The sequence below is a fragment of the Methyloceanibacter sp. genome (genome assembly GCF_035650995.1).
GTDB lineage: Bacteria > Pseudomonadota > Alphaproteobacteria > Rhizobiales > Methyloligellaceae > Methyloceanibacter.
Map to the genome: position 1 here is coordinate 1 of NZ_DASRGO010000188.1, position 53,140 is coordinate 53,140.

The 53,140-nt window shown below is 64.8% G+C and carries 56 protein-coding genes; 25 read left to right on the forward strand and 31 right to left on the reverse strand.

The features are described from left to right. On the reverse strand, positions 1–749 hold a 749-nt coding region (amrS, locus tag VFB18_RS13740; RefSeq protein WP_324976395.1), incomplete at its 3' end, for an AmmeMemoRadiSam system radical SAM enzyme. Positions 750–790: 41 nt separating this feature from the next. Here amrS and amrB point away from each other — a divergent pair. Next, positions 791–1,606 (forward strand): AmmeMemoRadiSam system protein B, encoded by an 816-nt coding sequence (amrB, locus tag VFB18_RS13745; protein ID WP_324976398.1) that lies wholly within the window; start codon positions 791–793, stop codon positions 1,604–1,606. Positions 1,607–1,618: 12 nt separating this feature from the next. Here the strand turns inward: amrB and VFB18_RS13750 are convergent, their stop codons facing one another. Then, positions 1,619–2,140: an Lrp/AsnC family transcriptional regulator gene (locus VFB18_RS13750; protein WP_324976400.1), complete on the reverse strand. Its 522-nt coding sequence runs from the start codon at positions 2,138–2,140 to the stop codon at positions 1,619–1,621. Between the two features lie 200 nt (positions 2,141–2,340). On the opposite strand from VFB18_RS13750, the gene VFB18_RS13755 reads away from it, so the two are divergent. From VFB18_RS13755 to VFB18_RS13765, 3 genes are all read left to right on the forward strand, one after another. Next, a complete protein-coding gene (locus VFB18_RS13755; RefSeq protein WP_324976402.1) occupies positions 2,341–3,372 on the forward strand; it encodes a mitochondrial fission ELM1 family protein in 1,032 nt (343 codons plus the stop codon). A gap of 96 nt (positions 3,373–3,468) precedes the next feature. Beyond that, positions 3,469–4,431, forward strand: a complete 963-nt coding sequence (gene trxB / locus VFB18_RS13760; RefSeq protein WP_324976404.1) for a thioredoxin-disulfide reductase — start codon at positions 3,469–3,471, stop codon at positions 4,429–4,431. 126 nt (positions 4,432–4,557) lie between these two features. Then, the gene (locus tag VFB18_RS13765) at positions 4,558–5,367 is read left to right on the forward strand and encodes a lytic murein transglycosylase (RefSeq protein ID WP_414675739.1); all 810 of its coding nucleotides are present in this window, start codon (positions 4,558–4,560) and stop codon (positions 5,365–5,367) included. A gap of 39 nt (positions 5,368–5,406) precedes the next feature. Here VFB18_RS13765 and VFB18_RS13770 read toward each other — a convergent pair whose 3' ends face one another. Further along, complete coding sequence (locus VFB18_RS13770; RefSeq protein ID WP_324976407.1) at positions 5,407–5,607, reverse strand: hypothetical protein; 201 nt, start codon at positions 5,605–5,607, stop codon at positions 5,407–5,409. An 84-nt stretch (positions 5,608–5,691) separates the two neighbouring features. On the opposite strand from VFB18_RS13770, the gene VFB18_RS13775 reads away from it, so the two are divergent. After that, positions 5,692–6,582, forward strand: a complete 891-nt coding sequence (locus tag VFB18_RS13775; protein WP_324976410.1) for a polyphosphate kinase 2 family protein — start codon at positions 5,692–5,694, stop codon at positions 6,580–6,582. A gap of 14 nt (positions 6,583–6,596) precedes the next feature. Then, positions 6,597–7,223, forward strand: a complete 627-nt coding sequence (locus tag VFB18_RS13780; protein ID WP_324976412.1) for a thermonuclease family protein — start codon at positions 6,597–6,599, stop codon at positions 7,221–7,223. A gap of 27 nt (positions 7,224–7,250) precedes the next feature. Here the strand turns inward: VFB18_RS13780 and VFB18_RS13785 are convergent, their stop codons facing one another. Both VFB18_RS13785 and VFB18_RS13790 read right to left on the reverse strand, forming a co-directional pair. After that, positions 7,251–7,448, reverse strand: coding sequence for a hypothetical protein (locus tag VFB18_RS13785; RefSeq protein WP_324976415.1), 198 nt, complete (start codon positions 7,446–7,448; stop codon positions 7,251–7,253). Between the two features lie 104 nt (positions 7,449–7,552). Continuing rightward, positions 7,553–8,239 (reverse strand): J domain-containing protein, encoded by a 687-nt coding sequence (locus tag VFB18_RS13790; protein WP_324976418.1) that lies wholly within the window; start codon positions 8,237–8,239, stop codon positions 7,553–7,555. A 222-nt stretch (positions 8,240–8,461) separates the two neighbouring features. On the opposite strand from VFB18_RS13790, the gene VFB18_RS13795 reads away from it, so the two are divergent. Together VFB18_RS13795 and VFB18_RS13800 are read left to right on the forward strand one after the other, a co-directional pair. Continuing rightward, on the forward strand, positions 8,462–8,716 hold the full coding sequence (locus VFB18_RS13795) for a hypothetical protein (protein WP_324976421.1): 255 nt from the start codon (positions 8,462–8,464) through the stop codon (positions 8,714–8,716). 127 nt (positions 8,717–8,843) lie between these two features. After that, on the forward strand, positions 8,844–9,428 hold the full coding sequence (locus VFB18_RS13800; RefSeq protein WP_324976423.1) for a DUF4126 domain-containing protein: 585 nt from the start codon (positions 8,844–8,846) through the stop codon (positions 9,426–9,428). A gap of 24 nt (positions 9,429–9,452) precedes the next feature. Here VFB18_RS13800 and VFB18_RS13805 read toward each other — a convergent pair whose 3' ends face one another. From VFB18_RS13805 to VFB18_RS13820, 4 genes are all read right to left on the reverse strand, one after another. After that, positions 9,453–11,423 carry an alpha/beta fold hydrolase gene (locus VFB18_RS13805; RefSeq protein ID WP_324976425.1) on the reverse strand — a complete coding sequence of 657 codons (1,971 nt, stop codon included), beginning with the start codon at positions 11,421–11,423 and terminating at the stop codon, positions 9,453–9,455. A gap of 845 nt (positions 11,424–12,268) precedes the next feature. Then, positions 12,269–12,520: a hypothetical protein gene (locus VFB18_RS13810; RefSeq protein ID WP_324976427.1), complete on the reverse strand. Its 252-nt coding sequence runs from the start codon at positions 12,518–12,520 to the stop codon at positions 12,269–12,271. Between the two features lie 212 nt (positions 12,521–12,732). Beyond that, positions 12,733–13,965, reverse strand: a complete 1,233-nt coding sequence (locus tag VFB18_RS13815; RefSeq protein ID WP_324976429.1) for an aminotransferase — start codon at positions 13,963–13,965, stop codon at positions 12,733–12,735. Positions 13,966–14,071: 106 nt separating this feature from the next. Beyond that, entirely contained in the window at positions 14,072–16,120 is a 2,049-nt protein-coding gene (locus tag VFB18_RS13820) for an elongation factor G (RefSeq protein ID WP_324976432.1), read from the reverse strand. 233 nt (positions 16,121–16,353) lie between these two features. Between VFB18_RS13820 and VFB18_RS13825 the strand changes: the two genes are divergently transcribed. Then, entirely contained in the window at positions 16,354–16,998 is a 645-nt protein-coding gene (locus VFB18_RS13825) for a hypothetical protein (RefSeq protein ID WP_324976435.1), read from the forward strand. 7 nt (positions 16,999–17,005) lie between these two features. On the opposite strand, the gene VFB18_RS13830 is transcribed toward VFB18_RS13825, so the two are convergent. From VFB18_RS13830 to VFB18_RS13850, 5 genes are all read right to left on the reverse strand, one after another. Further along, a complete protein-coding gene (locus VFB18_RS13830; RefSeq protein ID WP_324976438.1) occupies positions 17,006–20,452 on the reverse strand; it encodes a glycosyltransferase in 3,447 nt (1,148 codons plus the stop codon). 143 nt (positions 20,453–20,595) lie between these two features. Beyond that, positions 20,596–21,510, reverse strand: coding sequence for an alpha/beta hydrolase (locus VFB18_RS13835; RefSeq protein ID WP_324976441.1), 915 nt, complete (start codon positions 21,508–21,510; stop codon positions 20,596–20,598). A 36-nt stretch (positions 21,511–21,546) separates the two neighbouring features. After that, a complete protein-coding gene (locus VFB18_RS13840) occupies positions 21,547–21,756 on the reverse strand; it encodes a TOBE domain-containing protein (protein WP_324976444.1) in 210 nt (69 codons plus the stop codon). Positions 21,757–21,785: 29 nt separating this feature from the next. Next, entirely contained in the window at positions 21,786–22,988 is a 1,203-nt protein-coding gene (locus tag VFB18_RS13845) for a pyridoxal phosphate-dependent aminotransferase (protein WP_324976448.1), read from the reverse strand. Between the two features lie 168 nt (positions 22,989–23,156). Further along, entirely contained in the window at positions 23,157–23,648 is a 492-nt protein-coding gene (locus VFB18_RS13850) for a ferritin-like domain-containing protein (RefSeq protein WP_324976452.1), read from the reverse strand. 260 nt (positions 23,649–23,908) lie between these two features. Here VFB18_RS13850 and VFB18_RS13855 point away from each other — a divergent pair, with 260 nt between their 5' ends. Together VFB18_RS13855 and VFB18_RS13860 are read left to right on the forward strand one after the other, a co-directional pair. After that, positions 23,909–26,356, forward strand: coding sequence for a marine proteobacterial sortase target protein (locus VFB18_RS13855; protein ID WP_324976455.1), 2,448 nt, complete (start codon positions 23,909–23,911; stop codon positions 26,354–26,356). Then, entirely contained in the window at positions 26,356–26,949 is a 594-nt protein-coding gene (locus tag VFB18_RS13860) for a hypothetical protein (protein ID WP_324976457.1), read from the forward strand. The genes VFB18_RS13855 and VFB18_RS13860 overlap by 1 nt, the downstream gene beginning before the upstream one ends. A gap of 41 nt (positions 26,950–26,990) precedes the next feature. On the opposite strand, the gene VFB18_RS13865 is transcribed toward VFB18_RS13860, so the two are convergent. Further along, positions 26,991–27,827 carry an SRPBCC family protein gene (locus tag VFB18_RS13865; RefSeq protein WP_324976461.1) on the reverse strand — a complete coding sequence of 279 codons (837 nt, stop codon included), beginning with the start codon at positions 27,825–27,827 and terminating at the stop codon, positions 26,991–26,993. Here VFB18_RS13865 and VFB18_RS13870 point away from each other — a divergent pair. Then, the gene (locus VFB18_RS13870; protein ID WP_324976465.1) at positions 27,817–28,134 is read left to right on the forward strand and encodes a hypothetical protein; all 318 of its coding nucleotides are present in this window, start codon (positions 27,817–27,819) and stop codon (positions 28,132–28,134) included. The genes VFB18_RS13865 and VFB18_RS13870 overlap by 11 nt on opposite strands. Before the next feature lie 59 nt (positions 28,135–28,193). Here the strand turns inward: VFB18_RS13870 and VFB18_RS13875 are convergent, their stop codons facing one another. From VFB18_RS13875 to VFB18_RS13885, 3 genes are all read right to left on the reverse strand, one after another. Further along, the gene (locus VFB18_RS13875; RefSeq protein ID WP_324976468.1) at positions 28,194–28,568 is read right to left on the reverse strand and encodes a DMT family protein; all 375 of its coding nucleotides are present in this window, start codon (positions 28,566–28,568) and stop codon (positions 28,194–28,196) included. Positions 28,569–28,715: 147 nt separating this feature from the next. Further along, positions 28,716–29,297, reverse strand: coding sequence for a hypothetical protein (locus VFB18_RS13880; RefSeq protein ID WP_324976471.1), 582 nt, complete (start codon positions 29,295–29,297; stop codon positions 28,716–28,718). A 312-nt stretch (positions 29,298–29,609) separates the two neighbouring features. Next, complete coding sequence (locus VFB18_RS13885; RefSeq protein WP_324976474.1) at positions 29,610–30,404, reverse strand: hypothetical protein; 795 nt, start codon at positions 30,402–30,404, stop codon at positions 29,610–29,612. Between the two features lie 123 nt (positions 30,405–30,527). On the opposite strand from VFB18_RS13885, the gene uvrB reads away from it, so the two are divergent. The 3 genes from uvrB (at position 30,528) to VFB18_RS13900 (ending at position 34,022) form a co-directional block, all read left to right on the forward strand. Continuing rightward, a complete protein-coding gene (gene uvrB / locus VFB18_RS13890; RefSeq protein ID WP_414675741.1) occupies positions 30,528–32,945 on the forward strand; it encodes an excinuclease ABC subunit UvrB in 2,418 nt (805 codons plus the stop codon). A gap of 101 nt (positions 32,946–33,046) precedes the next feature. Next, positions 33,047–33,460 carry a nuclear transport factor 2 family protein gene (locus tag VFB18_RS13895; RefSeq protein ID WP_324976477.1) on the forward strand — a complete coding sequence of 138 codons (414 nt, stop codon included), beginning with the start codon at positions 33,047–33,049 and terminating at the stop codon, positions 33,458–33,460. Between the two features lie 151 nt (positions 33,461–33,611). Continuing rightward, the gene (locus VFB18_RS13900) at positions 33,612–34,022 is read left to right on the forward strand and encodes a nuclear transport factor 2 family protein (RefSeq protein WP_324976480.1); all 411 of its coding nucleotides are present in this window, start codon (positions 33,612–33,614) and stop codon (positions 34,020–34,022) included. A gap of 3 nt (positions 34,023–34,025) precedes the next feature. Here VFB18_RS13900 and VFB18_RS13905 read toward each other — a convergent pair whose 3' ends face one another. Both VFB18_RS13905 and ligD read right to left on the reverse strand, forming a co-directional pair. Further along, complete coding sequence (locus VFB18_RS13905; protein ID WP_324976482.1) at positions 34,026–34,493, reverse strand: DUF2267 domain-containing protein; 468 nt, start codon at positions 34,491–34,493, stop codon at positions 34,026–34,028. A 74-nt stretch (positions 34,494–34,567) separates the two neighbouring features. Beyond that, positions 34,568–35,509 (reverse strand): non-homologous end-joining DNA ligase, encoded by a 942-nt coding sequence (ligD, locus tag VFB18_RS13910; protein ID WP_324976485.1) that lies wholly within the window; start codon positions 35,507–35,509, stop codon positions 34,568–34,570. A 135-nt stretch (positions 35,510–35,644) separates the two neighbouring features. Between ligD and VFB18_RS13915 the strand changes: the two genes are divergently transcribed. From VFB18_RS13915 to VFB18_RS13925, 3 genes are all read left to right on the forward strand, one after another. Then, positions 35,645–36,076, forward strand: coding sequence for a nuclear transport factor 2 family protein (locus tag VFB18_RS13915; RefSeq protein WP_324976489.1), 432 nt, complete (start codon positions 35,645–35,647; stop codon positions 36,074–36,076). A gap of 91 nt (positions 36,077–36,167) precedes the next feature. Continuing rightward, complete coding sequence (locus VFB18_RS13920) at positions 36,168–36,590, forward strand: nuclear transport factor 2 family protein (RefSeq protein ID WP_324976491.1); 423 nt, start codon at positions 36,168–36,170, stop codon at positions 36,588–36,590. A gap of 7 nt (positions 36,591–36,597) precedes the next feature. Next, a complete protein-coding gene (locus tag VFB18_RS13925) occupies positions 36,598–37,137 on the forward strand; it encodes a hypothetical protein (protein WP_324976494.1) in 540 nt (179 codons plus the stop codon). 74 nt (positions 37,138–37,211) lie between these two features. Here the strand turns inward: VFB18_RS13925 and VFB18_RS13930 are convergent, their stop codons facing one another. Beyond that, entirely contained in the window at positions 37,212–37,424 is a 213-nt protein-coding gene (locus VFB18_RS13930; protein WP_324976497.1) for a hypothetical protein, read from the reverse strand. Positions 37,425–37,732: 308 nt separating this feature from the next. Between VFB18_RS13930 and VFB18_RS13935 the strand changes: the two genes are divergently transcribed. The 3 genes from VFB18_RS13935 (at position 37,733) to VFB18_RS13945 (ending at position 40,440) form a co-directional block, all read left to right on the forward strand. After that, positions 37,733–38,221 carry a cupin domain-containing protein gene (locus VFB18_RS13935; protein ID WP_324976500.1) on the forward strand — a complete coding sequence of 163 codons (489 nt, stop codon included), beginning with the start codon at positions 37,733–37,735 and terminating at the stop codon, positions 38,219–38,221. Positions 38,222–38,290: 69 nt separating this feature from the next. After that, entirely contained in the window at positions 38,291–39,517 is a 1,227-nt protein-coding gene (locus tag VFB18_RS13940; RefSeq protein WP_324976503.1) for an MFS transporter, read from the forward strand. Positions 39,518–40,308: 791 nt separating this feature from the next. Further along, positions 40,309–40,440, forward strand: coding sequence for a hypothetical protein (locus VFB18_RS13945; protein ID WP_324976506.1), 132 nt, complete (start codon positions 40,309–40,311; stop codon positions 40,438–40,440). On the opposite strand, the gene VFB18_RS13950 is transcribed toward VFB18_RS13945, so the two are convergent. The 3 genes from VFB18_RS13950 to VFB18_RS13960 are packed head-to-tail and all read right to left on the reverse strand — an operon-like array spanning position 40,437 to position 42,758. Then, on the reverse strand, positions 40,437–40,676 hold the full coding sequence (locus VFB18_RS13950; RefSeq protein WP_324976509.1) for a hypothetical protein: 240 nt from the start codon (positions 40,674–40,676) through the stop codon (positions 40,437–40,439). The two genes, VFB18_RS13945 and VFB18_RS13950, sit on opposite strands and share 4 nt — an antisense overlap. A 16-nt stretch (positions 40,677–40,692) precedes the next feature. Continuing rightward, a complete protein-coding gene (locus VFB18_RS13955) occupies positions 40,693–41,916 on the reverse strand; it encodes a patatin-like phospholipase family protein (protein ID WP_324976511.1) in 1,224 nt (407 codons plus the stop codon). Between the two features lie 17 nt (positions 41,917–41,933). Then, positions 41,934–42,758, reverse strand: coding sequence for a 3-hydroxybutyrate dehydrogenase (locus tag VFB18_RS13960; protein ID WP_324976513.1), 825 nt, complete (start codon positions 42,756–42,758; stop codon positions 41,934–41,936). 432 nt (positions 42,759–43,190) lie between these two features. On the opposite strand from VFB18_RS13960, the gene VFB18_RS13965 reads away from it, so the two are divergent. After that, positions 43,191–44,078, forward strand: a complete 888-nt coding sequence (locus VFB18_RS13965) for a LysR family transcriptional regulator (protein WP_324976516.1) — start codon at positions 43,191–43,193, stop codon at positions 44,076–44,078. Positions 44,079–44,092: 14 nt separating this feature from the next. On the opposite strand, the gene VFB18_RS13970 is transcribed toward VFB18_RS13965, so the two are convergent. From VFB18_RS13970 to msrB, 5 genes are all read right to left on the reverse strand, one after another. Next, positions 44,093–44,800 carry a peroxiredoxin-like family protein gene (locus VFB18_RS13970; RefSeq protein ID WP_324976519.1) on the reverse strand — a complete coding sequence of 236 codons (708 nt, stop codon included), beginning with the start codon at positions 44,798–44,800 and terminating at the stop codon, positions 44,093–44,095. A 137-nt stretch (positions 44,801–44,937) separates the two neighbouring features. After that, the gene (locus tag VFB18_RS13975; protein ID WP_324976522.1) at positions 44,938–45,663 is read right to left on the reverse strand and encodes a peroxiredoxin-like family protein; all 726 of its coding nucleotides are present in this window, start codon (positions 45,661–45,663) and stop codon (positions 44,938–44,940) included. Positions 45,664–45,887: 224 nt separating this feature from the next. Next, positions 45,888–46,442 carry an isochorismatase family protein gene (locus VFB18_RS13980; protein ID WP_324976525.1) on the reverse strand — a complete coding sequence of 185 codons (555 nt, stop codon included), beginning with the start codon at positions 46,440–46,442 and terminating at the stop codon, positions 45,888–45,890. Positions 46,443–46,475: 33 nt separating this feature from the next. Beyond that, on the reverse strand, positions 46,476–48,584 hold the full coding sequence (locus VFB18_RS13985) for a S9 family peptidase (RefSeq protein ID WP_324976528.1): 2,109 nt from the start codon (positions 48,582–48,584) through the stop codon (positions 46,476–46,478). A 10-nt stretch (positions 48,585–48,594) separates the two neighbouring features. Continuing rightward, entirely contained in the window at positions 48,595–49,050 is a 456-nt protein-coding gene (gene msrB, locus VFB18_RS13990) for a peptide-methionine (R)-S-oxide reductase MsrB (RefSeq protein WP_324976551.1), read from the reverse strand. A gap of 488 nt (positions 49,051–49,538) precedes the next feature. On the opposite strand from msrB, the gene VFB18_RS13995 reads away from it, so the two are divergent. After that, positions 49,539–49,946 carry a MucR family transcriptional regulator gene (locus tag VFB18_RS13995; protein WP_324976530.1) on the forward strand — a complete coding sequence of 136 codons (408 nt, stop codon included), beginning with the start codon at positions 49,539–49,541 and terminating at the stop codon, positions 49,944–49,946. Here the strand turns inward: VFB18_RS13995 and VFB18_RS14000 are convergent. Next, positions 49,943–50,335: a DUF6477 family protein gene (locus VFB18_RS14000; protein ID WP_324976534.1), complete on the reverse strand. Its 393-nt coding sequence runs from the start codon at positions 50,333–50,335 to the stop codon at positions 49,943–49,945. The two genes, VFB18_RS13995 and VFB18_RS14000, sit on opposite strands and share 4 nt — an antisense overlap. A gap of 176 nt (positions 50,336–50,511) precedes the next feature. On the opposite strand from VFB18_RS14000, the gene VFB18_RS14005 reads away from it, so the two are divergent. Then, positions 50,512–50,946: a helix-turn-helix domain-containing protein gene (locus VFB18_RS14005; protein ID WP_324976537.1), complete on the forward strand. Its 435-nt coding sequence runs from the start codon at positions 50,512–50,514 to the stop codon at positions 50,944–50,946. Next, entirely contained in the window at positions 50,943–51,830 is an 888-nt protein-coding gene (locus VFB18_RS14010) for a DUF6456 domain-containing protein (RefSeq protein ID WP_324976540.1), read from the forward strand. Before VFB18_RS14005 ends, VFB18_RS14010 begins: the two co-directional genes overlap by 4 nt. 40 nt (positions 51,831–51,870) lie before the next feature. Here the strand turns inward: VFB18_RS14010 and VFB18_RS14015 are convergent. Beyond that, positions 51,871–53,140, reverse strand: a 1,270-nt coding sequence (locus VFB18_RS14015) for an adenylate/guanylate cyclase domain-containing protein (protein WP_324976543.1), incomplete at its 5' end; no start/stop codon positions are given.

A 53,140-nucleotide genomic window follows, 5' to 3' on the forward strand; every position in this document is an offset into this window, starting at 1 on the left:
CCCAGTCTTTCCATCACCCATACGCTCAAGGCCGCAATCTCTTGGGAGGAATCGTTTTCCCCAGGGATCAGCAGCGTGGTGATTTCGAGCCAGGTCTTGGTCTCATGCTTGACGTAGACCAGCGTGTCGAGCACGGCCTCGAGAGAACCGGTGCAGAGATTGCGGTAGAACTTCTCGGTGAATCCCTTGAGATCGATATTGGCGGCGTCCATGGCGTCGAAGAACTCGGGCCGCGCCGCCTCGCCGATATAGCCGGCGGTGACTGCCACGGTCTTGACCCCGGCTTCGCGGCAGGCGGCGGCCACGTCCACGGCATATTCGAGGAAGATGACCGGGTCGTTATAGGTGAAGGCGACCGAGCGCGCGCCGCTTTCGACCGCAGCCCGCGCAATTGCCTCGGGCGAGGCGTATTGCTGCAGCCGGTCGTCGGCGCGGGCCTTCGAGATGTCCCAATTCTGGCAGAACTTGCAGGTGAGGTTGCAGCCCGCGGTGCCGAAGGACAGAACCGCGCTTCCCGGCAGGAAGTGGTTGAGCGGCTTCTTCTCGATGGGATCGAGGCAGAAGCCCGACGATCGGCCATAGGTGGTGAGGACAATGCCGTCGTTCTCGCGCGCCCGCACGAAGCAAAGCCCGCGCTGCCCCTCGTGCAACTTGCACTCGCGCGGGCAGAGGTCGCATTGCACGCGGCCGTCGGCGAGCCCGTGCCAGTATCGGCCGGGCACCGTCGTGCCGATATCGATGTTCTCCATGCTATGAAGATGGGCAGGTTCCGGTCGGAGTCAACGGCTCCATGTCTGCACCTAAGCCTCATAGCGGCGCCAGACCGCCAGCGGTTGCCGGGAGTTTCTACCCCGGTGAGCCGCATGCGCTTGAAAACATGGTCGGGGCCCTGCTCGGGGAGGTTCACGCGTCGGGAAAAGGCGATCTTCTTGGGCTGATCGCGCCTCACGCCGGATATATGTATTCGGGCCCCGTGGCGGCGAGCGCTTTCGCCGAAATCGCCGGCGCACGGCGCAGTTTCGCGCGCGTACTCCTCGTCGGTCCACCGCATTACGTCCCGGTCGGCGGAATTGCCGCCTCTTCGGCGGCGAGCTTCGCCACGCCGCTCGGTGACATCGCCGTTGACGAAGAGGCGGTTGCCTCGCTGATCCACGCCGGTCTCGTCAGCTTCGACGACCGGGCGCACGCCCCCGAGCATTCGCTCGAGGTCGAGCTGCCCTTCCTTCAAGGTGTGCTGGGAGGCTTTACCTTAATTCCGCTCCTTGTCGGCGATGCCGCTCCGCAACAGGTTGCTGACGTCATCCGTGCGGTGATGGACCGGCGCACCCTCCTCGTGGTGAGCACCGACCTGTCGCATTATTTGAGCGACCGCGAAGCCGAGGCGCGCGACCTCGCAACCGCCTCGACCATCGAGCGCCTAGACTACGCAACACTCGGTCCCTACGACGCGTGCGGCTACGCGGCGCTCAACGGCGCGCTTTGTGCCGCGCAACAGAACGGCTGGCGCGTCGCGCGCCTCGATTTGCGCAATTCTGGCCGCACGAGCGGCGATCTGAGCCGCGTCGTCGGCTATGGCGCTTGGGCATTCTCAGCACCACGCGCTTGATGGCGCCGCAGCTCAACTCCGCGCGCGTTCGAGCGGCTTCGCCGCGGCACTCCCCTCTGGCGCAAGTTCGAGCGGCACGCCTTCGGCATGCTTGGAGGCGCGGATGACGAGCGAGGTCTTCACGCTCGCGACGTTCGGCGCCGCGGTCAGCTCATGAATGATGAAATCTTGGAACGCGCTCAAATCGGGCGCGACGCATTTCAGCAAGAAGTCGATCTCGCCCGAAAGCATGTAGCAGTCGCGCACGATCGGCGAGCTCCGCGCGCGTTCCTCGAAGGCGATAAGATCGGCCTCGGCCTGACTGTGCAGCTTGATCATGGCGAACGCCGTGACGTCGAAGCCGAGCGCCTTGTCGTTCAGGATAGCGGTGAAGCCCTTGATGATGCCGGCCTCCTCGAGCGCCCGCACGCGCCTCAGGCATGGCGGCGCCGAGATGCCCACCTTGCGCGCAAGCTCGACATTGGTGATGCGCCCGTCGGCCAACAGCTCGCGCAGAATGCGCCAATCGGTTGCATCGAGGCGCGCACGGCGCATGTTCGACCTCTCGTTCGACCGGCGAAGACCAGCGCATGCTGGACTGTGAAAGCCCGCGCGCGCTAGAAGGCGGCTGGGCACGCTCGGAGGGGTCACCCAGCCTTCGCGCAATTTTACGTCCTCTAACCGGAAGAATCGAAAAGAAATTGAGCGTCCATCATTCCAAAAATTTTAGCCAAGCCGGGGCGACCCCAGGGGCGGTGCCAAGTTCCGGCTCGCAGTCGAGCGGCGCCGAAGCTCTCATCGCCGCGAGCCGCAAGGCGCGCGCCGAGAAGACGTGGATCGTCACCGACGGCTCGGTCGGCATGGAAGCGCAAGGCATCGCGGTCGCCGAAGCCGTCGGGCTCCCCTTCGTGCTGAAGCGCGTCCGCGTCAAAGGCGCGATGAGGCTCCTTCCCGCCAGGCTTCAGATCTATCTGCCGCCGCGCTGGCTGCTGCAATTCGTGGCCTCCAGCGAGCCGCTCGGCGAGCCATGGCCGCGCCTGGTCATCTCCATCGGGCGGAGAAGCGTGCCGATCGCCCTTGCCATCAAGCGCGCCGGCCACGCCTTCGGCCTCCACATCCAAAATCCCAAAGTGCCGCCGCAGCTCTTCGACCTCGTTGCCGCGCCGGTCCACGACGATTTCGAAGGGCCCAATGTCGTCACCACGTTCGGCGCCGTGCACAGCGTGACCGGCACAAGGCTGGCCGAGGCGGCGAAGCGCTTTGCCTCGCGCGTCGAGCCGCTCCCCCACCCCCGTATCGCCGTTCTGCTCGGTGGCGAAAGCGCCGCCTTCAGCTTTCCGCCCGAGCTCGCCGCCGGTCTCGGCCGGAAGCTCGCAAGCCTTGCCCGCGACAGCGGCGGGTCGCTGCTCGTGACGCCTTCGCGGCGCACCCGCTCCGATTCGCTCGAGGCCTTGTCGGCGGCAATCAAGGACGTGCCGCACTTCGTCTGGGACGGCACGGGAGACAATCCTTATTTCGCCTTCCTCGCGCTGTCCGACGCGATCCTCACCACGGAGGACTCGGTCAACATGGTCACCGAGGCGGCGGGCACCGGCAAACCCGTCTATGTCGAGCGGCTCAAGGGCAACTCGCGCCGGCTTGCCCGCTTCCACGAGCTGATGCGCGAACGCGGCGCGACTCGTCCCTTCGAGGGCAAGCTCGAACGATGGACCTATACGCCCATCAACGACACGGAGTTGGTCGCCTCCGCCATCAGGCGTGCGCTCCACCTTGAAACCAAAGCATAATTCGCCGATCGCCAAGCCCTGCTGCATGGGCCTCCTTGCACCGGAGGGCGCTTGCGCTTACCTCTTGCCAACCTTCGCGCATTAAGAGGGGGCCCCATGCCATCGCGCCACGCCAAGATGATCATCGTCGGCTCAGGCCCTGCCGGCTACACGGCGGGCATCTATGCCGCGCGCGCGATGCTGAAGCCGCTCCTGATCGAGGGCATCCAGCCCGGCGGCCAGATGACCATCACCACCGACGTCGAGAACTATCCGGGCTTTGCCGACGTGATCCAGGGACCGTGGCTCATGGATCAGATGCGCGCGCAAGCCGAGCATGTCGGCACCGAGATCATTCACGACCACATCACGGAAGCCGATCTCGGCCGACGCCCATTCCTGCTCAAGGGCGACAGCGGCACGCATTACAGCGCCGATACGTTGGTGATCGCGACCGGCGCCCAGGCACGCTGGCTCGGCCTTCCCTCCGAGGCCAAGTTCAAAGGCTACGGCGTTTCGGCGTGCGCCACCTGCGACGGCTTCTTCTATCGGGGCAAGACCGTGATCGTGGTCGGCGGCGGCAACACCGCAGTCGAAGAAGCCCTGTTCCTCGCCAATATCGCCAACCAGGTGATCCTCGTGCATCGGCGGGGCGTGCTCCGCGCCGAGAAGATTCTCCAGGAGCGTCTGTTCAAGAACGAGAAGATCAATGTGATGTGGAACACCGAGCTCGACGAGGTGCTGGGCCACGACCATCCTCTCGGCGTCACCGGCGTCAAGCTGAAGAGCACGCTGACCGGCGAGATCGTCGAGCTTCCGATCGACGGCGTGTTCATCGCCATCGGCCACACCCCGCAGAGCGAGCTGTTCAAAGGGCAGCTCGACATGAAGCCCTCGGGCTATATCATCACTCATCCCCGCTCGACGGCAACCAGCGTGCCGGGCGTCTTTGCCGCGGGCGACGTCGCCGACGACGTCTACCGCCAGGCCGTCACCGCCGCCGGAATGGGCTGCATGGCAGCGCTCGATGCCGAGCGCTACCTGGCCGGGATCGAGCCTATCGCCGAAGCCGCCGAATAGCGCCTCCTGAACCACGGACATTGCCAAGCCATGCGCCGTCGCATAGCTTGGGCGCCGCGGGGGCAATGACGCCGGGAGGTGGGGCCGGCGCTCTTCTTGGTGCGCGACTTGGAGGGCGAAACTTCGATGATGTACCTGCGGATCGGAGTGGCGGCTTCGCTTGCGGCCGCTCTGGCTCTTGCCACGCCTGCCTCGGCGGCTCCTTGCGGAAACACCGCGGCGGGATTCGAAAACTGGAAGGCCGTGTTTGCCAGGGAGGCGCAGGCGCGCGGCGCCGGCCCTCAGGCGATCTCGGCCTTGATGAACACGACCTATTCCGTCGGCACCATCCGGGCCGACCGCGGCCAGCACAGCTTCAAGCTGTCCCTCGATCAATTCATGGCCAAACGCGGAGCGGCCGCCATTGCCGCCAAGGGAAGGTCGCTGAAAGCGGCCAACGCCGCCCTGTTCAATGCGATCGAGAAACGCTACGGCGTGCCGCCCGGGCCGCTCCTGACCATCTGGGGCATGGAGACGGGCTTCGGCTCATTCATGGGCAATCAGCCGACCGTCTCGGCCGTGGCGACGCTCGCCTACGATTGCCGCCGTCCCGAATATTTCACCGATCAGCTCTACGCCGCGCTCGAACTGGTCGATCGCGGCGTGATGAGCTCGCAGACCCGCGGCGCGATGCACGGCGAGGTCGGTCAAACCCAGTTCCTGCCCAAGAATATCCTGCTCTATGGCGTCGACGGCGACGGCAACGGCGTGGTCAACCTGAACACCAAGGCCGACGCGCTCGCCTCGACCGCGAACTTCCTCAAGGGCCATGGCTGGATCAGGGGCGCGGGCTATCAGCCGGGCGAGCCCAATTTCGCCGCCATCCAAGGCTGGAACGCGGCGAACGTGTACCAGCAAACGATCGCCATCGTCGGCAAGCGCATCGACGGAAGCTAACCGCGTGTCGCGCCGGGCGCGTCGAGTTGCGGCGTTGCCTCAGGATTGGGCTTGTTTTGCCCCCTTGAGCGTAGTAGCGAGCGCGACCGCGCAGCACGGGTTGCGCCTCAGCCGTGCGATGAGAAGGGCATCCGCCGCTTCGATTTCGTTAGGCTGAACGGGCCGGCTCGTGCGATAGGGCATGGCGAAGCCGCTGGCGGTCGCCGCAGCGACGGAGATGACGTCCCGATGATCTCGCATGGTCTCCTCCGGTGTTCGCCGACAAACGCCTCAGGCAGCGGCGGGTTCCAGCGGCCTCGGTCTGCCAACCGCGTCGGATAGCCGATGGCAACGACGGCCCTCGCCTCCGACATCCTCAAGCGCTACCGCGTCACGAGCGGCGGCGGCTTCAAGCTCGACCGCTTCGATCCCGCCGATTGCTGCGGCCTCGATATCGAGAAGGACGAGGCCAAGGCGTTGCTTGCCGACGGGGTGAAGCGGCTCGCCAAGCTCCAGGACCGGCTCTACGCCGAGCATCAATGGGCCGTCCTCGTCGTGCTGCAGGGCCTCGACGCCGCCGGCAAGGACGGCGTGATCAAGCACGTAGTGTCGGGCGTGAACCCGCAAGGCTGCGAGGTGCATCCCTTCAAGGCCCCGAGCCAGCTCGAGCTCGACCACGACTTCCTGTGGCGCGCCGCGCTGGTCTTGCCGCGGCGCGGGCATATCGGCATCTTCAACCGCTCCTATTACGAGGAAGTCCTCGTCGTGCGCGTGCACAAGGAGATCCTCGAAAAGCAGGGTCTTCCGCCCAAGCTGATCACCAAGGACATCTGGGCCGAGCGCTACGAGGACATCAACGCCTTCGAGCGGCATCTCGCGCGCAACGGCACGGCCCTGATCAAGGTGTTCCTCCACGTCTCCAAGAAGGAGCAGCAGAAGCGGCTGCTCGAGCGCATCGACGATCCCGCCAAGCAGTACAAGTTCAACGCGGGCGACATCGTCGAGCGCAAGCTTTGGGATGCTTATCAGCAGGCCTACGAAGAGATGGTGCGCGGCACCGCCACCGAGTACGCGCCGTGGTACATCGCGCCCGCTGACAACAAATGGTTCACGCGCCTCGTCGTGTCTTCTGCCATCGTCGAGAAGCTCGAAGAGATCAATCCCCAACTTCCCACGCTCGACGAGGCGCAGATGCGCGCGCTCCAGAGCCTGCGCGCGAGCCTCGCCGGGGACTGACAAGGGGTGGCGCCGTGACCGACCGCGACAGCCAAATAAGCGGAAAGGCCCCGTCGCCCAAGGCGCCTCCCAGGAGCGAGGATTCGGGCGACAAGGGCCAATCCTCAAAGGCGCTTGCCCAGATGCTCGGCAAGCTGATCGCGCTCGTTCTTGTCGTCATCCTCGCCCTCCTCATCGAGCGCTATTGCAGCTATAAGCCTCCCGCCTTCGGTCCGGACGCGAAGATCTCGGCGATCGACGGCGACTCGATCCGCGCGGGTAACGGCGACGAATACCGTCTGTTCGGCATCGATGCGCCGGAGCTGCACCAGACCTGCAAGGATGCCAACGGCAAGTCCTGGCTGTGCGGCCGCGCGGCGAAGGCGAAGCTCACCACGCTTCTGAAGGCGGGCGGGGTGAATTGCGAGGCGCGCGCGACCGACAACTATGGCCGCATCGTCGCCGTATGCAGCGCGCAAGGCGTGCCCGACCTCGGCGAGGCGATGGTGAGCGCGGGCTACGCCATCGATCTCGGCGCTCCGGCCGGCAATCCCTATCAGGCGGCTGAGAGCGAGGCTAAGGACGCCAAGCGCGGCATCTGGCGCGGCACCTTCGACCGTCCGTCCGACTGGCGCCAGGCCCATCCCCGCGAGGGCGATTGAATCCGGCGCGGCCAGGGCGCAGGTGCGTCAACCGCAAAGCCCGATGAACTCGTAGCCCATGTCGCGGCAGAGGCAGCGCGCATCGTCCTCGCTGTCGGCCTCGATGACCACGCGAATCGAGCCGTCGAGGGCAAAGAACCGCACCGGCGATGGGACGCGCCGCCGCACCTCGACGACGCCCACGGCCACATGGCTCTGCATCCGTTCAGCGGCGATTCTTGGCATGGCAGAACAGCTCCACGGCTTGCGCCTCGTTCCTGGATTGTTCTCGCATGATTCGGGTGCGGAAGACAACGGCGTTGCCGCTCTCGATAGTCCGCTCGGGTCAGCTAACCGACGGCGGCCTCTTTCGGCCTTGCGGCAAGGATCGCGGCGAGCTCGTCGAGCGTGGCGATCGTATCGCGCAAGGCGGCCGCCACCTGGTCCTCGGTTTCGGCCTCGACCTTCGGCCGGTCATCGATGAAGAGATAGCCCTCGAGAATCTCCAGCGCGCGTTCCATCGAGGCAACCGCCTCCTCGTTCTTCTTGATGTGATCCTTGCTCGAGCGCTCGTGCCAGTCGAGCACGCGCGCGAGCATGTTGTCGGCGCCCTCCGCCTTGCGCCTGACCCGCGCGCGGAGCCTGGCGGCGCGCTCGATCGCGCGTGTCTGCTCGGCGATCGAGGCTTGGCGCCGGGCGATATCGTCGCAAATCGACTGCTCGATCAGGGCGCCGATATCGACCCCGGTCAGCTCTTGCTCGGTATGAATAAGAAGCCCGAGCTTCTGCGCGATGACCTCGATCGCGCTGCCGTCGAAATTGTCGGGCTTGGCCTGCTCGATCTCCCCGGTCGCGTCGTATTTCGCGCGCCGCTTGGGATCGCTCAACACCTCTTGGGCCATGGTAAGGGCGCTGAACGCCTCTGCCGACCCGCCTTTGTCGGGATGGACGACCTTGGCCTTGCGCCGGTAGGCCTTGCGCACTTCGTCCTTGCTCGCACCTCTCTTGATGCCGAGCAGGCGGTACAAATCGATCATGGGCATCCCCCGAACGTTCCCCTCCCTCGAGGGAACAACGCGCGAAGCCTACTCTTGGGTTCAGTTGTGGCCAAAATTTAGCGCGGGCGTGGGTTTCGCGTGGCCCGGCGGCGGGCCGAGGCGACGCCCCGTGCTCCCCTCGGGACCGGCAAATGTGTATGCTTGTGAGCGCGATAGACGCGAACGGAACAGGTAGGCACGTAACAGAGTACGGGGGATACAATGATGCGTCTTGTTCTTACTCTGATCTTTTGCGCATTTGCGCTTCATGCCGCCCAGGCGTCCGAGTCCGAAGGGCGCAGGATGCTGATTTTCGCCATCTATGGCGCGGCGGGCACCTCCGGCAGCGCGGCGACCACGACGGTCATCGATTTCACCACCATGGTGGCCTGCCGCGAGGCGCGGCTGGCCTTGCAGCACGACGAGCATCTGAACGCGCCGGGCTTCCACGTGTTCGCGACTTGCGTCGAACCGTGATGCGCTTGCGCTCAAGCAGCGAAGCGGTAGCGCGTGAGTGATGCGCTTGCGCTCAAGCAGCGAAGCGGTAGCGCATGAGTGATGCGCGGGGGTCATCTCCCGCGCAAAAAGGATAGGCGGCAGGCAGATGTCGGATTTCGACATCGCTCTTTCGGTGGCGCTCGGCATCGGTCTTGCCGCGGCGACCGGCTTTCGCGTGTTCCTGCCCATGCTCGTGGTCAGCATCGCCGCCAACACCGGCCACCTCCCGCTTGCCGCGAGCTTCGCCTGGCTCGGCACGACGCCCGCGCTGATCCTGCTCGGCGCAGCCGCGATCGCCGAGATTCTCGGGTACTACATCCCGGGCGTCGATAACCTGCTCGACACCTTGGCGACGCCCGCAGCGCTCGTCGCCGGCACGGTGATCTCGGCCGCGGTCATCACCGACGTCCCGCCGATGGTGAAATGGGCGACGGCGATCATCGCCGGCGGCGGCATCGCCGGCGTGATCCAGAGCACGACCGCCCTTTTACGGGTCAAGTCCACCGTGTTCACCGGCGGCCTCGGCAATGCCGCCGTCGCAACCACCGAACTCGGCGGTTCTTTGCTCGTGTCGGTCCTCGCCATCGCCGCCCCGCTCATCGCGCTTCTGCTGGTCGTCCTGTTTTTGTGGCTCGCGCTTCGCCTCCTGCTCAGGCTCACGCGGCGCGAGTCGCCGACGCCCGACCGCTGAGGCGCCGTACGCCGCCATCGCCAATTACTGCGCGAAGACCCAATAACGGCTTGCGCCCGCTACCACCGGCGACAGCCGCTTGCGCTGCTCCGGCCGCTTGCCGAAGAGAATGAGATCGCGGAGGTCGCCAAGCACCGAGCTCGAGTCGCCGTAATAGCTGTGGCCGATGAAATCGGCCCTGATATTGCTCGCATCGATGGTGTCGAGGCCTGGCGCGAGCGTGACCCCGCCTTCCACATCGCCAGCGCGCCGATAGCCGGCAAACGTCCTCGACGCCATCAGCGCATAATCGCCCGAGGAGGCGTAGAGCGTCGCCGCGCGCGTCGCGGTGAAGATCTTCGGCGCGATGTCGCGTCGAAACGTGTCGGCGTCGATGTCCGGCGCGGCGAAGATGATCTCTTTGAATTTCGGGCGGATCGAGGGGTCTTCGAGCACGAGCTCCTTCAGCGCGCCCGCGAGCACCCGGGAGCCCATGCTGTGCGCGATCAGGAAGATGCTGTCGGCCCCCGACTGCCTGGCGAACTGCTCGAGGAAATTCTTGAAGTCGACCACCGCCCATTCGGCGTTGGTCTCGTCCACCTTGTAGGCGGCGTAGCTCGCCTGCGACGGCCAGCTGTAGAACACCGGCACGCCGTCGAAGCCGAGATCATAGGCCATCTGCGCCGTGCGCCGCGCCGCGTCGGCGAAGGTCACGTTGTAGCCGTGCACGAAGATGAAGGCGAGCTTGCCGGGCGAGGCCTTCATCCGCGCGGTCACGTCCTGGTAGAAATTCGCCTGATCGGTTTCCGTCACCGACAACAGCACCACGAAATGCTCGGGATCGTTGCTGAACTCGAGCCGCCACACCGAAGGCGCCTCGAGCGCGCCCATGCGGTGGTCGCGCGGGATGCTCACCGTGCAGAAGCCCAAGGAAAGGTCTCCGCGATCGCCGGCATACACCTTGGCCGGATCGGTCTCGCCGGTCTTGGCACGGTCGGTGGCGTAGTACACTTTGACCACCGCGTAAGACGTTTGCTCAAGCTCGGCGAAATAGGGGCGCGGCGTCTTCTTCTGGATCTCGTGGACGGCGGCCCACAGCTCATCGGCCTCGGCCTTGCGGCCGGCCGCCTCGTAAAGGCCGGCGAGAGCCTCAAGCGTGCTGACGACGCCGTCGCTCTCAGGCCCGAGAGCCTTCTTGCGGATCACGAGCACGCGCTGGAACAGCGCCTCGGCCTCCTCGTAGCGCCCTTGGCTCTGATAAAAATAGGCGAGCGGGACGAGCGCGTCGGCAACTTGCACATTGTCCGAGCCGAACGCCGCCCTACGAATCTCGATGGCCTGCTTGAACAGCGCCTCGGCATCGGCGGCACGCTTTTGCGATGCATAGAGCTGGGCGAGCAGAAGGAGCGGCGGCGCGAAATCGGGCTGGTTCTCGCCGTAGCGCTCCTTGGCAAGGGCCACATAATGCTCGGCGAGCGTAACCGCCTCGGCCTCCTTTCCGCTCCAGCGCAGCTCCTGGATCTGGCGCGGCAGAGCTTCGAGCTCGTCCGAGCCGGCCGCGCTTTCGCGGATCGCCTTGGCCCGCTTCTCGAGCTCTTCCGCTTCGGCGCTGCGGCCCATTCTTTGATAGAGGTTGGCGAGATTGGCGAGGCTCGTTCCAACCAGCGGGTGATCCGGCCCGAGTGCCTTTTCGCGGATTTCGAGCGCCCGCTTCAGCAGAGGCTCCGCCTCGGCCAAACGCTCCTCGGCCGCGTAGAGCGAGCCGAGCCAGGTGAGGGCGGTGGCGAATTCGGGATTGTCCTCGCCGTAGCGCTGGCGTGCGAGCTCGACGTAGCGCTCGGCGAGCGGAACGGCGGCGGCGATCTTGTTCTCGCCGTAGAGCCGCTCGATCTCGTGGTTCAGACGGCCGAGATCGCCGGCGCTCTGCGCGTGCGCGCGGGAAACGCCGGCCGTGGCCGCGAGGAGGATCGCGAGGAGAAAGACGGTGAACGCGGCGGCCCGAACCCGCAAGGACATGCCACACCGGCAGTGGCTTCCGCTCATGCCCGCCTCCCATGCGGGGATTTGCGTCCCGCGGATGGAGACTTACGACGTTTTCGCATCATACCACTTGAGCCCGGTCAAAGCCCGCGTTTCGGCGGGCGCCGCATTCCAGCATCGGAGGGCCTTCATCTCTCCCCTTGCTGGGGAGGACTTTTCGGCCCCTCCGGGTGAGACTGGAGGGCAGGATCAAGCGTCTCGCCGCGTGGAACGCGCGAGGTCATGTCAAAGAGCGTAGGGTGGGCGGAGCCCACCGTCATTCCGCGTGGGCAACGTCCCGTTGCCCGCCCTACCCCCGGAGGGGGATGGCGCGCCGAAAAGCGCAAACCTATGGTGTCCGCATCTCCTTTTGGGAGACACGGCGGGCGCCTCTCGGCGCGCCACACACGCTCTTTATTGGCGCGCTACCGCGCTTCGCGCTCCTTGAGCGCATAAACGCAGCGTCGCACGCCGAGCGCGTGCTCATTTGCGGCGTTCTCACTACGACACCGGGCCCCGCTTCAGTTCGATCCTTGCGCCGGGAAGCGCAAGATCGAACCTCACAGCCAGCTCCTGGCAGGACCTCTTATTGGGTCCGGGGGGAGCTCCGTTGCCGCCCGAGCGCTCCGTTGCGACGGAGCCCGCAGGCGCCGCACCCCGTCCCGCTTCAACGACGCCTCGCGAAAGCGCCCCTCAACGGACGAGGTGAGGCAACGATAACCGAGGTTCGGAGAGCGGGGATATCTTTGCGACGTGAAATGCGCCGCAGACTCCCAACCTCCCTTGCGGGGAGGCCAGGCGCGAGCCGCTCCGTGCGCGGACCAAAGGCCGGCGGAACGAAATCAGGATTTGCGCATCATCCTCTTGGCGATGCTCTCCGCCTCGCGCGCATCCTTCTGCGACATGATCGGCTTGGAGCTCCAGCCCGGCCGCGACAGCGACGGGCCGCGCTGGCCTGGCTCGCACTTCGTCACCGGATGCGCCGCGATCTCCAATGCCAAGCGCGCCGCCTCCTCTTCCGGCGTCTCGCCGATCAATTGCCGCTTGTTCGGCTTACGCTGCAGCGGATAGGGCGTCGTCCTGTTCGATCTCATCGAGTCGAGTCTCCTGATGCCTGTGCGGCGCCGACCCTAACACGGGAAAGCGATGCGTCACGGCTTATATTGCCGCGGCAATGCGCCAATGACAGGCACTGCCAGAGCAACCGGCACCGAGCAAGCGGCTCTGGATACCGGCTTTTGCCGGTATGACGAAAAAGGCCCGGCGGATGCCGGGCCTTCGTTGCATGTTACTTTGTGAGTAAACCCTAAGCCGCCTTGGCGTAGTACGACTTAAGGCCGTTCATCACCTTCTGCTTGTCGAACTCCGCGCCCATGGCGAGCATGGCGTCGGCGAAGCGGCTCACGATCTCGCCGATCTGCTCGGGGCTGAGCTGGTTCAGAATGCCGATGCGGACCTGCACCGGCTCGGACAGCGTCGGCCAGATGCCGAAACCTTGCGCGCGCGCATTCGCCACGAGGTCCTTCTCCTTGCCCCTGAGCTTGCCGGGCAGATTGCACACGACAAGGCTCGGCATGTTCGAGGTGACCTCGCAGCCCATGGCCTCGACCGCCTGGCGCAGCGCCTTCTCGTGATAGACGTAGTCGGTAGCTTTGCGGCGCCGTCCGTAGCCCAAGATGATGCGGAGCGCCTCGTGGAAGGCCGCGACCGCGTAGCAGGAATGGGTCTGGTGGTAGGCGGGGGTGGGCACGTCCTTGCCGTCGATGATGCCCCAGTGACGCGCATCGAGGATGGGGTGGTTGACGTAAGTGCGGCAGCCGCGCTTCTTCACCATCTCGATGGCTTTGTCGGTGAAGCTGACCGGCGCGTAGGTCAGCGGTAGCGACAGCACGCCCTTCTGCGGACACGACGCCCAGGCCACCACGCCCGGATAATCGTCGATGTTGAAGTCGCCGACGCCGAGACTCGACACGGCATCGACGATGCCCATGACGCCATGCTTAAGGCAGGCGTCGTTGAAGCCTTTGAGATCGTTCACGCGTCCCGAACCCGTCTCCCAATGGGCCATGAAGGCCCACATCGGCTTGGCTGCCGCGAGCGCCTTCTCCACGATCTCGCCCGTCACCGACTTGCCATGCGGGGTCTCGACGATGGTGACGCTCTTCGGCTTGGGGTTGAGCGAATCGGCGGCGAGCTCTTCGGCGGTCGAGGCCTTCATGCGGATGGTGAGTGAATCGATCCCGGAGAAGGTGCCATTGGGGAAGGCCACGACCTTGTCGCCCGGAAGGATGAGGGAGAGCACGCAGTCGAGTCCGGAGAAGCCGGTGCCGGCGACGCCATAGGTATAGACGTTCTTGGTGCCCCACAGCTCGCGCAGCATCTCCTTGGCCTCGATCATGCCGCGCAGCACGTCCTTCTGCATGTGGTCGGCCACGCCCGACGCGGCGAAGCGCTCGAGCACGCGCGGGTCGGTGTTTCCGGGGCCGGGGCCCGCGGCAAGGGTATTGGGGATATCAAGCTGCGGATAAATCTTCGTCATTGGAACGCTCCGGGATGTCTAATGGTCGTCGCATGAATATTCGGCACCATCGTCTAGCGAGCCGCGCGACGGGCGGCAAGCCCGGCGAGGGCCAAAAACCAGGCTTTTAGGCGGCCTTGGCGCCGCGCGCCTGAAGAACCCGGTCAGCCTCCTTGCCGGTCAACTCGGCGAGATGGTCGAATTTGGCGTTGAAGGTGCCGACGCCGGAGGTCGCCGACCTGAGCTCGACGATCAGCATCTGGATCTCGGCCTCGGGGATATGCGCTTGCACCACGTCCCATCCCGGCCAGCCGGGACGGGCGTCGAAGCCCAGAATCTGGCCGCGATGCGAGGACACGATCGAATTGATCTTGGCGGTCGCCTCCGACGGCACTGCGATCTCCACCGCCATGATCGGCTCGAGCAGGACCGGCGAGCATTGCGGCATGCCCTCGCTCATGGCGATGCGCCCGGCCTGGCGGAAGGCCATGTCGGAGGAATCGACCGAGTGATAGGAGCCGTCGATCAGGCACACGGCGACGTCCACCACGGGGAAGCCGAGCGGTCCGTGCGCCAGATAGTCGCGCACCCCGATCTCGACGCTCGGGATGTAGTTCTTGGGCACCACCCCGCCGGTGATCTCGTCGGAGAATTCGAAGCCCGCCCCGCGGGGCTGCGGCCTGATGGTGACCACCACGTCGCCGAATTGGCCGTGGCCGCCCGACTGTTTCTTGTGGCGGCCGCGCACCTCGACCGACTTGCGGATGGTCTCCTTGTAGGGAATCTGCCGGGGCCTGGTCGAAGCGTCGATGCCGTATTTGCGGATGAGTTTCTCGAGCGCCACGCGCAGGTGCATCTCCCCCTGCCCCCACAGCACCATCTCGCCCATGTCCTGGCTGTGGCTGAGCGAGATCGAGGGATCCTCCTCGATGATCTTGGCGATGGCCGCGGTAAGCTTGACCTCGTCCTTCTTCTCCTTGGCGGCGACGGCGAGCCCGTAGACCGGGAGCGAGATGGACGCCGGCTCGATCTTCTTCACCTTGCCCTTGTCCTCGGTAAGCGTGTCGCCGGTCTTGACGCTGTCGAGCCGGCCGAAGGCGACCGTGTCGCCCGGCTTCGCCTCGCCCCGTTTCACCGGTTCCTGGCCCATCAGCGAGAAGATGCCGGAGATGCGTTCCTCGTCGGCACCGCCATGGACGGTCGTGCCGTCGGCGAAGGTGCCGGTCAGCACCCGGGCGAGCGACAGCTTGCCGCCGTGCGCGGTATGGAAGGTCTTGAGCACGTAGGCGCAGGACAGCGTCTTGTCGACGCCGAGCCGCTTCGCCGTCGTGGACACGAACGGCGCCTCGTGGCGAAGCGCCTTGAGCAGGCGGAAGATGCCGTGCCCATTCTCGGCCGAGCCGATCAAGACCGGGCAGATCTGTCCCTCGCGCAGCTCCTTGGAGAGGTCGTCGAACACCTTGTCGCGCGGCGGCGGTACGTCCTCGAGCAGTTGCTCCATCAGCGCGTCGTCGTAGTCGGCGAGCTTCTCGAGCATGGAGAAGCGCGCCTCCTTCTCGCGGTCCGCAAGCGTATCGGGAATGGCCATGACCTCGCTCGGCGCGTGCTCGCGATAGACATAGGCGCGCTCGAGCGCGAGATCGATGAAGCCGGTGACGATGTCGCTCTCCCAGATCGGGATCTGGCGCAGCACGAGCGGCTTTCCGCTCGCCGGCTGCAACATCGGGACGATGTCGCGCACGCGCGCCTCGGCCTTGTCGATCTTGTTGATGAATAGGAAATGCGGGATGCCGCGGTCCTCGAGCTGCTTGAGGATGAGTTGGAGCGCGGGCACCCTCTTCTCGTCCGGCTCGCACACCACGACCGCGGCGTCGCAGGCGGTGAGCGCGCTGGCGGCATCGGCCTGGAACTCGATCGAGCCCGGGCAATCGAGGAAGGTGAAGCTGTCGCCGAGGAAATCGACGGTCGCCACGTTGAGCTCGACGCTCATGCCGTGGTGGCGCGCCTCCTCCGAGGCGTCGCCGACCGTGTTGCCTGCGGCCATCGAGCCCTGGCGGGGGATTGCGCCGGTGCGCGCGAGGATGGCTTCGAGAAGGGTTGTCTTGCCGCTGAGATAGGGGCCAACCAGTGCGATGCAGCGGGCGCTGCGGGCTGGCTGGCCCTGCGCTTGGCCCATGGTCTCCTCCCTTTGCGGTTATGACCCCGCGCGGGAGAAGGCTCCTGACGCACCCCTACTCGCGCTCGGCCTTTTGATGACGCTATCGTGTCAAGGGAGAGCGCCTCTGGCAAGCCCCGCAATTGGCGGAAGAGGTGGCCAAATGGACCGGCCGCCTGCCCCAAGTCGGACATCTCCGGCTGTTCTGATCCGCCTCCTGTGCCATTATGATCGCGTTGAACGGCGGGGTCCCCATGCATCGTATCCGCGTCCTTGTCCTTGCGGCTCTCTTGTCGCTCGCGGCGCTTGCGTTCGGCGGCGGAAGCGCGCTCGCCATCTTTCAATGCGGCATGTTCGATGGAAGCTTCTCGTGCCGGACAGCGCCCGGAGAGGAGCCCCACGGGAAGAACGCCCCGACGGTCAGCCCGCCGCAAGCGTCCGAGCCTGCCCCCGGTACCCCGATGGGCGACGCCAACGCCGCCCCTGCCCCCTACGGCGCTCCGCCGCAGGGCGCTGTCAGCTACGGAACCGGCGGCACGCCGCAAGCCGCGCCTGCGCCCGAGCCGATCAAGCCCGGCGAGCATTCCTGCCCGCCCGGCTATACGGTGCTCGCGACGCCCGGCAAATACGGCTATTGCCAGCCGCCGGCCGGGACGGCGGAGGCGACCTCTGGCGGCTGCGAGCGCGGCATGGTGGGCACGCCGCCGAAGTGCCATTGCCCGGCGAACTCCGAGCTCCTTGGCGGCCACTGCGTCCACTACACCGCGACCATGTGTCAGAACGAGCTGCCGGTGAACGTAAACCCCGAGCCCTGCCAGGACGTCGAGGCCAAGCTCTCCTGCAAGATGCGCCAGGATGGGCTGAAAGATTGCTGCTGCCTGACCTACGACAAGCTCTAGAGCCGGCTCAGGAGGCGGCCACCGTCACGGTCGACTTGCGCTCGAGCTTATTCCAGCCGACGAGCGGTCCGAACAGGGCGGCGAGCCCCGCTTTGATGACGATGTAATACAGCAATTGCCGGTAACCGAAGCGCTGAAGCACGAGCCACGGCAGGAGCGACTTCTCCTCCTTGCGCTCCATGGCAAGCGCGAGCGCAGCGCTCGACAGATCGACCACCAGGAACACGAGATAATAAAGCAGCACCTTCTCGAGCGTCTGACCGTCGAACTGGTCGCGATGCTCGATGAAGTCGAAGGCCGACAAAGCCAGGCGCCACACCAGTACGAAATCGACGAACGGCGCGAGCAGCGACAACAGGAACTGGAACAGCCAGGTCTGCGGCATGGCGATCAGCCCGAGTGAGCCGTAGCGCGGCTTGAACGTGGCATGGCGGTGCTTCCACAGGCATTGCAGCGTGCCGAACGCCCAGCGGAAGCGCTGCTTGATGAGGCCGCTCACCGTGTCGGGCGCTTCGGTCCAGGCGATCGCCGTAGAGTCGTACAGCACCTTGTAGCCGGCCTTGAGCACCCCGATTGTGAGATCCTGATCCTCGGCGAGCGTGTCGGAGGGGAACCCGCCGAGTTTCTCGAGCGCCTCGCGCCGCCAGGCGCCGATCGCGCCGGGCACCACGGTGATGCAGCCGAGCGTGGCGAGCGCTCTCCTCTCCAGGCTCTGGCTCGTGATGTATTCGAGCGCCTGCCAGCGGGTGATCACGTTGATGCGGTTGCCGACCTTGGCATTGCCGGCCACGGCGCCGACTTCCGGATCGGCGAACCAGCGCACCAGCTTGCCGATTGAGTCGCGCGGGAAGTAGGTGTCGGCGTCGAGCGCCACCACCACGTTGCCCTTCGACTCGGCAAGACCACGATTGAGCGCCGCCGCCTTGCCGCCGTTCGCCATGGTAATGAGCCGCACACGGCCATCGCCGGCAAACGCCGTGCGCACCACTTGCGCCGTGTCGTCCTTGGAGCCGTCGTCGATGACGATGACCTCGAGATTCGGGTAATCGCTGGCGAGGATGCGGCGCACGGTCTCGGCGATCACCTTGACCTCGTTATGCGCCGGGATCAGCACCGATTGCAGCGGAGGATCGGGCGGAAGCCCGGGCGGGACGCGCCGCGCCTCGGCAAAACGATTCCAGAGCGCGGCTCCGCACAGAACCATGAGGCGCAGCACGCCGAGCCAGATGGCGGCGAAGAACAGCATCGTGATGGCGTGCAGAAGCCAGCCGTAGGTGAGGAACACCGGCAGCCCGACCATGCGCCCGAGCGACTCGGGCGGGACCAACGGCATGGCTTGATCGCGAGTCATGCCGGCGAGCTCCGACACCGGCACGAACCGATAGCCTCTGGCCCGCAACGCATCGATCAGACGGGGTAGCGCTTCGACCGTCGCCGACCGGTCGCCGCCGGAATCATGAAGGAGGATGACATGTCCTTTGATATCCGGATTGGGGTCGGTCACTTGTGCGATCACGCGCTCGACGATCTGATCCGCGGTAGGGCGCTGCCAGTCGTTCGGGTCGACATGCAACCCGACCGACAGGTACCCCATGTTCTGGGCAATCTCGATCGGCACGGTCTCATCCGCCGTGGTCGGCTCGGCGTCGCCCATGTACGGCGCCCTGAACAGCCGCATCGACCTTCCCGTAAGCGCCTCGAAGAGGCGCTCGGTGGCATTGATTTCCAACCTGACCAGCGCCCCGGAAAGCTCGCCCAGGTTCGGGTGCGTGAAGGTGTGGTTGCCGACGTCGTGGCCTTCGGCGACGAGGCGCTGGACGAGACTGGGATAGGCTGCCGCGTTCTGCCCGATGATGAAGAAACTCGCATGCACGCCCTTCTCTTTCAGGATATCGAGGATCTTGGGCGTCCAATCGGGATCCGGACCATCGTCGAAGGTGAGCGCAAGTTCGCCCGGCACCGCTCCCTTGCGCTCAATGACGAAAGGGGTGGGCACCACCTCGTATTTCTCGTCGACGATCTGGCCCGTGTCGCGGTCGAGCTCGTATGTGCGCTTGCCTCTAACCGGGTCTTCGGCCACATTCAGGACCTCGCCTTCGCCTTCGAAATCGATATCCTGGCTGCGTGCGATGCGCCGCAGGCCCTCGGGCGCCGGCGCCCCGTAGTCGCGACCGAGGACCGACCAGATCGAGGGGTCCTCCGAGCCGAGCCGCCACACCGCATATCCAGCCGGCCGGTAATCGTCGGCGGCATGGATTTCGTTGAACGCCGTGACGCCGTCGAGGAACCAGACGTCATGACGCTTGCCGTCATCTTCGACGAAGGAGAAGTGAGGGTTCGAGGTCCCGGGATCGAACGCGATCTCAGCCTCTGAATCGCGCGCCGACAGCACGGCCTCTTCGAAGGTCAGACTCGCCGCATCTTGTCCCTTGACCCAGTCATAGCCGTAAGCGCCGATGGCCACGATGGTGTGGTCCGGATCGAGCACCTTCATGCGCTTATCGAGCGTGTCCTCGAACCAGTCCTGGCCGGCGATGCTGCCAGGATCGTCGGCGTCCGAATGCTGGTCGTATCCCATGAGGAGCGTGAAATCGACGATGTCGGCATACGTCTTGTAGGGCCAGCTTTCGTCGTCGAACGGAACCGCGAGGACGATGGCATAGCCATGCGGGGCGGAGGCCGCGCGGAGCTCGCTCAGGAACTTCTCGAGGTCCTTGTGGGCGCCGGCCGGAACATTCTCGAAGTCAACCGTAATGCCCTGGAATTTGTACTTGTCGAGAAAGGCGACGATCTGCGCTATCCGATCGGCGCGCGCGGCCGGGTCGGCAAGCATCTTGGCCAATCCCGCACCGTCCCACTCGCCGTTGGCGGCGTTCTGGATCATCGGCAGGATCGCCGTGTTCGGCTTCGTTGCCTGGATGTAGTTGAGCGCGCGATCATCGACGGCGGCATTGAGCGCAAGGTCGGGGCCCTGGAGGCTGAGCCAGTCCGGAACCACCCAGTCGAGGCGCGGTAGCGCCCGCTTCAGCTCAGGGTAGCTGTTGTCGTCCCAGCCGACATAGAAGCCGATGCTGATCGGCCGCCCCTCGGGCCGCGTGAGCGAAGCGGGCAGCGCGCGTCGCTCCACGGCCTGGGCCTGAGGATGGTGATGGAGGTTCCTTTCCTGCTCGCGAAGCTCTTCGGCAAGCCGCGCCGCGCTTCTGAGCGCCTCGGGATCGGCGGCGGTGGTAATCGACAGCCCATGCGCCGGTGTGCAGCTTGGCGCCCAGGCGCAGCGAATCGAGGGGTGCGCTTCCGCGCCGCTCGACTCCACGGCCGGCTTGTGCACGATCACGAGCGTCGCCATGAACGCCGTCATGACGAATGCGCTAACCATACCGACAGCCCAGGCAAGCCTGGCCAGCGCGCGGCCGCGCTTCCCCGTCGGGTCGAAGAAGATGGGTTTGCCGGTCATGCGAGTTTTTGGCCGGAAGAACTTCGCTTAATCAGCCTCGTCTGCCCGGTAGCCCCATCTAGGGTGCTTCGGCCCCACTCGCCTAGCGCCACAACGCCGCAGAGGCATGACAACGGGGGGAGCAAATTGACGCGGGCAAGCCGCTACCCGCGAAGCGCCGCGCTCACCGTGTCGAGCACCCGCGCGAAATTGCCGAAGCCCCAATAATGTCCGGCCTCCTGGATCACATCGAGCCGGCAGTAGGGCAATTGTGCCGCAAGATGATAGGACGCATTCGGCGGCACGATCGTGTCGTCGCTCCCCTGCCAGACCACGCTCGGAACCTCGATGTCCGAAAGCGCCAGTCCCCACGGCGAGCAGAACAGGCGTAAATCCTGGAGCGCGCCCCTGATGCCGGGCCTCAGTCCCTCGCGAATTGCCTGCTGGAGATTGGCTTTCACTTCCGCGCGGCTCAGCAGCGCACGATCGGAAGGTGCGACCCGCTTCTGCAGCACCCGGTAGGCGAGACCGGGAGACCATTTCACCACGTTGCGCAACGACCAGAAGAACGTGGCGCAGGCCGGTTGCGAGCGGCCCATCCTGGTGAAGATGAGCCGATGCATGCGCGACATGCGCACCTGCTTGCGGCATTCGGCGACGGGACCGACCGGCGACACGAGGGCAAGCAAGGCTACACGATCGGGAATTATCGAAGCGGTCGCGATCGCATGCGGCCCGCCGCCCGAGACGCCGATGACGGCGAACCGTTCGATCTTCAATTTGTCGGCCAAAGCGACGAAATCCTCGGCCGAGCGGACGAGCGAGGAATTGCGCCGGTAATCCGAGTGGCCATAGCCGGGGCGGTCGGGTGCAATGATCCGCAAGCCCCTCTCGCGCGCGGCGGCATCGGCGAGGCCGAACATGTAGCGCGAGCCGGGCGTGCCGTGGATTGCAAGCACCGGCAGCCCTTCGCGCCGACCGAACTCGGCATAGGAGAGGCGCCGCCCGTCGGGGAGACGAAGCGAGAGCGAGGTAGGATCCTCGGCGCCGGTTCGGGCGGCTTCTACGCTAGTGTCCATCGATCGAACCGCTCGGGACACAGGGCTGCGCAAACCCTATTCGCAGCCGATAATGATGTCGCCGGGGTTGATCATCAAGATCACGGGCTTGCCCTCGTAGAGCTTGAGCGTCTCGAGCGCCGGGATGGTGACGCTCACCTCGAGCGTGGTGTCGCCGGGCACGGCGACATAGACAATGGCAGTCACCGCACCTTTGCGGATCTCCATGATCTTGCCCTTGATCTGGTTGCCCGTGCTGAACTGCATGTCGATCTCCGTTGGGCGTCACGAGGCCCCTAAGCGAGGCTCGCGCAGAAGCGCTGGATGCGGCGGCAAGCCTCCTCGAGCGCGCCGATCCCGGTCGCGTAGGAAATGCGGAAGAAGGGCGAGAGCCCGAACGCAGCGCCGTGCACGACGGCGACGCCCTCCTCTTCGAGCAGCGCCGTGGCGAAATCCTCGTCGTTGCCGATCCGCTTCCCGGCCTGGGTGGTCTTGCCGATCGTGCCCGCACAAGACGGATAGACGTAGAATGCGCCTTCGGGCTTCGGACAGGACAGGCCCTTGGCCTGGTTCAGCATGGACACCACGAGGTCGCGCCGCTCCTGGAACGAAGCGACCCAGTCCTTGAGAAAGGTCTGCGGCCCTTTGAGCGCCTCGACCGCTGCCCATTGGCTGATCGAGCACGGGTTCGACGTCGATTGCGACTGGAGCGTGGCGATGGCCTTGATCAAGGGCTCGGGCGCTCCGCCATAGCCGATGCGCCAGCCGGTCATGGAATAGGCCTTCGACACGCCGTTGAGCGTGAGCGTGCGCGCCTTCAGCTTGGGCTCGACGGCGGCCGGCGTGGTGAACTTGAATCCGTCATAGACGAGATGCTCGTAGATGTCGTCCGACAGCACCCAGATGCGCTCGTGCTTCAAAAGGACGTCGGTGAGCGCCTTGATCTCCGCCTCGGTATAGGCCGCGCCCGTCGGATTCGATGGCGAATTGAAGATGAACCACTTCGTCCGCGGCGTGATCGCACGCTCGAGCGCCTCGGGTTTGAGCTTGAAGCCGTCCTCGAGCTTGGTCTCGACGATCACCGGCTCGGCGCCCGAAAGCAGCACGATGTCGGGATAGCTCACCCAGAAGGGCGACGGGACGATCACCTCGTCGCCCGGATCGAGCGTCGCGAGCAGCGCATTGTACAATACCTGCTTGCCGCCGGAGCCGACGGTGATCTCGGACGGCTTGTAGCTCAGCCCGTTCTCGCGCTCGAATTTCTCGCAGATCGCACGCTTGAGCTCGGGGATGCCGTCGACCGCCGTATATTTGGTCTCGCCGCGCTTGATCGCTTCGATCGCCGCCTGCTTGATGTTGTCCGGCGTATCGAAGTCGGGCTCGCCCGCGCCAAGGCCGATGACGTCGAAACCCGCCGCCTTCATGTCGCGCGCTTTGGCCGTAATGGCCAGCGTCGGCGAGGGCTTAACCCGTTCGAGCGTGCGGGCAACCAGTCCCATAATCGTCTCCCGATGTTCGTGAAGTTCAGGCGGCCAAAGACGGCGCCGAACCTAAGCGGGCGGGACGCCCCCTGCAAGGGCCTGAGCGCCCGCATCCTCGACAAAATGAAGCAGCGCGAGCCAAGCGGCCCGCGCTGCGCGATCCTTGAGCAGAAGCGTCGGCTTGGACTAGGCAGCCTGCCGGTTGAGGCCCGCCTCGGCGAGCCCGGTCAACGTCTTGTCGGCGTTGTATTCCTGCTCGAGCGTCTGTTGGAGGAGCCGCGCCGCCTCGTTCATGCCGAGCTGCCTGGCCCAGGCAATCAGCGTCCCGTACCGGGCGATCTCGTAATGCTCCACAGCCTGGGCGTCGGCGATCATGCCGGCGTCGAGCACGTCGGCAGTCTTGGCGTCCTTCATGTCCTCCTCGCCCTCCTCCAGGATGCCTTTGATCGCTGGGCAGGTCTTGGCGACAGGCTTCAGGTCGCACAGGGCGAAGACCTGCTCGAGCCGCTCCACCTGACCTTCCGTTTCCCGGAGGTGGTGCTCGAACGCCTGCCGCAGGTCGTCAGAGTCGGCCTTCTTGGCCATCTTGGGGAGCGCCTTCAGGATCTGCTTCTCGGCGAAATAGATGTCCTTGAGGAGGTTTACAAAAAGATCCTCCAGAGATTTGGCAGCGGTCATGGAATTTGGCTCCTTGGGCCGGGTCGTCAACAGGGTTGGGGGTGGGCTGCGCTTTGGGCGCATGCTTCCAAGGTCTAACGAAGGGTGGAAGGCGAGGTTCCCGGCCCGAACCGCAGGGGCTTCTGCTGTGCATAACCCCAATTGCGCCACGACTGTGGCGACACCGCCATGCGAAACGCGCGGCCAAGCCACAATCCGGTTAAAGCCGCGCCCTAATGGCATGGTTGATTTGCTTCGTGCCGATAACGAGGGCCCACTCGATGACCACGCGGCGCCAAGCTCTGCACTCACGCGAGCCTCTGGTAACTTTGTCTTTCCTTGCACTGATCCTCGCTCTTTTCTTCACGCTGCCCGGCATGCTCACCCGCGCGCAAGGCGCGCAAGCCGATGCGGGCAAAATCGCCTACCTCCAGCCCGCCGACATGAACACCGGCGCCCTCCTGCTCCAGTCCGGAGAGGACGGAGGCTTGGTCGAGGCGCCGCGGCTCAACACCGACGCCGCCATTACCGTCAACGGCACGATCGCGCGGGTGGTCGTCACCCAGCGCTTCGAGAATCCTTCCGACCGCTGGCTCGAGGGCATCTACGTTTTTCCGCTCCCCGAGCAGTCGGCGGTCGATGCCCTGCACATGGAGATTGGTTCGCGCGTGATTGAGGGAGAGATCAAGGGCCGCTCCGAGGCTCAACAGCTCTACCAGGCCGCCAAAGACAATGGTCAGAAAGCGAGTCTGGTCGAGCAGGAGCGGCCCAACATCTTCACCAACTCCGTGGCCAATATCGGCCCGCACGAATCGATCGTGATCCGGATCGAGTATCAGGAGACGGTGAAGCAGGAGGGCGGCGTCTACTCGCTCCGCTTCCCGCTCGTCGTCGCCCCGCGCTACAACCCCGCGCCGAGCAACGTCGATGTCGTGGACTATGGCGGCAAGCATGCGCCGAACGACCCGGTTCCCGACCGCGACCGCATCACCTCGCCGGTGCTCGATCCCGCCAAGTTCCCCAAGATCAACCCGGTGTCGATCGCGGTGAAGCTCAATGCCGGCTTCGTGCTCGGCGACGTCACCAGCTCCTTCCACAAGGTCAACCTGAGCCGGACCGGCGACGAAACGGCGACGCTCGCCTTGGCGGACGGCACCGTGCCGGCCGACAAGGATTTCGAGTTGGTCTGGAAGCCTAAGGCTGCGGCCGTTCCGCAGGCGGCCTTGTTCCACGAGACCGTCAATGGCCAGGACTATCTGCTTGCCATGGTGACGCCGCCCACCCTCGACAGCGCGCCGAAGCAGTTGCCGCGCGAGCTGATCTTCGTGATCGACAATTCAGGCTCGATGGCCGGCGCTTCGATCGCACAGGCCCGGCAGAGCCTTCTCCTCGCCCTCGACCGCCTGCGCCCGGGCGACACGTTCAATGTCATCCGCTTCGACGACACCATGGACGTGCTGTTCAAGGGCGCCGTCGACGCCACGCCGGAGAACATTGAGACCGCCAAGAACTTCGTTTCACGTCTCGACGCCGAGGGCGGCACCGAGATGCTGCCAGCGCTTAAAGCGGCGCTCAACGACGCCCATCCCTCCGACACGAGCCGCCTCCGGCAGGTCGTGTTTCTGACCGACGGCGCCGTGGGCAATGAGTCGCAGCTTTTCGCCGAGATCGCCGGCCATATCGGCCGCACGCGCCTCTTCACCGTCGGCATCGGCTCGGCGCCGAACACCTATTTCATGCAACGCGCCTCCGAGCTTGGCCGCGGCACGTTTACCGCGATCGGCTCTGGCGACCAGGTCCTCGAGCGCATGAGCACGCTCTTCGCCAAGCTGGAGAAGCCGGTGATGGTCGGCTTGAAGGCCTCCTGGCCCGACGGCACCGCCGTCGAAACCTGGCCCGATCCCCTCCCCGACCTCTATGCCGGCGAGCCGGTCGTGCTCTCCGCCAAGGTCTCCTCGATGAATGGCGAGCTGCATTTCTCCGGCACGTTCGACGGCAAGCCCTGGACGGCTGCCCTGAGGATTTCGGATGCCATCGACGGCTTGGGCGTCGCCAAGCTCTGGGCGCGGAGCAAGATCGCCGCGCTCGAAGCCAAGTCCTATACCGACCCGAACGCCAAGGGCATCGACAAGGCGATCGAGACGGTCGCGCTCGAGCATCATCTCGTGTCGAGCCAAACCAGCCTCGTCGCCATCGACCCGTTGAAGTCGCGTCCCGACGGCGAGCCCGTGTCGAGCGTGAACATGCCGCTCAACCTGCCCGACGGCTGGGTCTATGACAAAGTGTTCGGCTCGCCCGCCGCCATGCCGCGCCAGTACAAGGCGATGGCGCCGAGCCGCGGCCTCAATCAATCGATGGCGCCGATGCCGTCGGAGGCGCTGTACGGCTTCGACGGCGGCGCCGAAGCCGCACCTCCGGCGGCTGATACGGCGCAAACGCCGGACAGCTCCGTGTCCCCAGCCGACGCCAAGCCCGATGTCGACACGACGGTCGCGCCGACCGTGCCCGCCGACAATACGATCCAGGCGCCGCAGTCTTATCCGCTCTTGCCGCTCACCGTGGTACCCAAGCCGGACGCGAGCCCGATTGCGCTGAAGGCGAGCGACGCCAACCGGCGTCTCGTCGTGCTTGCTCTGCTGCTCACCATTCTAAGCGCGGTGACGCTGGTCATGTGGCGTTACCACCGCCGCGACTATGCCTCCCCGCGGCGGACTGGGAGGAGGATCTGATGACGAAACGGGGGTCGAGTCAGTTCCTCCTCCTCTTCCTTCGCCCGAGCGCGAAGCTCGGGTGGAAGATCGGAGGCGCCGCCGCGCTTGTTGCGCTCGCCGCGGTCGCAATCGCCGGATTCGCTCCGGCCTTGCAGGAAAGCGCCTGGCAGCAAGCTCTCGCCGGCGAGCCGTCGCAAGCCTGGCCGTGGGAGGCGACGCATCCGGCGAAAGATAGCGGCGTCCCCAGGCTTGGCCTGAGCGCCGCCGTGAACGAAGAGACGGTCCCACAGGTGGAGATCGCGCCTGCGCCCGCCAGGACTGGTAAGAGCGTCGAGCGGTCGCGCCTCGAGCTCGGCGACGTCGCCATCGGTGACCGCATCACCGTCACGACCGCCGATGGGGCGTCCCGCGACTATCGCGTCACGGGGCGCAAGGTCGTAGGAGACCCGCATCTCGCGGAGGGCGACAGCACGGCCCCGACCGGAGGCGAAGTATCGCCGGTGACGTGCTGGTCGCGCGACCTTATCGCCGGCACCCTGCGACTGATCATCGAGGCAACCGGCGTCGATCAGCCAAGAGACACCCACCCGAGCGCCGAGCAGAAGCTCTAAGGCGCTTAGCCTCACTCACGCGGTCCTGGGGAGCGTCAGCTCTAGCGGTTCTTGCGCTTCTTTTTCTTCGGAGGAGCCGCGGCCGGCGCCGGGGTCGCGTCCTCCGTGGACTCGGCGTTGGCAGGCTGGGACACCGTCCCCGTGGCGCTAGCCTGCGGCGATCCCGCGGTCGGAGCCGACGTCCCGACCGTAGCGCCGGTCGCAGATCCCGTCGTCGCGGGAGTGGCCGTTCCGGTCGTTGCCGGAGTTCCCGGCGGCGTCGCAGCGCCAGGCGGCAGCGCCGCCGAGGGCTGCTCGCTCTGCGTCGACGCCCCGCCCGGCATAAGGCTCGGCGGCGTGACCGGGCGGCGCTCCTCGTCGAGCTTGGCCTTCAGCTTGTCGAGGCCAGTGCGGTATTCCGCTCCGACAAAACCATCGAGCGCGAGAGCCTTCCATCGCTTGAGCGGGCTCGACCCGGAATCGTAGCCGAAGCTCCACGTGACCTTGCTGCCGGAGCCCGACGGCGCGATGTCGAACAGGCTCGTGCCCTCAAGACCGTTGAAATTGACGGCAAGCTCGATCGTCTTGTTGGGGTCGGCGTTGACGATCTCCATGCTGCCCGTGCCGATCGAACGCACCTGGCTTTCCCAATTAACCCGCGCGCCCTTGCCCGACTCGGGTCCGGAATAGGTGAGCTTCAATTGCGGATCGCGCGCAGCCCAGGGCGACCACTCCTGGAAGTGATGCAGATTGGCAAGGTAGGGAAACACGGACGATTCGGGCGCGTTGGTGATCACCGCTCGCGTTACGGTGACGTGCGCCGGCAACCCGACGGCGACGGCCGCCATGATCCCGCCGAGAGCCGCAAGCCCAACCACCAACCGCATCATGGGACGCATCGCCTCGCCTCCTTCCCTTCGAGCTTGTTATGCCGCGCCGCTTGCCCTGAGGGTGGCCTTCCCGACCCGCGATGTCATTCGCTTTTTCACAGAAAACGATTACAGTCCGCTCGTCAATAAAGAGGGAGGGCTGGACATGAATCTATCACCCCCGTCGACAGCGGTCTTCGTGATCTCGCTGATCTTGGCGGCCTTGGCCATAATTGGCAAATTCGCGGCAATTCCCTTCATCACCGAGCATGGCTTCTGGGTTGCCGTGATCGCCTACGTCGTTCTGGCGGTCGGCAATCTGTTCCGGGGCGTCTAAGGTCTCTCGGCCTCCGGACCGCGTGCGCTCCGGAGGCCATCTTCGAAATCGAGCGGCGCTCAGGACTGGCCATGGAAGACGAGCATGGCTCCGAGCGCGATCAGGCCAAACCCTGCCGCCTGCGCCCAGCTCAAGGGCTGGTCGAAATAAAGCCAGGTGAATAGCGCGAAGACGATCAGGGTGATGACCTCTTGCATCGTCTTCAGCTCGGCCGGCGAGTAGACCGCGCTGCCGATCCGGTTTCCCGGCACCGCGAAGCAATACTCGACGAACGCGATGCCCCAGCTCGCCAGGATGACGGTGACGAGCGGCACGTTCTTGAACTTGAGATGGCCGTACCACGCCAAGGTCATGAACAGATTCGAGCAGCTAAGCAGGATAATCGGTGCAAGACGGGGCCAGAGCCCCGGAGCGGCGAGCGTGGCGAACGTCATGGGAGCCTTTCGCGGGATAGAAGAGCGCGGTCAGCCTAGGCCTGCGGGAACAGCAAGCCAGGAGACATAGCGTCCTAACCCGGGGCGGGCAAATCGCATTGCGCCAGCGAACGGGCCGGCGACCGCCGGCCCATCCGTCGCGCTCGGCTAAAGATCGTCCTCGTCGTCCCGCGCCCAAGAGGGGCGGTAAGGCTGCGGGCTGCCGCCCATGGGCGACGAGCCGGGAGACGCCGGTTTCGGCGCGCTCGAAGGGGCCGGAGAGCCGCCCATCGGGCTCGCTGGCCTGGGCGGCATTGCGCCGCCTGACGTCGTACCGCTCGATGGCGGCGTCATCGGCCGTGCCGGTGCGGGCTGAGGCGCTGGCGCCGCGGGTTTGGGCGCTGGCGCCGCGGGTTTCACCGCGACCGCCGGTTTCGGCGCCGCGACGACCGGCTTCGCTGCCGGCGCCTTGGCGGCGGCGGGCTTGCGCGCCGGAGCCTTGCGGGCCGCCGGCTTCTTGGCCGCAGTCTTGCGCGCGGCCGTCTTCCGCGCCGGGGCTTTCTTGGCGCGGGTTTTCTTGGCAGCCGTCTTGCGGGCGCCAGCCGCCTTCTTGGCTACCGCCCGGCCCGTCTTACGCACGGTGCGCGCGGTCTTGCGCGCCGTCTTGCGGACCGTGCGCGCAGTCTTCCGCGCGCCCCGCCGCGCGCTGGCTTTAGCTGTGCGTTTCTTCCCACTCGTCTTCGTTGCCATGGCTTCTGCTCCGATTCTGCTCCATTGCCGACCGCTCAAACGGACGCGTACATGCGCGAATCAACGCTTCCACTTGGTCCAGGCTTGCCGTCCCACATGGCGAGTCAATGCTTTTTTCGCATTATACGCAGATCGGAGCGCAGATCGCGACAGAAAGTGGCGGCGCGACCGGCAGAATCGTCCCGCCCCGGCCCATCGAACGCGGTAGAGATCGCCCTCGGACCGGAAAAGATCGTGCCAAGCGCAAGATCAAGAGCAGCAATCAACGCGGAAAAGCGCGGCAAGCAGACCGGCGAGAGGACGTTTTCGACGCTAATGGGAGGGGATATCGAGCGGCATCTGGTCGAGCGCCTGCTCGAACGGCAGGGGCGAGATTTTCAGTCCCCCGGTAAAGGGATAGTCGAAGGCGATTGCCAGCAAAAGCGACAGGGCGACAAGGGCCCCGAGGGCCGCCGTCATCAGCGTCTGCGCCACGAGATTCGACGACCCGAAAAACGCCGGGTAACCGAGGGTAACGGCCGCGCCGACGATCAGCACGAACCACAACAGCCCTGACATCGAGCCGTCGGCGCTGTCCAGCCGCTCGTTGCGGTTGTCGGCAATGACCGCGAGCAGCCTGAGCGCCGCCTGGTAAAGCATGAGCTGCTGATAGCCTTGCGGCTGGAGCTCGAAGATCGCCCGGCTCAGTTCGTCGAGATCCTTTGCCGCGTGCTCGCTCGGCTGGCCGCGCGCCATGGTCGGCCATTCATACAGCCGCACATGGTCGGTGTAGCTGACGAGAAGCTGCCGGATCTTGGTGCCCGCCTCGAAGGGAAGGGCGACAGTCACGCGATGGAGGTCGACGGCGGCCTTGGCCTCGTTGCGAACCGCGGCTTCGGTGTCGCGATATTCCTCCCACACGGCGACCACGACGAAGGCGAGCAGCACGCCGTAGAAGACGCCGACGACGGCAAATTTGAACCCGGCCACCTCGTTGTTCAGCTTGAGGCGCTCCAGTCCCCACACCTTGCGCGTGAGAAGCATGAGGCCGATCGTATAGATCTCGGCCACAGCCGTGAGAGCGACCGCCACGACCCAGTCAGGCAGATGGTTCAATACGGAGATCACGGACTTGCCCCTTGGCGGCGGGTATCCCGCCGCCTCTTCTAGCGCAACGGGGCCGTCCGAGGCGAGGCTCCCCTGCCGGCCTTGGCCCTAGCCAACCGGCCCCGTCGCCGCCATATTCGCCCCATGCCTCATCGTATCGCCAGGACCTTCGGCTCACGCGCCGAGCCGCGTGCCGTCACGGGCGAATCCGCGCTGCCGCGCGCTGACCTGCCCGAAGGCGCCGACCGCCGTCCGCCCGGCTTCGGCGAGGCGCCGCAGCCGCTGATGCAGGAGCACCCGCTCGTGGCCGGCACGGGCGCACCGGAGTTCATCCCCCACCGCCCTCCCCGGCCCGAGAAGACCGAGGGCGGCGTGCCGCTCCGCATCATCTCCGACCTCGAGCCGAAGGGCGACCAGCCGCAGGCCATCGCCGAACTCGTGGCGCAGGTGAACGCGCATGAACGCGACCAGGTGCTGCTAGGGGTCACCGGCTCGGGCAAGACCTTCACCATGGCCAAGGTCATCGAGGCGACGCAGCGTCCCGCCCTCGTGCTCGCCCCCAACAAGACGCTCGCCGCCCAGCTCTACGGCGAGTTCAAGAGCTTCTTCCCCGACAACGCAGTCGAGTATTTCGTCTCCTACTACGACTACTACCAGCCCGAGGCGTATATCCCGCGCACCGACACCTATATCGAGAAAGACTCCTCCATCAACGAGCAGATCGACCGCATGCGCCACGCGGCGACCCGCGCGCTCATCGAGCGCGACGACGTAATCATCGTGGCGTCCGTCTCGTGCATTTACGGTATCGGCTCGGTCGAGACCTACACCGCCATGACCTTCAGCCTGAAGCGCGGCGACAGGATCGAGCAGCGCCAGCTCATCGCCGACCTGGTTGCGCTGCAATACCGGCGCAACGATGCGAATTTCGTGCGCGGCGCTTTCCGCGTGCGGGGCGACACCATCGAGCTGTGGCCGGCCCACTTGGAGGACCGCGCCTGGCGCATCTCGCTGTTCGGCGACACGGTCGAGAGCCTCGTCGAGTTCGATCCCCTGACCGGGGCCAAGACCGACGAGTTCGCCATGGTCAAGGTCTATGCCAACTCGCATTACGTGACGCCCAAGCCGACGCTGAAGCAGGCCATCCGCGGCATCAAAGATGAGCTCAAGGCGCGTCTCAACGAGCTGCACGGCGCTGGCCGCCTGCTCGAAGCGCAGCGGCTCGAGCAGCGCACTCTGTTCGACCTCGAGATGATCGAAGCGACCGGCTCCTGCGCCGGCATCGAGAATTACTCGCGCTATCTCACCGGCCGCAAGGCCGGCGAGCCGCCGCCGACCCTGTTCGAGTATCTTCCCGACAATGCGCTCGTGTTCGTCGACGAGAGCCACGTCACCATCCCGCAGATCGGCGGCATGTTCCGCGGCGACTACCGCCGCAAATCTACGCTCGCCGAATACGGCTTCCGCCTCCCCTCCTGCATGGACAACCGCCCGCTCAGGTTCGAGGAGTGGGACGCGATGCGGCCGCAGACGATCTACGTCTCGGCGACGCCCGGCGGCTGGGAGCTCGAGCAGACCGGCGGCGTATTCGCCGAGCAGGTCATCCGCCCGACCGGGCTGGTCGATCCGGAAGTGATCGTGCGCCCGGCCTCGACCCAAGTCGACGACCTGATCGACGAGGCGCGCAAGGTGGTGGCGAAAGGCTACCGCGTGCTCGTCACCACGCTCACCAAGCGCATGGCCGAGGACCTCACCGAGTACATGCACGAGCAGGGCATCCGCGTGCGCTACATGCATTCCGATGTCGAGACGCTGGAGCGCATCGAGATCATCCGCGACTTGCGCCTCGGCGCGTTCGACGTGCTGGTCGGGATCAACCTGCTCCGCGAAGGTCTCGACATTCCCGAATGCGCGCTGGTCGCCATCCTCGATGCCGACAAGGAGGGCTTTCTCCGTTCCGAGACGTCGCTGATCCAGACCATCGGCCGCGCCGCGCGCAACGTCGACGGCCGCGTGATCCTCTATGCCGACGGCATGACCGGCTCGATGGAGCGGGCCATGGCCGAGACCAACCGCCGCCGCGAGAAGCAGGTGGCGTGGAATGCGGCGAACGGCATCACGCCGGAGAGCGTGAAGAAGAATATCGGCGACATTCTCGCCAGCGTCTACGAGCGCGACCACGTCCTGGTCGATGCCGGCGCGGGCTTCGGCGAGGAGGATCAGGCGCTGGTCGGCCACAACATCGAGGCCGTCATCGCCGACATGGAGAAGCGCATGCGCGCGGCAGCGGCCGACCTCGAATTCGAGGAGGCGGCGAGGCTCAGAGACGAGGTCAAGCGCCTACGGCAGATGGAGCTCGCCATCGCCAACGATCCTCTGGCGCGGCAGGCTGATCTCGAGCGCGCCGCCGCCGAGACGGACGTCTCTCGGCCGCATAAGCCCTCGCTCGACGAGATGGGCCCGCACAATCGCGAGATGCCGCTCGCCGCCCTGAAGAAATCGCGCCCGCGCTCGAAGGCCGGCAAGCCGGGCACCCGCGCCTACAAAGGCAAGAGCCGATAACCCTGGCGCATTGTCGCGCTGCCGATGGTTCACTCGGCCGTTAGACCTCCGACGGGAATCAAGCCGCATGGTGCGGCCAAGACCAAGAAGACGGGGGTTTAATGTCGAACTCAGTGCAAGGAATTTTGACCGACATTTATGATGCCTGGCGGGCGCAAAATCTGGATTTGCTCGCGACCTATCTACCCGACGATTTCTCCCATTTCATAAACGTTCCCCTTGAAATGCACGCGCTTGGCGAGGCGCGTCACGGCAAGAGTGCAGTGCTCGAACGGTTTGAACTGATCTTCGATCAGTTCGATATGCAGTGCCTCGACACCAGTCACTTGAGCGTCAATGCGCGCAGTGCCGCCGTGCAGGTGCGAAAGCAATGCCGGCACCGTGCGAGCGGCGCGGTGCTTGATATGACCAAGACAGACCTTTGGACCTTGGAGGATGGCTGGCCGGTGAAGTTGTTCGAGCATTACGACCTCGACCAATTTAAATCTTTCATGGAGGCCGCAACCCGGCGCTAGAGCACTGTCGAGGATGCGCCTTCATGGGCCTCATCCGGCCGCGATGAGCAGCCGCTTTAGGCGGCCGGCCAGGGCTTAAGGATAAAAGCCGTTAACGCGTCCTTGCATCGCTTGGAGTTAGCATGGGGTCTCACCGACTTGGCACAACGCCATGGCAAAATCTTCCGAGGCCCTGCTGACCGACTTCTACGATGCCTGGCGCGCCCACGACCTCGACTTGATGGGCACGTACCTGCCGGACGACTTTTCGCATTTGTTGAACATTCCGCCGGAAACCCTCTCGGTGGGCGGAGAGCGTCTTGGAAAGCGCGCCTCGCTCATGCGACTGGCCGAGATCTTCGACGGCTTCGACACGCAATATCTGGAGCCGGGCAGAATGATCGTGCGCGACGCGCAGGCTATCGTCGAGGTCCACACGCGCTGCAAGCATCGCGCGTCCGGCGTATGGCTCGATACCCGAAAGCAGCACGTATGGCTGCTCGAGGACGGATGGCCGGTGAAGCTCTCCGAGTTCTACGACCTCGAGCAGTTCAAGACCTTTATAAACCGCGCACGCCGCTAGCCGCTAAGCGGCGCCCCGCTGCCTGCCGCGCACCTCGCTCTGGACGAAGCCCGGCCAGAGCTTGCGCATCTCGAGCGGAAACATCGACGCGATCTTCACCGCCTCGCCGCGATCGATGTGCTTCGACAACACGTCGAACACCGCCCGCACGCCCTCCTCCACCTCGATCGTGTCGGAGCGCGGCAACTCGCGCCCGATATGCACGAAGAACTCCAATTCGTGCCGCTCCTTGGTCGGCTTGCCCGTCGGGTCCCAGCCTTCGTAAAACACCCCGCGCAGCAGCATCGGCAGTTGCGCGCCGAGATGGGCGGCGCTTTCCGGGCCGATACGGTCGCGCAGTCCATGCAGCACCGCGCGCAGGATCGAATAGGCGTGATGGCGGTCGTTGGTATTGAGCCGATCCATGATGTCCTTGAGCCAGAGGTTCGACTCTTGCACCGTCTTGTCGAAGACATCGAGGCCTGTTGCCATGGCGATTCCTCCTGGAAACCTAAGCGGCGAGCGTAACCTCGGCACTTCGCCGTGCCTTGACATGCGTCAAGCGCTCATTTCCGCCGCTCGATGTGCTTCGGCAGCTCGCGGATAACGTCGGCCGGCTTCTTGTCGGTCCTGAGCCCCAAGAACACGGGGTGGCGCATCTCCCCGCCTTTCGTCCACTCGGTGAACTTGACCTCGGCGACGAGCTTCGGTCTTACCCATGTCGTATGCGCCTCGTCGGGCACCTTCTCGGCGATCGGCTTCTTGTCGGTAACGAGCGGGACGAGCTTTTCGTGCAGCGCGCGCAGCGTCTGGGCATCGAAGCCGGTGCCAGCTCGCCCGGCATATTCCCAGCGATTGCCCTCGCGCACCGCAAGCACGAGGGCACCGAAATATTTGCGGCTCTTGCGCGGCGCGGTGAATCCTACGATCACCACCTCCTGCTCCTGACTCGCCTTGACCTTGAGCCAGTCGCGCGTGCGCATGCCGGAGTGGTAGAGGCTTGAGGCAAGCTTGGCCATGACCCCTTCCTCTCCCGCCCGCTTGGCCTTGTTGAAGGCCTTGATGCCGTCGCCGGCCACATGGGCGCTGTAGTGCAAGAGCGGATTCTTGGGCAGAACCTTTTCGAGCAGCGCCTTGCGCTCGATGAGCGGCTTGCCGCGCAGATCCTTGCCGCCGAGATAGAGCAGGTCGAACACGCAATAGAGAAGCCGCACCGCCTCGCGCCCCGCATTTTGCAGGAGCTGGAAGCGCGACCGCCCCTCGGCGTCGAGAGCCACGAGCTCGCCGTCGAGCACCGCTTGTTGCTTGATGGCGGAAAGCGCTTCGCAGACGGTCGGATATTTGCGCGAGATGTCGATCAGGTTGCGCGAATAGAGCGACGCATGACCCGGCTTCGCCACGGCGATGGCGCGAAATCCGTCCCACTTCGTCTCGAAGATCCAGTCGGGATCGTCGAACGGCTTGTCGGTGAGCGTGGCGAGCATGGGCCGCAGGTCGGGTTCGCTCATGATGACCTTCTGGTTGTGCGCGAAATTCTCAACCAAGAGCTGTCGCGGCAAAAAGTCAGTGGACGGACGGGTGCGGGGGCTCCTGTGCTCTGGCCGCGCATGTTAGATTAAGCGGCGGTTCTGGCGAGGGAGATCATGACCAAAACCGAGGCCATCGTCACCGATATTTACGACGCATGGCGGCGCCAAGACCTCGATCTCTTGGCGAGTTATCTGCCCGACGACTTCTGCCACATCATCCACATCCCGGCCGATATCCATCCGTTGGGCGGCACCTCCTTCGGCAAGCGCCCCTCGCTCGAGCGCCTCGGCCTGATCGCGACCGAGTTCGACTTCCTTAGCTTCGACGCCAGCGATCTGATGATTCATAAGGAGCGCGCCGGCGTGGAGATCCCGCTGCGCTACCGCCACCGCCGGACCGGCGCCGTCCTCGAAACCGTGATCGCCAATTTCTGGACCTTCGAAGACGGCTGGCCGGTCAGGCTCACCGAATATCACGATCTCGGCCGCGTCCGGGCCTTCACCGCGAGCTTGGCCGGCGCGGCCGGCGTCGCGCCCGGCCGATAGCACGGTGGCGCGAGGGTGCGCGCCGCCATTCCCCTTCCCCTTTGAGCTTCGTGTTACAAAGAGGAGCGTTGTACCAATCGGGGGCACGGCAATGCCAAAAACAACCGCAATGATTTTGGGGGATATTTACGATGCCTGGCGCGCACAGGATATCGACTGGCTTGCAAGCTACCTTCCCAACGACTTTAGCCACATCACAAACGTTCCGGCGAGCATCGGCCCGACGGCCGGCTCTTGCCATGGGAAAAGGGCCGTGATCGATCGCTGGCGCGCTGTAATGGCCGATTTCGAGTTCCTCACGTTTGATACGAGCGGCCTGATAACGGAGCGGAACCGCGCTGCCGCCGAAATTCCGTTTCGTTATCGCCATCGCGCCTCGGGCAAACTGTTCGAAATGACCAAGGGCTCGTTCTGGACGCTCGAAGACGGCTGGCCGGTCAGGCTCACCGAATATTACGACCTTGCTTACATTCAATCGTTCAAGGCGAGCCTCATGAGCGAAAACGCAGACTGAGGGCGCGATGGTGGGGCGCCATGGCTTTCAGCTAAGCTGGTTGCTTGTGGCGCTCGGCCTTAGTCTTTTTTCCGGCGAGCTCGAAACGGCAGACGCCGAGGAAGACTTCTATTTCGACGCGGCGACGCCGACACCGAAGGCCGTGCTCGCGTTGCAAGACTGCGATGCCGACGAGAACACCCCGGCCCACCGCAAGGCCTTCGCCGGCGGCTACATCTTCGCCATCAAATGCGCGAGCAACAACGAGAACTTCATCGAGACGCTGATTTTCTCGGAAGCCGAGGACGGCGCGGACGGTTGGCTTTTGAAATTCCCCAAGTCCCCACGCAACAAGGACGTCTCCGACACCATCTCCAACATCCGCTGGTACCCCAAGACCGACGAGATCGGCGAGATCTTCGTCGACCGCGAGAGTCCGCCGATCTGCCGCACCGAGTCGCGCTGGCAACTCGAGGGCAAGAAACGCAAGCCCCGGCTCGTGTTCATGCGCGAGACCAGGGATTGCGAAGGCAGAGGCGGCTGGGTGGTCGTCGTGAACAAGAAATGACAAGGGCGTCCGCTGCTCTAAGCGGTCGCCCTTGGCTCAGCACTTGCGACGCACAGGCGTCGCTGGGCTATTCGTTATTGGCACTCGCGCGCCGAAGCCATCGCCTTGTGGGCGGCCTTCATGCTTTCGTACTTGCCCATGGTCTTGAAGTACTTGGCGTCAGGCGTGGCGCCCATCATCATCACACAGCGGCCGCTGGCCAGATCGACGGCGACGTAGAAATCCTCGGCAAGAGCGGGGGTGACGAAGGCTGCCGTCAGAAGACCTGCGATCAGATATTTGCGCATGGGGGTTCTCCTAGGAAGAGTGGTTAGCCCGAAGTTTCCGCCGGGCGTTCTCCGGCCTGAAACGCGATCAGGCTAACGAGGCGCTCAGCCGCTTCCCAATACCTTCTTGCTATGGTCGGCGAAGCTTCGCGCCTACGCGGTCGTTTCCCCGTTGTCGGCCTTCGCGCCGTTACATGATTTTCACGGGATAGCGTTCGGCTATCGAGATAGAAGCCAACCGGCATTTCCGTTGCGGACGGCTTAGGCCGATCTTGCTGCCATCGCCGCGGCCGTTCCTTCGGCCGAGCATTAGCCAAAGGAGAAACGGAATGTCGCACAGCAAGGTCAAAGGCCGCCTAGGCCGCAGTCTTAACATCGCCGCCCTCGCGCTCGGCGCGAGCCTGGCGGCCACCGCCGCCTTCGCCGGCGAATGCCCCGCCGATCAGCAGAAGCCCAACGCCACGGCGCCTGTCGATTACAAGCCGGTCGGCGTCACCGACACCGTGATCGCCATGATCGACGTCGAAAAGGAGCCGGCCAACATCAAGGACCGCAAGTTCCGCATGCGCAAGCTCACCATCGAGCCGGGCGGCATCGTGCCGTGGCATAGCCACCAAGATCGGCCAGCCATCATCTACATCGTCGAGGGCGAGATCAACGAATATGCCTCGAACTGCGCCGTGCCGCTCGTGCACAAGGCCGGCGACGTCGTCGCGGAGACAAGCGGGGTCTCGCACTGGTGGAAGAACACCGGGGACAAAACCGTCGTGCTCCTTTCCGCCGACCTGCTCAAGGACCCGAACGACAAGAACATGTAATTCGCCTCCCCCCCTGATGTGACGCCCTCTCCCCCCAAGGGCGTCACATCGTCTTTCGCGGAGCGCTCCATGAATGAGGTTTCCCGCTCGATCGAGGACCAGCAGGCCGCAACACCGCCGCGCTCTGCCGGCGCCGCCCTCCGCTTCCTCGTCATCGCGCTTACCGCCTTCTTGACCGTGGTTGATCTCTTCGCCACGCAGGCCATACTCCCCTCACTGACCAAGCACTACGGCGTCGCGCCGGCGGCGATGGGATTCGCCGTGAACTCCAGCACCATGGGCATGGCGGTGTCCGGTCTTGCCGTCGGCTATTTCAGCCGGACGATCGATCGCCGGAGGGGCATCCTGCTCAGCCTCGTGCTGCTTGCCATTCCGACCACGCTGCTCGCGCACGCGCCAGATCTCACCACCTTCACGCTCTTGCGCGTGGCGCAAGGGCTGTGCATGGCTGCCGCTTTCACCCTCACCCTCGCCTATCTCGGCGAGCATTACAGCGCCGGGGATTCGGCAAGCGCATTCGCCGCCTATATCACCGGCAACGTCGCCAGCAACCTGATCGGCCGGCTGATCTCCGCCGCCGTCGCCGATCATTTCGGGCTCGCGGCCAATTTCTATTTCTTCGCCGCGCTCAACCTCCTCGGCGCCGTCCTCGTCTATTTCACCGTCGAGAAGGCTCAGCCGATGAAGGACATGGGCGGGGGCATGAACTCGCATTTCGAGGCGTGGATCATGCACCTCAACAGCCCGTCCTTGCGCGCGAGCTTCGCCATCGGCTTTTGCATCCTGTTCGCCTTCATCGGCACTTTCACCTATGTGAATTTCGTGCTGGTGCAGCCGCCGCTGGGAGTTGGCTCGATGACGCTCGGCTTCGTCTATTTCGTGTTCCTTCCCGCCATCGCCACCACGCCGCTCGCCGGCCGCGCCGTGAAGCGGTTCGGAACCCGCCCGACCTTCTGGGGCGCGCTTTTGGTCGCCGCTCTCGGGCTGCCCCTCCTCGTCCTGCCGAGCCTCCCGGCGGTTCTCGTGGGCATGGTGCTGATGGGCGTCGGCACCTTCTTCGCCCAGGCCTGCGCCACCGGCTTCGTCAGTCGCGCCGCGACATCAGATCGCGGCTCGGCGAGCGGGCTCTATCTCGCAAGCTACTTCTTCGGCGGCCTGATCGGCAGCGCCGTGCTCGGCGCGATCTTCGACATGTTCGGCTGGAGCGCCTGCGTTGCCGGCATCGGCGGCGCGCTCCTCGTTGCCGCCCTGCTTGCCGTGTTCCTCAAGACGCCGATGGCGCCGGCGACGCGCTGAGGGCCGACACGACGGCGGCGGGATCTTTGCGCGCTTTTCCGCCGGCTTGTTGATCCAGCGCAAAGTCTCGCGCTCGATCTCTCGCTAAGGTCACTACCAGGAGAGAGCCGAGTTGGTTGTTCGCTCTTTTCTGGGTGGCCTTGGATAACGGAATTTGCGGACGCCTAGGTCAAGGCCGCCCTCCCCCTTTGGGGATCGCGGAGTTCCCCCCTCCGCACAATCCAGCTTTTGCAAAGTCAACGAGATGAAGAGAAGCCCGATCCCCCGGCCGGGCTTCTTTTCTTTGCCCGCGGTTCCAATTTGGCTCGGGCATTAACCAAATTCTAAGTGGATCGGAGTGAGATGGACGACAGTTCCGCGTACCCAATCGAGTTCAGTACCAAGTAGAGGGATTAGTCATGCGCACCATCGTTGCTCTCGCCGTCATCGCCGCGTCCTTGGCGTTGGGCGGCTGCTTCCACCACCAGCAGGTCTATACTGAAGAGCTTCCGCCTACGACCACGCCCCTGAAATAGGGCGAACCGGCGGTCTCGACATCTCTGGCCAGCTTCGCGGTCGAGGCACAATCAACGGTCATGGCCGGACACGATCTTGAGCGACGGTCTCAAGCTCGGTCCGGCCATTGGCGCCGTCGATTCTCCCGGACCTTCCCGGCTGTTGCTCGCTTGCACCGGCACGTGAAAAAAGCCATGGGCCCCGGAACTCACCCGGCCCTTGCAGCTTTTGCTCATCAGATCGCGGGCGAGCGGCCCGATACGCCGCCGCCCTCCTCCTGGCGAGAGGAACGAGAGATGTGGCCGTTCGATACCGTGTCGGCTAACGAGAAGTTCGTGCTGCCGAGACTGAGCTGGATCGTCCCTGCTTTGACCGTCGGCGCAAGCCTGATTGCGATTGCGCTCGCTGTGATGAGCGCGGCCGGCTAGAGCACGCCGCCGCTGCACGAACTCACCCAGACGAGCAGGAGAATTGCGGCGCCGGCCGCGCCGGTCGCCACGAAGACATTCAGCCAATGCTGCTTCCTGAGCGCGCCGGCGATGTCGCCCTCGTGCAGCTCCCTCGGCACGCGCACCCAGAACGCGTCGAGCGAGAGAACGGCAAGCAGGAAGGTGAAGGCCACGGCGAGGAGGTGTATCGCCGAGATGCCCGTGCACACGTTCATGGCCGCCCCCCTCGCCTTATTCCGCTGCGTGCTTTCGCCGCGCCTGATCGATCGGACAGGGCTTGCCCGGCTCGACTTCGGCCGCCGGTTCCGCTCCAGGCTCCGGCTCGTGCAGGATCACGCCGTCGAGCAAACCCCATTCGCCGATCCAGGCTTGCCGCTCCAGAGCGCGCCTGGTGTCGGCAATTCCGGCCTCCCAGCGGCTGCTGATGCCGGCAGGGGTGAAGTCGATGTCCTTGGTGTGATTCTCGTTGTCGAGCTTGGGGCTCAACAGCCGCACGACATGCATGCGCGTGTCGCAGCGATAGCCGGCGAGCTCCTTGTAGAGCGGATCGTCCTTTTCCTCTTCCGGCACGAACTCGAGCAGATTGGTGATGACGTGCCTGAGCTTGTGCGTCTCGCGCTGACGCACGATGTGGCTCGCGATCCGGCTCGAATATTGGATGTCCTTCTGACGATTGAGGATCTGCCAGATCGTCTCCGGCTCATCGCCGGTGGGATGCCACAGATGCACGGCGAAGATCAGCGAGTTGCGTCGAGGTGTATCGTCGAAGATGCGCTCGGTCGGCGTGTTGGAGAGAATGCCGCCGTCCCAATAGAGCTCGCCGTCGATGCGCACAGCGGGGAAAGCCGGCGGTAGCGCGCCGGACGCCATGATATGCGCCGGCCCGATCTGCATCTCCTTCGAATCGAAATAGCGCATCATGCTCGAGCGCACATGCGCGGCGCCGACGGTGAGCCTGGGATGGCCCTTGTTGATCAGGGAAAAATCGACGAGTTCTTCCAGCGTGCGGCGGAGCGGCTCGGTCGAGTAGTAGCCGGCATGATCTGCGCCCAGCGGCACATGAGCGCCGAGGAAGGCGCGGAAATTGGTCTCGAAGAATCCCGGGATGCCGCTCGTCAGCGTGGTCCATGCCGACAGCGCGTCGGCAACGCCCGTCCAGGCTGGGAACGCGCCCCAGAAAGCGCTGCTCTCCACGCGCCACCAGAATTTCTGCAGCGTGGGAAGCCGGTCCTCGACGCGATTTCCGGCGATGATGGCCGCGTTGATGGCGCCGATTGAGGTGCCGATGATCCAATCCGGCTCGACGCCCGCCTCGTGCAGCGCCTGATAAACGCCGCATTGATAGGCCCCGAGCGCGCCGCCGCCCTGCAGCACGAGCGCGACCTGACCGTTGTCGGCGTTGCGGATTTCGTTGACCGCTTGCAGCGGCGTGAGATTTCTCGGCTTCTGCGCCATGGCGAAATCCTTGCGGGTTAATGAGCGGTCCAACCGCCATCGACGGGAAGCGCGGCCCCGGTGATGGATGAAGCGGCGTCTGTGGCGAGGAAGACGGCGATCGCGCCAAGCTCATCGGTCGTGGCGAAGCGCTTGTTCGGCTGCTGCGCGAGCAGCACATCGCGGATCACCTTCTCGCGCGGGATGCCGTGCGCCTTGGCTTGGCCGTCAATCTGCGCCTCGACCAGCGGCGTGTAGACATAGCCGGGGCAGATTGCGTTGCAGGTAATGCCCATCTCGGCTGTCTCGAGCGCCGTGACCTTGGTGAGCCCGAGCATGCCGTGCTTGGCCGCGACATAGGCCGCCTTGAACGGCGAGCCGACGAGGCCGTGCGCCGAGGCGATATTGATGATGCGGCCCCACTTCTTGGCGATCATCGAAGGGAGGGCGAGCCGCGTGGTGTGAAACGCCGAGCTCAGATCGATGGCGATGATCGCGTCCCACTTGGCGACGGGAAACTCTTGCAGCGGGGCGACGTGCTGAATGCCCGCATTGTTGACGAGGACGTCGAGGCTCCCGAACATGTCGATGGCCGTTTGCACCATCTCGGCGATTTGCTCGGGCTTCGTCATGTCGGCGCCCGAGAAGGCGACCGGAACGCCGAACTCGGCCCCGATGCTTGCTTGGGTCGCCTTGATCTCCTCTGGCGCACCGAAGCCGTTGAGGACGACGGCCGAGCCGGCGGCCGCGAGCGCCCTGGCGATGCCAAGCCCAATGCCGCTGGTCGAGCCGGTGATGACGGAAACCTTGTCTTTGAGCGGTTTGGCAGCGGCAATAGCCCGCTCAGTCATGGCGATTGTCATGGCCGGACACCTCTCCTCTCGGTTGCGGGTACCTTACCTCGCAGGGACGCCTTCTTCGAGCGTGATCATGCCCGCGCGATCCCGCCCGCGGGAAATGCCCATTGGCTAAGGAGTCGATAGGGGTGCGCTATCGCCGAAAGCACCCAAGATCCGGGGCTGGACGGGCGTTTTTCAGCGCCTCCTTAGCACCCGAAGTTGCGGAAAAGGCGAGTTGGGGCCGCCAAATGATCTCGACGCCAAACCGCAATCAATCGTAGAACTCAAGACATAGAGGCGTGAACCAAATAGTCCCAGGCCAAATGACCATGCGCGGCGTGATCGGCGAGGCCACTTCCCATTTGGCTCAGTTGGCTCGGACTTCGACAGCGCGGCGACCTTCTTCTACCATTTTGCAAGCGGCAACAACGCAGTAGGCGGCGGAGCGCATCTCCCATGGAAATGCATCAGGTCCGCTACTTCCTCGCGGTCGCGCGCACGTTCAACTTCACGCGTGCAGCCGAGGAGTGCCACGTCGCGCAGCCTTCGCTGACCCGCGCCATCCGTCAGCTCGAGGGCGAGCTCGGCGGCGATCTGTTCCGCCGCGAGCGCCCACAGGCCCAGCTGACCGAGCTTGGCCAGCGCATGCTGCCCCTGCTCAAGCAATGCTACGAGAGCGCACTCAGCGCCCGCTCGCTCGCCTCGGCCATAAAGAAGGGCGAAGTCGGGACGCTTAGGCTTGCGGTCTCCAACGCCATCGATCCCTCCCTCGTTACCCCCCATGTGGTCGAGCTCGGCAAGCACTTCGACGGTCTCGACGTGAAGCTCTTGCGCGGTTCGGGCAGTCAGGCGATCGAGCATCTCAAGAAGGGCGAGGTTGAGCTTGCGATCGCCGCCAAGGTCGAGGACGATTGGGAGCGCCTCGACAGCTGGGCGCTGTTCACCGAGGACTTCCAGCTTTTCGTGAACGCCATGCATAGTTTTGTCAGTCAGATGAGCGTGGCGCTCGACGACCTCCGCCCGGAGCGGCTGATGGTCCGCACCTATTGCGAGACGACGCCCATGCTGCTTGACCTGTTGCGCGCGCGGGACTTCGACGTGACGCGCTTCCACGAGGTCAGCACCGACGTCGATCTGATCTCATTGCTCGAAGCGGGTCTCGGCGTGGCGCTCGTCCCGCGCAGCACGCAGAGCCCGGCGACGCTGATGCGCATCGCCGTCACCGGCATCGATCTCAAGCGCACCGTTTATCTCTATGGCGTGGCCGGACGGCAGCGCACGGCGGTGGCTTCGGCCATGATGAAGATGCTGCGCGCCTATGATTGGTCGCGCTACGGCGCCTAGCGGCCCCGGAGGGGTTACTGCGCGTCCCTGAGCGCCGCGAGCAAATCCTCGATGGCCATGCGCTTGCGGTAGTCGGGATCGACGAAGCGCGCCGTGACGATGCCCTCGCGATTGACCACGAAGGTGGCCGGCACCGGCAAAAGCCAGGTTTCGCTCCCTTGCGAGCGGGACACATCCCATCCGGCGCGGCACATCATGTCTTGCATCTCGGCCCCGACCCAGAAAGCGAGATTAAGGGACAATGCGTAGCCGTTGTCGAAATCGGTGAGGATGGGGAACGGCGCCCCTGTTTCGGCCTTGAGCTCGGCGGCGAAATGCTCGCGATCAGGCATGATGGCGGCGATCTGGCCCCCTTCCGCCGCGATCTGGCCGTGGGCCTGCGCAAGCGCACGGGTATTGATGCGGCAATAGGGGCACCACTGGCCGCGATGAAACGTGACGGCGACCGGTCCGCTCTTCAGGAGCTCTTCCAGGCTCACGAGCTGCCCCTTCTCGTCCGGAAGCACGAAAGGCGGCATCGCTTCGCCGGGCTTGGGAGCCTTCTCGCCGACGTCGAAGTTCTTCAGCCGCGCCACCAGGCGATCGACGGCGTCCTGGAAATGCGGGCCGAATCCCCTGACCGCGTCGGCAAACGCCTGCAGCCGCTCGGCCAGCGAGGCGTCCATGTCGCGACATTGGACGTAGGCTTCATCGAGCAGTTCTGCGAGCGGTGTTGTTGCCATCCCCTGGCTCCCCGGCGGGCCTGAAAGGTGGCGGCCCGATCCGGTGGAAATTCCGAATTCTTCAATCTTACCCGACAATTTCTCATACCATCCGCTTGTTCCGATGAATAGCCGCCATTCGACCGCAGCCGACGCCCTCAGCCTTGATTACCGGTGGAAAACGCGGCCTTCAGCGCCGCGAGCAATTCTTCGATTGTCATGCGGTTGCGGTAGTCCGGATCGATGAAGCGGGCCGTGATGACCCCGGCGCGGGAGATCACGAAGGTCGCGGGGATCGGCAAGACCCACGCCTGGTTGCCTTGATATTCGGGGAGATTGCGGCCGCCCGACTCGAGGATGCGCTGCATCTCCTCGCCGACCCACACGGCGAGGTTCAGCGACAGCGCATAACCGTTGTCGATGTCGGTCAGGACCGGATAGTGAACCTCTCCTTCCGCCTTGAAAGCGGCGGCGAAGCGCTGCCGGTCGGGCATGATCGCGGCGAGATGCGCGCCGTCGGCGGAGACCCTGTGCTCCACTTCGGCGAGCGCCCGCGTGTTGATGCGGCAATAGGGACACCAATGACCGCGATTGAAGGTCATTGCCAACGGCCCTTCGCTAAGGAGCTCGTCGAGCGTGACGAGACGTCCCTCCTCGTCCGGCATGGCGAAAGGCGGCATCCTCTCGCCGGGCTTCGGAGCGGCTTCGCCCGCGTCAAAAGCCTTCAGACGGTTGACCATGCGATCGACCGCCTCCTGGTAACCGGGGATCAGATAGCGCGTGGCGGCGCTAAAAGCCTCAAGTCTTTCGTTGAGGGATGCATCCATGTCGCGGCAGTAGAGAAAAGCCTCGTCGAGAGTGGCGAAGGCCGGAAGTTCATTCATCGGCCCCCTCCCCATCGGCCCATGGATTTGCGTCCGAGCGCACGTCTTGTGCCTTCCTTATCGCCTGCCGCCCCGCGCCTAGTCCAATAGCGCCCGTCTATGGTGTTCATCATTGATCGGCATTTCAACCGAAGCCGCTGTTTTGTTTGATTATTCGCACCAATTGGCGTGACGAGACGGCCAATCCGCCTCGCGTCCCGCAAGGCTTCGCAGCTCCATGAGCGCTACTTGATCAGCGCCTGGAGCTCCTTGAAGGCGGGCGTGCCGGCGCGTTCCAGCCACTCGAACATGACCATCTCGCTGTCGACCACGTCCGCGCCGCCTTTGCCAAGCCGCGTGAGTGCAAGCTTGCGGCTCGTCTTCGCGCGCGAGCCCACGGCATCGGCCACGATGAAGGCCTCGAAGCCCTGGTCCTCGAGATCGATCGCCGTCTGCAGCACGCAGACATGAGTCTCGATGCCGGCCACCACCACTTGCGGCCTTCCCTCGCGGCGGAGCCGATGCAGGCGCTCGCGCAGGAGGTCGTTCTTCAGGCAGGAGAACTCGACCTTGTCGGCAACGAAGGCGGCATTGGCGAGCGCATCGCGGATGGGATCGACGGTCGGACCAAGCCCTTGTGGATATTGCTCGGACACGGTGATCGGCACCTCGAGCGCCCGCGCCGCGCGCACCAGCCTGATGCAGCGATCGACCACGCGGTCCTTGCCGGCAATCGCGCCGAGGAGCTTGTCTTGCACGTCGATGATGAGAAGCTGGGATTTGTCGCGATCGAGCAGCATGGAGGAGAATGTTACATAGCTTGGCCTAATCGCCTAGTGAGCGAGGCCGGCGATTTTGAGCGCGAAGGCGTAGGCGAGCGCCACCTCTTTTAGCCGTTCGAAGCGCCCTGACGCGCCGGCGTGCCCCGCCTCCATGTTGGTGCGAAACAGGAGAAGCGACTCGCCGGCATCGAGCTCGCGCAGCTTGGCCATCCATTTCGCCGGCTCCCAATAGGTCACGCGCGGGTCGGTCAAACCGGCGAGCGCGAGGATATGCGGATGGGCCACGGCGCGCACGTTGTCGTAGGGCGAATAGGCGGCGATGGTGCGGTAGTCGGCCTCGCTCTCGATCGGATTGCCCCATTCCGGCCACTCGGGCGGGGTGAGCGGCAGGCTCGCGTCGAGCATCGTGGTCAGCACATCGACGAACGGCACCTCGGCAACGATGCCGAGAAAGAGATCGGGCGCCATGTTGGCGACCGCGCCCATGAGCATGCCGCCCGCGCTTCCGCCGTGCGCCACGATACGCCCGCGCGCGGTGAAGCCCTGCGCGGCAAGATACTCCGCGGCGGCAATGAAGTCGGTGAACGTATTGACCTTCTTCTCGCGCTTGCCGCCCTTGTACCAGCGATAGCCTTTGTCCTTGCCGCCTCGCACATGGGCAATGCCGTAGACGAAGCCGCGATCGACGAGGCTGAGCGCATTGGTCGAGAAGCCGGCCGGGATCGACATGCCATAGGCGCCGTAGCCGTAGAGGAGAAGCGGCGCCGAGCCGTCGAGCTTGGTCTCCTTGCGATAGAGGAGAGAGACCGGTACGGTCTCGCCGTCCTTGGCGGGCGCCATGACGCGGCGCGTGACATAGAGCGACGGATCGTGCCCGCTCGGGACCTCCTGCGTCTTGCGCAGGACGCGGCTGCGCGCCTCCATGTCGTAGTCGAACACCTGCGCCGGCGTCGTCATCGACGAATAGGTGAAGCGCAAGGTCTTGGTGTCGTACTCGTAGCCGGCCGAGAGCCCGAGCGAATAGGCCTCCTCGTCGAAGGCGATTGCGTGCTCCTCGCCGTCGGCGAAGCGCCGCACGACGATGCGCGGCAGCCCGTCTTCGCGCTCGAGCCTGACGAGGAAATCCTTGTAGGCCACCACGTCGAGAATGAGACGGCCGGGCCGGTGCGGCTCGATCTCGCACCAGTTCTCCCGGCCGGGGGCCCCGGCCGGCGCTTCGACGATGCGGTAGTCCTCGGCGCCGCCCGAGTTGGTGAGGATGATGAGACGCCCCTCGTGGTGATCGACCGAATAGTCGTGCTCCTTCTCGCGCGCTGCAATGAGCCGCGGGGGCGCCGCAGGATCGGCGGCATCGATCAGGCTGATCTCGGCCGTCTCGTGGTCGTGCACGCTGAGCAAGAGGTAGCGCCGGTCCTGCGTGGCGCTGATACCGAGGAAAAAGCCGGGGTCGTTCTGCTCGTGGATCAGCACATCCGCGCCCTCGCCTCCGACCTGGTGGCTGAATAGCTTGCGCGGGCGATGTTCGTCGTCGACGAAGATATAGAGCAGGCTCTTGCCGTCGCCGGCCCATTCGAGCGAGCCGTTGTTGTCGGTAATGCGCTGATCGATGAGCTTCCCGGTCGCCGCCTCGATAACGTTCACCGCATAGAACTCGGAGCCCTTGGTATCGACCGCATAGGCGATCAGGCTGTGGTCCGGGCTGTGCGCAACGCCCGCAATGCGGAAGTAGGAGTGCGGCTTGGCGAGCGCGTTGCCGTCGATCAGCACCTGCTCCTCGCCGCCCGCCCGCGGCACGCGGCAGAACAGCGGATGCTGACCGCCCGTCACGTAGCGCGTGTAATAGGCAAACCGACCGTCCGGCGCGGGCACCGTGGCGTCGTCTTCCTTGATGCGCCCCTTCATCTCGGTGAACAGGCGCTCCTGCAGCGCGTCGGTGTCGGCCATCACCGCCGCGGTATGGGCGTTTTCCTCTTCGAGATGGGCCCGGATTGCGGGATCGAGCAGCGCGGGATCGCGCATCACCGCTTGCCAGTTCGAGGCCCTCAGCCAAGCGTAGTCGTCAACCCGCCTGATGCCGTGGTGCAGCGACACGGAAGGGATGCGGCGGGCAAGGGGACCCCGCCGCCCGGGCTTCACCGCTCGGGTGGGACCGACGGACATGACTTCTCTTCTAGGCCTTGGTCTTGGTCTTGGCGCCTTCGCCGGCCGGTTCGAATGCCAGAGCCGTGCCGTTGATGCAATAGCGCGCGCCGGTCGGCTGCGGGCCGTCGGGAAAGACGTGGCCAAGATGCGCCTCGCACTTGGCGCAGCGCACCTCGGTGCGGCGCATGAACAACGAGCGGTCGTCGTGCTCGCTCACCGCCTCCTGGTTTGCCGGGGCATAGAAGCTCGGCCACCCTGTGCCTGAATCGTATTTCGTGTTTGAGCTGAACAAGGGCTCGCCGCAGCAGACGCAGCGATACATCCCCTCCCGCTTCTCCTGATAGTAGGGATGGCTGAAAGCCCGCTCCGTGCCGTGCTTCCGCGTTACGTAGTATTGCTCGGGCGAAAGCTTCTCCCGCCACTCCGCCTCAGATTTCGGCATCTTATCCTTGCCGCCCGCTTCGATGTTCTCGGCCTTGCTCATGTTGGGGAACAACCCTGGCTCCGTTTGCATTGTGTGTCCGCAATATAGGTGCTCCGGGGGACCTTCCGAAGACCCTCTCGACTGCTCACGGAGGCTTGATTCCCGGAATAAGTGCGCAAGCTCAATCTCAGATTGAGCGCGTTCGGGGAAGACCAAGATCAGAAGCGGCCGCTGATCGACCTCAGCAGCAGCGCGAAGGTGCTTGGGTAAGCAAACGCTCCGGCTTCGTTTATCATATTTGGTAGGAGCCGAGTTTTCGCTAGATGAAGTGAGTTGCGGCCTTGAGAGAAGGTGCTATAGAGAGCAAATCAGTTCGCCCCTGCGACACCCCATACATTCTCTAGTTGAGAATCATTATGGGCTCACGTCACAAAATCGGCGTAATCTGATGACTCAACAGTATGGTGGGCCCGGAAATATGGATGCACAGAGTGGTTTATGTGCAAGCTTACTAGGACCGGGGATCAAGCAGGATTAAGGAGCCATTCATGGAAGCGAATCTGGAGAAAAACGAGCTGGTAGAACTTACCGCCGAGATCGTCTCCGCCTATGTCAGCAACAATACGGTCGTGGCGACTGACCTTCCCGGGGTCATCCATAATGTCTTCGATGCCCTGAGCAAGGCCTCCGGCTCCTCGGGTCTGCCCACCAGAGAGGAGCTCAAGCCTGCCGTCCCGGTGAAGAAGTCGGTTACCCCCGAATACATCGTCTGCCTCGAGGACGGCAAGAAGTTCAAATCACTCAAGCGGCATTTGCGGACGCATTACGACCTTTCGCCGGAAGAATACCGCGAGAAGTGGGGCCTTCCGCACGACTATCCCATGGTCGCCCCGAACTACGCCGCGGCGCGCTCCGACCTCGCCAAGCGCATGGGCCTCGGCCAGCGCCGGCGCTAGCGGCCTGACCGCGCGCAAGCTGCGAGTCTTGCCGGATCGCGATCGCGCGCGGCCGCCTCGAGTCGTGCGGCTTCGGCCTTGTAGGCGCTCAACAGCGCAAGATGCCGGTTGAGGTCGTAGCTCCAATGGCCTGACATCGCTCGCCTGCGTTCGGCGCGAAGCGCGCGCCTGAGCTTTTCGAGCACGCGTCCGATCCCCTCGGCGCTCTCGTCCTTCAGCTCGCGCGGCCAGAGCGCCACGAGCCTCGGCAGGTCGCGCGAGCGCTCGTAGACCCTCGCGCCCGCATCGGCCATGGAGGCGAAGATGCGCCGCGCCTCGAGCCGCCTTCGCCGCCGCTCGGCGGCATCCGCCGTCCCCCCGTGATCTGTCCGTCTGCGCTGTTCGCTCACGCTCGAGCCTCCGTTCTTCGAGGCTCGATCATGCGCGCGCTCCGGCGACCGGGGATTTGAGCGCGGATAGCCGCGCGTTGCAGTGTTTTATCCCCGCTCTCCTCCCGCTTATCCCCGGCCCTCTCTTCCCATTTAGAGTGTGATAGGTATTTATTCCTATCAAGGGAGAGAGGCCGATGGCTGAGCTTCGAACGGTCGAGCAGCGCCTGGCGCGTCAGGCGTACGCTGCAACGAAACGCGGAAGGGCCACGCACGCCCCGGCGCGGTACATTCTGGACGCCCCGCCAGCCGATCTCCGCCAGGCGATCGACCCAGCGGTCGCAGCCGTCTTCGCCGTGAAGATCGGCGACTTGAGATCGCCCACCCGCTCATCGCCCCGCGCCGCCTTCGCCCGCCAGGTCGCCATGTATCTCGCCCACGTCGTGTGCGGGCAAAGCCTCACCGCGGTCGGGACCTTGTTTCAGCGCGACCGCACCACGGTGGCGCACGCCTGCCGGCTCATCGAGGATGCCCGCGACGATCCCGGCCTCGACCGGCTGATCGAACACCTCGAGTGCGCGGTCGCTTCGCTGATCGATGCGTTCGGCTCCCGCTGCGGGCTCCGGCAATGAGGCGCGCGAAGGCAGACAAGGCGAGCAGCGGTGAGCGGGCGCGCGAGATCCTCGCCCTCCTCGCCGAGCTTGCCGGCGGCGCCGCTCTCGCCCCTGACGGCGCGGGCGCCTACGTCCTCGCCCAGCCCGAGGGCGATACCCTCGCAGCGGCGGCGCCGCAGCAAGCGCCGAGCGCCGAGCTTATCGCGGCATGCCTCGCGCAAGATTGGCTCGAATGGGAGCGCGGACGGCTCGTTCTGTCGCACACAGGACGCGCCTTTTTCCGCCGCCAGGGCGCAGGCCATGACGACGCCTTCCGCGCCCAGCATCAACTCCGCGTCCGCGCCGAGCGCGAGATCGGCGGCGCCCGCCGCGAGCTTCTGCTGAACGAAGCGGAAAGCCCGCTCGGCTGGCTCAAGAGCCGCAAGGATCGCAACGGCAGGCCGCTGCTCAGCGCCGAGCAGGTCGAAGCGGGCGAGCGGCTTAGCGCCGATTACTGGTTCGCCGCGATGAGCCCGCGCGTGACCGCGAACTGGTCGGCGCTAGCACCACGCGCGCGCCTGCGCCGCGGCGCGCCGTCGGCCGCCTCCTTGCGCGACGAGGTGATCGCCGCCAAGGAGCGCGTGATGCGCGCGCTCGACGCCGTCGGCCCCGAGCTTGGCGGCATCCTCGTCGATATCTGCTGCGAGCTCAAAGGTCTCGAAGAGGCCGAGACGGCAAACGGCTGGCCGCAGCGTGCGGGTAAGGTCGTGCTCCAGATCGCTCTAACCCGGCTCGCGCGCCATTACGGGCTGATCGCCGAGGCACGCGGCGGCCGGCGCGGCCTGCGCCACTGGGGCAGCGCCGATTACCGCCCGACGCTCGATGCGTGGCGGAGCGCGGGCGGCGACAGCTGCGAAAGCTAACATCGCTGCTTTGTCGCCGATCCCGGTCCGTCCTCGCCCTCTATCTCTCCCGCAAGCCCGCTCGTATGAGGTGGAGAGAGCAGCGCTCGAGGATCGCAGGCTCCCGAAAGGAATATCCAAGACGCCACTTTTGCAGGGTGATCGCCGGATTGATCCGCATCATGTTGTCCACCGCGGCGCGGGCATCGGCCGATCGGCCAAGGTGCGAGCAGGCGATCGCCAAGAGCAAATGGGCATCGTTGAACTGAGTTTGCTCCAGAGCCTGTGCGGCTTTGCTGAAGTGTCCCGAAACTAGATGCGCCCAGCCTCTGCCGTAGTTATAGGACCAACTCAATCTGGGATCGCATGCCGAGACTGTATCAGCCCACTGCAGCGCCTCATCCACTTTCCCAGCCTGAATAAGCACCATCATCAAGCGCGAGAGCACGAACATGTCGTAAGGTGCGAGAGCGACTGTTCTCTCGGCGGCGACAAGGGCACCATCAAAGTCTCTCTCCTTAACGAGCACGTAGCTCATGAGCCAATTTGCAAATCGGGCGACCTGGGGAGCGAGGCGTTGGTTGGAAAGAACCTGTCGAACGAGTTCTCCTGCTTTTTGGAAATCGGCGGGAGGATAATCACTGACAAAGGTGTAGCCACGGATCATGTGGTGCCAGCCGAGCTTGACCCTGAGCAGGGTCGAACCAGGGAACTTAGTAAGCCCCTCTCGCCAAATCTCGCCCGAGGCCTCGATCCCCTGCGGCGTGTATTTCATGATCTGTTCGTGCCCACGAAGGTAGTAGTCATACTCTTCGAGAGTGGTTTGATCCTTTCCCCAAGTGCTCCGGTATTGCGCTTGCCTCAGTGCGCCCTTCTCCCCCGTTAGGGCGCTCGCGATCATCCCGGTCACCTCGTCCTGCAGTTCCCAAGGGTCGGTGCCAGACCTATCGAAGCGTTCGGCCCAAACATGCTCGCCGTTCTTGGTATCGATAAGCTGAGCGACGATGCGAAGTTTGTCGCGGTCCTTACGAACGCTGCCTTCGAGCACGTAGTCGACGCCGAGTTCTCTTCCAAGCTGTCGCACGTCGACAGGCTTACCCTTGTAAGCGAAGGAGGACGTGCGCGCGACCACTGTTAGGTCCGGGAACCGAGAGAGCACCGTAATGATGTCTTCGGCCACCCCATCACCGAGCCAGCCCAGTTTCTTTCCGGTACTGAGATCGTCGAAAGCGAGCACGGCAACGGACGGAACTTTCGCGGATGCTTCTTGCGTTACCGGCTTTTGAACAAACCGCGCAGTCTGTTCGGGCAGGAACTCGATCTGCGGCGTG

Coding starts and splice junctions, on each gene's coding strand:
- VFB18_RS13930 (WP_324976497.1), bottom strand. CDS start 37,424: ATGCGCAAATATCTGATCGCAGGTCTTCTGACGGCAGCCTTCGTCACC.
- uvrB (WP_414675741.1), top strand. CDS start 30,528: ATGCCTCATCGTATCGCCAGGACCTTCGGCTCACGCGCCGAGCCGCGT.
- VFB18_RS13860 (WP_324976457.1), top strand. CDS start 26,356: ATGACGAAACGGGGGTCGAGTCAGTTCCTCCTCCTCTTCCTTCGCCCG.
- amrB (WP_324976398.1), top strand. CDS start 791: ATGTCTGCACCTAAGCCTCATAGCGGCGCCAGACCGCCAGCGGTTGCC.
- VFB18_RS13825 (WP_324976435.1), top strand. CDS start 16,354: ATGCATCGTATCCGCGTCCTTGTCCTTGCGGCTCTCTTGTCGCTCGCG.
- VFB18_RS13935 (WP_324976500.1), top strand. CDS start 37,733: ATGTCGCACAGCAAGGTCAAAGGCCGCCTAGGCCGCAGTCTTAACATC.
- VFB18_RS13855 (WP_324976455.1), top strand. CDS start 23,909: ATGACCACGCGGCGCCAAGCTCTGCACTCACGCGAGCCTCTGGTAACT.
- VFB18_RS13790 (WP_324976418.1), bottom strand. CDS start 8,239: ATGATCGATTTGTACCGCCTGCTCGGCATCAAGAGAGGTGCGAGCAAG.
- VFB18_RS13920 (WP_324976491.1), top strand. CDS start 36,168: ATGCCAAAAACAACCGCAATGATTTTGGGGGATATTTACGATGCCTGG.
- VFB18_RS13845 (WP_324976448.1), bottom strand. CDS start 22,988: ATGGGACTGGTTGCCCGCACGCTCGAACGGGTTAAGCCCTCGCCGACG.
- VFB18_RS13905 (WP_324976482.1), bottom strand. CDS start 34,493: ATGGCAACAGGCCTCGATGTCTTCGACAAGACGGTGCAAGAGTCGAAC.
- VFB18_RS13795 (WP_324976421.1), top strand. CDS start 8,462: ATGATGCGTCTTGTTCTTACTCTGATCTTTTGCGCATTTGCGCTTCAT.
- VFB18_RS13870 (WP_324976465.1), top strand. CDS start 27,817: ATGGGACGCATCGCCTCGCCTCCTTCCCTTCGAGCTTGTTATGCCGCG.
- VFB18_RS13965 (WP_324976516.1), top strand. CDS start 43,191: ATGGAAATGCATCAGGTCCGCTACTTCCTCGCGGTCGCGCGCACGTTC.
- VFB18_RS13895 (WP_324976477.1), top strand. CDS start 33,047: ATGTCGAACTCAGTGCAAGGAATTTTGACCGACATTTATGATGCCTGG.
- VFB18_RS13975 (WP_324976522.1), bottom strand. CDS start 45,663: ATGAATGAACTTCCGGCCTTCGCCACTCTCGACGAGGCTTTTCTCTAC.
- VFB18_RS13770 (WP_324976407.1), bottom strand. CDS start 5,607: ATGCGAGATCATCGGGACGTCATCTCCGTCGCTGCGGCGACCGCCAGC.
- VFB18_RS13875 (WP_324976468.1), bottom strand. CDS start 28,568: ATGACGTTCGCCACGCTCGCCGCTCCGGGGCTCTGGCCCCGTCTTGCA.
- VFB18_RS13925 (WP_324976494.1), top strand. CDS start 36,598: ATGGTGGGGCGCCATGGCTTTCAGCTAAGCTGGTTGCTTGTGGCGCTC.
- msrB (WP_324976551.1), bottom strand. CDS start 49,050: ATGAGCAAGGCCGAGAACATCGAAGCGGGCGGCAAGGATAAGATGCCG.
- VFB18_RS13850 (WP_324976452.1), bottom strand. CDS start 23,648: ATGACCGCTGCCAAATCTCTGGAGGATCTTTTTGTAAACCTCCTCAAG.
- VFB18_RS13810 (WP_324976427.1), bottom strand. CDS start 12,520: ATGAGATCGAACAGGACGACGCCCTATCCGCTGCAGCGTAAGCCGAAC.
- VFB18_RS13945 (WP_324976506.1), top strand. CDS start 40,309: ATGTGGCCGTTCGATACCGTGTCGGCTAACGAGAAGTTCGTGCTGCCG.
- VFB18_RS14010 (WP_324976540.1), top strand. CDS start 50,943: ATGAGGCGCGCGAAGGCAGACAAGGCGAGCAGCGGTGAGCGGGCGCGC.
- VFB18_RS13900 (WP_324976480.1), top strand. CDS start 33,612: ATGGCAAAATCTTCCGAGGCCCTGCTGACCGACTTCTACGATGCCTGG.
- VFB18_RS13800 (WP_324976423.1), top strand. CDS start 8,844: ATGTCGGATTTCGACATCGCTCTTTCGGTGGCGCTCGGCATCGGTCTT.
- VFB18_RS13775 (WP_324976410.1), top strand. CDS start 5,692: ATGGCAACGACGGCCCTCGCCTCCGACATCCTCAAGCGCTACCGCGTC.
- trxB (WP_324976404.1), top strand. CDS start 3,469: ATGCCATCGCGCCACGCCAAGATGATCATCGTCGGCTCAGGCCCTGCC.
- VFB18_RS13960 (WP_324976513.1), bottom strand. CDS start 42,758: ATGACAATCGCCATGACTGAGCGGGCTATTGCCGCTGCCAAACCGCTC.
- VFB18_RS13915 (WP_324976489.1), top strand. CDS start 35,645: ATGACCAAAACCGAGGCCATCGTCACCGATATTTACGACGCATGGCGG.
- VFB18_RS13815 (WP_324976429.1), bottom strand. CDS start 13,965: ATGACGAAGATTTATCCGCAGCTTGATATCCCCAATACCCTTGCCGCG.
- VFB18_RS13835 (WP_324976441.1), bottom strand. CDS start 21,510: ATGGACACTAGCGTAGAAGCCGCCCGAACCGGCGCCGAGGATCCTACC.
- VFB18_RS13840 (WP_324976444.1), bottom strand. CDS start 21,756: ATGCAGTTCAGCACGGGCAACCAGATCAAGGGCAAGATCATGGAGATC.
- VFB18_RS13985 (WP_324976528.1), bottom strand. CDS start 48,584: ATGTCCGTCGGTCCCACCCGAGCGGTGAAGCCCGGGCGGCGGGGTCCC.
- VFB18_RS13940 (WP_324976503.1), top strand. CDS start 38,291: ATGAATGAGGTTTCCCGCTCGATCGAGGACCAGCAGGCCGCAACACCG.
- VFB18_RS13955 (WP_324976511.1), bottom strand. CDS start 41,916: ATGGCGCAGAAGCCGAGAAATCTCACGCCGCTGCAAGCGGTCAACGAA.
- VFB18_RS13830 (WP_324976438.1), bottom strand. CDS start 20,452: ATGACCGGCAAACCCATCTTCTTCGACCCGACGGGGAAGCGCGGCCGC.
- VFB18_RS13805 (WP_324976425.1), bottom strand. CDS start 11,423: ATGTCCTTGCGGGTTCGGGCCGCCGCGTTCACCGTCTTTCTCCTCGCG.
- VFB18_RS13750 (WP_324976400.1), bottom strand. CDS start 2,140: ATGCGCCGTGCGCGCCTCGATGCAACCGATTGGCGCATTCTGCGCGAG.
- VFB18_RS13950 (WP_324976509.1), bottom strand. CDS start 40,676: ATGAACGTGTGCACGGGCATCTCGGCGATACACCTCCTCGCCGTGGCC.
- VFB18_RS13980 (WP_324976525.1), bottom strand. CDS start 46,442: ATGCTGCTCGATCGCGACAAATCCCAGCTTCTCATCATCGACGTGCAA.
- VFB18_RS13820 (WP_324976432.1), bottom strand. CDS start 16,120: ATGGGCCAAGCGCAGGGCCAGCCAGCCCGCAGCGCCCGCTGCATCGCA.
- VFB18_RS13785 (WP_324976415.1), bottom strand. CDS start 7,448: ATGCCAAGAATCGCCGCTGAACGGATGCAGAGCCATGTGGCCGTGGGC.
- VFB18_RS13865 (WP_324976461.1), bottom strand. CDS start 27,827: ATGCGTCCCATGATGCGGTTGGTGGTTGGGCTTGCGGCTCTCGGCGGG.
- ligD (WP_324976485.1), bottom strand. CDS start 35,509: ATGAGCGAACCCGACCTGCGGCCCATGCTCGCCACGCTCACCGACAAG.
- VFB18_RS14005 (WP_324976537.1), top strand. CDS start 50,512: ATGGCTGAGCTTCGAACGGTCGAGCAGCGCCTGGCGCGTCAGGCGTAC.
- VFB18_RS13970 (WP_324976519.1), bottom strand. CDS start 44,800: ATGGCAACAACACCGCTCGCAGAACTGCTCGATGAAGCCTACGTCCAA.
- VFB18_RS13995 (WP_324976530.1), top strand. CDS start 49,539: ATGGAAGCGAATCTGGAGAAAAACGAGCTGGTAGAACTTACCGCCGAG.
- VFB18_RS13765 (WP_414675739.1), top strand. CDS start 4,558: ATGATGTACCTGCGGATCGGAGTGGCGGCTTCGCTTGCGGCCGCTCTG.
- VFB18_RS13880 (WP_324976471.1), bottom strand. CDS start 29,297: ATGGCAACGAAGACGAGTGGGAAGAAACGCACAGCTAAAGCCAGCGCG.